The following is a 41,811-nucleotide window of genomic DNA, read 5'->3' on the forward strand; positions in this document are numbered from 1 at the left end:
GCCCTTCGATCACGGTGACCGCAGAACACGCGGTTAGAAACTGCCCATCAACCCCACCCAAGCGACGAAACTCGTTTTTCACCGTAGAAAAAATCACCTCATCCGACAGACGAGCGACCGTACGCTGGCCGCGAACTTCATACAGCAAGCGGTAGCTGGCACGCGGAGGCAGGCCGCCCCGTGGCACGTAGTGACTAAAATAATGCTGGGCATACAGCATCACCTCCACGTCCGCGGCAGAGCACTTCAGCAACCGTGCGATGGACAAACGCACGGCCGGAATCAGGTTGGCGACATTACCCACCCCTATATCAGGCGCCAGACCGACCCTGGCCAGAATCGGGTTGACGGCATCGGGAAAGGCCGCATTGACGGTCAGGGTCGCGATACCGGAGGCCTTCACGGCTTGCATCAAGGCATGCATCAGTGTGAGGTGCATGGGTAGCCAGGGGCCGAACTGTGCCTGGTCAAGTTGTTCGAACGAGTGTTTGGGCAACCCGGTGATCACTCGCCATGACTGCAACGAGGCGCAGTTCACGATGATGTCCGGCGCGTGTTCCCGGAGCACTTGGGTCACGCTGCCGATATCCGTCAAGTCCGCGATCACCGGCGAGATAGCCACGTACTGCTCTAGTTGTGCACACGACAGCGTCACCAGGTTGCACAGGCGGATGGTCGCTTCTTCGTTGCGCCCCAGCACCACAAACTCGAACCTGTTCCTGGGTGCCAGAATCTTGAGAATCTGCAGGCACAAATTACCGGCGCCCACCAACAGCAACTTTTTCTTCGGTAGGGGCTGGCTCACCGTGGGTAGGCTCCGTTATCAACCGGGATAACCTTGCCGGTCATATGCCGCAAACCTTCACCGACCAGCAGCAAGATGACCTCGGCCACACCACTGGGCATGATGGGGTCTTTGAGAATTTCCTGGCGCGCGTACTCCGCGCGCCGATACTCAGGAATGGTGTCGTAGATGGCCGTGTCGTGAATCAGTGCCGGAGACACGGCGTTTACCCGCACAAAAGGCGCGAAGTTCCAGGCGTTGGCCTTGGTCAAGCCGATCACTGCGGCTTTCGTGGCGCCGTACAGGGCATCACAACTGCCCACTTCCCCTGCCACTGAGGTGATATTGACGATGCTGCGCGGCGCTTCGTGCTTCATTTCGCGCTCGGCGAAGTCTTTGGAAAGATAAACCAAGGCCTTGAGGTTAACGTTAAGCATTTCATCCACTTCGTTATCGGAATAGGCATAAATGCTTTTGCCGTGATACACCCCTGCATTATTAATTAACCCATAGATAGTGGCATGACGCGCATACAGGCTTGGAATAAAGTCCTTGATCACAGCATCATCGGAAAGATCGGCAACCTGCGTTTCCAATACACTCGTGTTATAAGTCTTTTGCAAGATGTTGAGGGCGTCCACGTCCTTATCGACGGCAATGACAAAGTAACCATCGACAATTGCCTGCTCCACGGTCGCCCGACCAATTCCATTCGCGGCACCCGTAATAATCAACTTTTTCATGCCCTGTTCCCTATTGACAGAATTCGTTCATGCGCGCGTAAAAAACCCGGTGATAGTCATACATCGCTTTTAACGCCGGGGTGTTATCGAGCACCTCTTTATCAGGGTGAGGCTGACTCGGTGAAATAATGCATTCACTGTTTTCTGCGGCAATGTGCCAACTTCGCCAGGTTTTCCATTGTTCTGGGCACTCGCGCTTCCACACCATGGCGTGCGGCAGGAATTCAATACCCAAGTAGTCACACAGATTGCCAATCACCCGCTCCGGCGCTGCCGCCAGGTCATCAGCATTTATGACATAGGGCATTTTACCGGTGAGCTTAGTGACCACACAAAAGATCTCATACAAGGCTTTATGGCCAATGGCTTGCAACGGCATATTGGGGTGCACGCGATAATGCGAAAGAATGCTGCTGGCGGGTTCCCGAATAAGAAAGATATTGTCTTGTTGCGCCAGGAAGTCCACGTCTACTTTCAAGTCATCGAGGCAGTGATAACACATGTCTTTGTGAAAGACATTGGCCGTCTCCCTGGCCTTGACCAGCCGCTCTTTTATTGCCTGATACGTGGTTGGAAAACTGTGATCCCATTCATCCGACGGAATGGCAGAGTCAGCAGAAAATGCCATATGGGCAAACGGTTCGTGGAAAACTTCAAAGTCTTTGCGCTCGATAAATACGCGTTCCAACACCGTGGAGCGAGAACGTGGGTGCGCCCATAACCCGACCATCTTGTTCATACGAGCACCCCGTATTCGGCCGCCATGATCGCACTGAGCGAACGGCTGAAAGGGTGCGTAGGGGGGCAGAGTCGAGTGCAAAAATCGGCCAGGCGCCGATGCGCACTGTTGGCCTCATTGCACGTATTGATAAACGCCTCATGATTGCAAAAGTCATAAGGCTCGATGCCGTCCAGGCAGTACGCTTCGCAGAAATACGGAATACGAAACAACTTCGCGAGCGTCGAAGCCGGTGGCTTCAAGGGTTCCCCCGCAGGAAATACCGGTTTACCGCGACTTTCGCGCTCAATCAGAAACTCGACCACTTGCGGCGTCAGTGTGTAGCACGTCGCCAGCAAGCCGGTCTTCTCCAAGTGCCAGCAGTGCTTGTTGCCACGCTCGTCCACATCGACTTTTATACTGGAAAGCAGGGTTTTGACTGGAGCGGAAGACGCCGAGACCAGTGCCTGGATCTGCTCATAAACCATCAACTCCGCCCAGCGCAGATCCTCTGGACTCAGCGTCAGGCCACGCTCTGCCGCTTGTAACGCAAACTCGGGCTGACAGGCGAAGCGGCCGATCATGAACGTGATCACATACTTGCAATGGCGTGTGTCGATGCCCTTGCTGCGCGCAGTCATCCTTCCACGTTCTATGGCCTGGATGCCTGCCTGAAATTGCGCAACCGTGAAGCAGAAGGTGATATTGAGAGAACTGCCTTGCGCCACTAAGTGCTCGACAGTCGTAAGGCCCTCCAGGCTTGCGGGCACCTTCACCATCACATTCGCAGCCAACTGACGCAGTGCCACGCCCCTGGCAGTCATGCGTTCGGCACAGCGCACATCGACAGGATCGACTTGAGCGCAAATCCACCCTTCACACTGGGCAGATTGAACCCAGCGTTGCTTCAGGTCCGAAGCCCCCTGCACGATCACTTCGTCGTATAGCTTGCGGCGCAACTCTTGGGGCGTCAGTTTGGCAAGATTAAACCGCGACAACCAATACTCGCGTTTCTCAAGAATTACCGCAGTCACCAGACGAGGGTTAGTGGTTACATTGCTGAACCCACCGGGCTGCGAAAACGTGTCTGGCATTAACTGTTCTATGGAACTGAAGGCGGCCGGGTACTTTTCAAGCAAGTATTTCTTATAAGGTGCATAGACGGCAGGCGAAGAGTCCCACCAAACTTCAGAACTTTGGTCATTACTTTTTAGCCGCTCGGTATAACCTGATGTCGTCACAACGCCTCCTCCTTGAGTTGTCATATCACTGTAGAATCGTGAGTAATTCACGCATATCGGAAAACGCTAACGCCCCCGCATCGACCAACATTGAATGCCGGTCGACCGGTCCAAAACCCAATACTCTGATGTTCGCCGCAATCGCCGCCTGAATACCGGCCACACTGTCCTCAATAACTAATACATCACGGACATCAACATTATAAGTGGCGCACGCCGTCAAAAACACCAGAGGATCCGGCTTCCAGCGACCTAACTCATAACAACTGAATATGTGCCCCTCAAAATAAGAGAGCAGTCCGGTGAGACGCAAACAGTGTTCTATTTTATGCCGGGGCGCACTCGAAGCTACGCAAAAAGGAATACTCAAGTTCTCGAGCACCTCACTGATACCCTCAGTAGGTTTTAAATGCGCGGTCAAAGCGATCCCAGCACGCTGGCGATAAGTTTCTTCAAACTGACTGTCCAGGCAAATATTCAATACCCGTTCGGCTTCACGTAAGCAGTCGGCAATCTTTCGCCCGCGAAATCGCTCAATGAATTCTACTAAGTCAAGACCCGTAGTCTCATGCGCATCACGACGTGCTTGTTCATTCAGCAGGGAAATCAGTACAGACAGGGTGATTTCTTCGCTTTGCACGAGTACACCGTCGCAATCGAAGATCACTAACTTAGGCACGCCCACACGGACAAGCGCTGCCCCCTGAACTGGTAGTTCCCCTATAAAGGCCGATGGGTGCATAGGCATCTCTTATAGGTATATCCGCGATGACTTCTGAACTACCAGCGGAGCACATTGAGGTGTGCTTATAAGACGCCCGCAGCAATATCCTGTCAAACGGTTTTTGGTGGATTATTAATTACTTTTAATTATTTGCGAACCGTTTTTTATTCCATAAAATACAAATCCTTCGCAAAAAAACCCACTTGAGGCTGCTGAACTTCTACCGACGCGTGCCAGTCAGCACAAAGGACTCTGATAAAACGGTGGGTGGGCAATGCAGATCTCCTTGCAGCAACAAGTGGCCCTGGTCACCGGCGCCAGTTCCGGCATCGGCGCAGGTGCGGCAAAGGCGTTAGCCGAAGCCGGGGCGGCCGTGGTGCTCAACTACAATTCCCAGGCGGCGCCGGCCGAAGCCCTCGCCGCGCAAATCAACGCAAACGGCGGGCGGGCGATTGCCATCGGTGGTGACGTGTCCAAAGAGGCCGACGTGGAGCGCTTGTTCGCCCAGACCCTCGATGCCTTCGGCCATCTGGACATTCTGGTGGCCAACTCGGGCCTGCAAAAAGACGCCAATCTGGTCGACATGACCCTTGAGGACTGGAACACCGTGATCGGCGTCAACCTCACCGGCCAGTTCCTGTGCGCCCGCGCCGCCGTGCGGATCTTCAATCGCCAAGGCATTCGCGACGGCGTCTCGCGGGCGGCCGGCAAAATCATCCACATGAGTTCGGTGCACCAGATCATCCCCTGGGCCGGGCATGTGAATTACGCAGCCTCCAAGGGCGGCGTGGAGATGCTGATGCGCACCCTCGCCCAGGAAGTCAGCGAACAGCGCATCCGCATCAATGGCATCGCGCCAGGGGCGATTCGCACGGCAATCAACCGTGCGGCCACTGAAGGCGCAGCTGAAAAACAACTGCTCAAGTTGATTCCCTACGGCCGCGTGGGCGATGTGGAAGACGTCGCCAACGCCGTGGTCTGGCTGGCCAGTGATGCCTCCGATTACGTGGTCGGCAGCACGTTATTTATTGATGGCGGCATGAGCCTTTATCCGGAGTTTCGTGGCAATGGTTGATTTCAAGAACGAACCGCAAAGCGCCATCGATGCCCACGGCATTATTGGCGATATGCGCAGCGCCGCATTGGTTAATGACAAAGGCAGCATCGACTTTTTCTGCTGGCCGGAATTCGACAGCCCGTCGATCTTCTGCTCGCTGCTGGACTCGCCCGAGGCGGGTGTTTTCCAACTCACCCCCGACCTGCCCAACGCGCGCCGCGAGCAAATCTACCTGCCCGACACCAATGTGCTGCAAACCCGCTGGCTGAGTGATGAAGCGGTGGTGGAAATCACTGACCTGCTGACCGTCAGCGAAGACGTCGATGAACTGCCGTTGCTGATTCGCCGCGTGCGTGTGGTCAGCGGCAAAGCCACCCTTCACCTGCGTTGCGCTGTGCGCCATGACTACGCCCGTGCGACGACCCAGGCGACGGCCGATAACGGCGGCGTGCTGTTTACCGCTGACGGCCAGCCCGGCCTGCGCCTGATCGGCAGCCACCCGCTGAGCCTTGAAGACCAGGCGGCAGTCGCAAGCTTTAGCCTGAGCCAGGAGCAAGGCGCCGAATTTGTCCTGGGTGGCGCCGACGACCCACGCGTCACCAACGACTGCACCGACCTGTACCTGGAACGCACCCTGAAGTTCTGGCGCGGCTGGATCGCGCAGTCCAATTACCGTGGACGCTGGCGTGAAATGGTCAACCGCTCGGCGCTGGCCTTGAAGCTTCTGACCTCACGCAAACACGGCGCAATCATCGCCGCCGCCACCTTCGGCCTGCCCGAATCTCCCGGCGGCGAACGCAACTGGGACTACCGCTACACCTGGATCCGCGACGCCTCGTTCACCGTCTACGCCTTTATGCGCCTGGGCTTTGTCGAAGAAGCCAACAGCTACATGCGCTGGCTCAAGGGGCGGGTCAGCGACTGCTGCGGCCAGCCGACCAAAATCAATATCCTCTACGGCATCGACGGGCGTCAGGAGCTGCCGGAAACCGAGTTGGACCATTTGCGTGGTCACGGCGACGCCAAGCCGGTGCGTGTCGGAAACGAAGCGTTTGACCAGATCCAACTGGATATCTACGGCGAGCTGATGGACGCGGTTTACCTGGTCAACAAATACGGCGAGGCGATTTCCCACGAAGGCTGGAAACACACGGTGGAGGTGGCCGACCAGGTTTGCGAAATCTGGAACCAGAAAGACGTGGGCATCTGGGAGATGCGCGGCGAGCAGCATCACTTCCTGCATTCGCGGCTGATGTGCTGGGTGGCGCTGGACCGCGCGATCCGCCTGGCCTCCAAACGCTCGCTGCCGGCCCCATTCGCACGCTGGGACCAGACCCGCCAGGCCATCTACGCCGACATCTGGAGCAATTTCTGGAACGAAGAACGCGGGCATTTTGTGCAACATATCGGCAGCACCGCGCTGGATGGCTCGATGCTGCTGATGCCGCTGGTGCGCTTCGTTGCGGCTACCGACCCGCGCTGGCTGTCGACCCTGGAAGCGATCCAGAAAAGCCTGGTGCGTGACGGCATGGTCTATCGCTACCGCAACGACGACAGCCAGATCGATGGCCTGCAAGGCACTGAAGGCGCCTTTACTGCCTGCTCGTTCTGGTACGTCGAATGCCTGGCCCGCGCCGGCCAAGTGGAGAAAGCCCACCTGGAATTCGAACAACTGCTGCGCTACGCCAACCCGTTAGGCCTGTACGCCGAAGAATTCGACAGCCAGGCCCGTCACCTGGGCAATACGCCCCAGGCGCTGAGCCATTTGGCGTTGATCAGCGCGGCAACATTTTTGGACCGCAAACTCAGTGGGGTAAAGACCGTGTGGCAACCCTGAGGTGGGCTGTGCAGAATGGGCGGATTTGTCGTGGGATTGCCCGGGAAAATTGGAGGTAGATGTGTGGCGGCCTCCTTTTGCCAAAATCGTTGATCGCAATCAGGTTTTCGCGACAATAGCGCCATGAACACATTCCCCACCCTGGCTACCCCGCGCCTGCACCTGCGAGAACTGCAAGTAACCGACGCCCCTGTGCTGTTCGCCATTCACGCCGATGCTGAGAGCATGCGCTGGTACGGCGTCGACCCGATGACTGACCTCGCCCAGGCCGAAGCCCTGATCGAAACGTTCTCCCAGTGGCGCACCCATCCAAACCCAGGCACGCGTTGGGGTATTGAATACCAAGGCAAATTGATCGGCAGTTGCGGCCTGTTCAAATGGAATCGCGCCTGGAACAGTTGCGCCCTCTCCTGCGAACTAGCCCCTGCTGCTCGTGGGCAAGGCTTGATGCGCGAAGCCTTGCAGGCCATGCTCGGTTGGGGCTTTGAGCATATGCAGTTGCATCGCGTCGAAGCCTTGGTGCACCCGCAGAACACCGCGTCACATGCACTGCTGGAACGACTCGGTTTTAAAGCTGAAGGCACTTTGCGAGAGGCCGGGTTCTGGAATGGCCAGCGGCATGACCTCAATGTGTTGGGGTTGTTGGCGCGGGAGTGTCTAGACAAGTAAGACCATTGCCTCCATTCGCTCGATATTCCGTCACCGCGTTTGACTAGAGTTCTTCCTTTTTTGGCCTGCCACGAGAAGACCGTCATGACCCCACTCGCCCCACTGCTCTACGTCCGCACCTCCATGCTCGACGTGGCCTATGAAGCTCACGGCCCCGAAAGCGGTGCGCCGATTATTCTGCTGCACGGTTTCCCCTACGACCCGCGTGGCTACGATGACATCGCGCCGGTGCTGGCCGAGCGTGGCTACCGTGTGCTGGTGCCGTACCTGCGCGGGTATGGCCCGACGCGGTTTATCAATGAGCAGGTCATGCGCTCCGGGCAACAGGCGGCGTTGGCCAAGGATCTGCTGGACTTCATGGATGCCCTGCACATCCCGCAAGCCACGTTGGCGGGTTTTGACTGGGGTGGCCGCGCCGCGTGTATCGTCGCCGCGCTGTGGCCCGAACGGGTACGAGGGTTGGTGACGGGGGATGGCTACAACATTCAGGACATCGCCAAGTCCCTCAAGCCGCGTGCGCCCGACACAGAGCATCGCCTGTGGTATCAGTTCTACTTTCACACCCAGCGCGGCGTGGACGGTTTGACTGCCAATCGCCGCGAGCTGTGCGCGCTGCTGTGGACGCTGTGGTCGCCAACCTGGGCCGAAGGGCCGAGCCTCTACGCCAAGACCGCGCCGTCGTTTGATAACCCGGATTTTGTCGAGGTGGTCATTCACTCCTATCGCCATCGCTTCATGTATGCGCCCGGCGACCCTGCGCTGGAAGCGATCGAACAGGCTCTGGCGCTGCAACCGCCGATTTCGGTGCCGAGCATTTCGCTGTGCGGTGCCGATGATGGCGTCGGCCCGGCCCCGGTTGAGGACGACGACTTGGAGTGCTTCAGCGGCGTGTATCGGCGCCAGGTGTTGCCGGGCGTTGGCCACAATGTGTTCCAGGAAGCGCCGCAGGTGACCCTTGAGGCGTTGTTTGAATTACTCGACAGAACGTGAGAGCGCGGCGGCGATCCTGAAGCTGAAGACACTGCCCTGCCCCACCACGCTTTCTGCCCAGAGCGAGCCGCCATGGGCTTCGATGATGCCATGGCAGATATACAAGCCCAGGCCACTGCCATTGGGGTTGCCCTCGCGGGACGTCCAGTAGCGCTCAAAGATGTAGGGCAACTGCGACGCGCCGATGCCGGCGCCATTGTCACACACGCGAAACAGCACATCGTCGCCTGCTGCCTGGGCAATCACCTCGATCGCCCCGCCCAGGTCGGTGAACTTCAGGGCATTCCCCAGCAGGTTTGAAAACACTTGGAACAGACGCTCCGGGTCGGCCTGCACGCACAGCCCTGGCGCGGTCCGCCAGGTCAGGTTGACGCCCTTGGCTACTGCCAGCGGGTGCCACATCAAACCGAGCTGCTCCAGCATGGGCGCCACGTCCACCGCCTGCAAGGCTACCTCGTAGCGTCCCGCTTCAATGCGGGAAAGGTCGATCAAGTCCTCCAGCAACGTGTTCATACGCGCGGTCGCGGTTTGCATGGTTTCAATCGCGGTGTTCAAACGCAGAGTGGCCTTGGTGTCGTCGGTGGGCACCATCTTGCGCATCATGCCGCATTGCATCAGCAGGATCGTCAGCGGGCTGCGCAGGTCATGGGAAACCACCGCTACCAGTTCATCCCGCGCCCGCACGGCTGCATGCTCGCGCTGTACCTGGCGCGCCAGGTCATATTCGAGGGCGTTACGGCGCAGGTTGTCCACGGCCTGTAACTCCGAGGTCGACCATTGCAGCGCCTTGCCGTCCACCTGCTGTTTCCATAGGGCAAATGACTGGCGCGGGCTTAATGCCGCCGCACCCGCCTCGCTGTGTTTGATCGGTTCGCCGCTCCACTGCACGGTGGTTTTGATCTCAGGGCGGAACCACATCACTGCGTTGTCCGTAGGCTTGGGCAGTCGCAAGGCCAATAAACCACTGGCGACGGTCTGGTAGGCGATGGCCGGCGGGAAGTCGGCGGACAACTGGTGGCTGGCGACCACGCCCTTACCCTGCTGCTGAATCCACGGGTACAGCGCGCGAATCTCAGCCTCGCTGGGGCAAACGCCAAACCGATGCAGGCGTTCCTCCACCAGAATGGCCAGGCCCTCGGCGGCTGTCAGGCTCAGCAAGGTGTGCGCGTGCGGCACAAGGCTCTCCAGTACGTCGCACGTTTGCGTGGCCATGGCGGCGACCAGGCTGTCGATCATGCTGGTTTTTTCCTGCTGCTGACGACGCGCCTCCTGTTCCTGAAGCAACGTGATCTGCATCGACAATAATTGGCCGATGCTGATACAGGCGGTGCGTAACTCATGGGGCACGCACAAGGGCTCACGGTGACCGCAGGTAATCAGCCCCCAGAGCTGATCGTCCTTGAGCAGAGAAATGCTCATCGACGAGCGCACACCCATATTTTTCAGGTAGCGGCAGTGAACCGGCGAGACGCTGCGCAGCACCGCAAAGCTGAGGTCCAGGGCTTGACCGGTGTCGGGGCGCAGTGCCGGCAGGATCGGCACCGGCAGGTACTCGGCGTCGGGAATCACCCGAATCCAGTTCAGCCGGTAGAGTTCGCGGGCCTGGGGCGGGATGTCCGAGGCAGGGAAACACAGGCCCAGATACGGCTGCATACCATCGCTGAGGGATTCGCCGATGACTTTGCCGTGGCCCTCCTGCTCAAAGCGATACAGGGTGACCCGGTCATAGCCGGTGAGCGCGCGAATCTCGGTGACACAGGTCTGGTACAGCCCATCGAGGCTCTTGGCCGACTGCAGGCGGCGCAAGGTTCGGGCCACGTGCATTTGAGCTGCATGCCGGGGCGTCACGGAGCGTTCCAACTCAAGCAATAACAGGCCTTGATGGCGGTGCAATAACGCATCAAACAAGTCGCCATTGAGCGTTACTTGATGCAGTTCATCTTCATCCGCGTCCAGGTCTGCCAGCGCCAACCGAATACCGGCCAAGGCCACATCGCCAACGAGGCTGGCCAGGGTCTTGCCCGACAACGATGCAGGCCCCAGCCCCAAGGCTGCATTGAGGTTAGTACTGGCTTGCAGCACCACCAACGCCGGTTCGCTCAGCGTTAACAACAAACCGTGAGGTTGGATGGTCCCTGGAATGTGAATGGGCTCGCTCGCGCAATCGTCCCGCAGGGGATCGGCGTTGATCGCAGGCAATGGCTTCATGGGGCAGGTCACGCCGGGGGGCGGAGGGAAGAGTGGCGCAAGTCGCTGCACGGGGTACTTGCGCCAACATAGCAGCTTGGTTCAACTCTGTACGTTTTCATTCAAACCGGTTGGCAGAAGCGCTCACGGTAGGCCTGGGGCGTGACATCCAAGGCCCGCAGGAAGCTGCGCCGCAGGGTTTCCTCACAGCCAAAACCGCACTGCACGGCAATGCGTTTGATCGATGCCGTGCTGTCGGCCAACTGCCGCCGCGCCGTTTCCACGCGGATCAACTCAACGGCGCGCGCCGGGGTTTGGCCGGTTTCGGTGCGGTAGTGGCGCACAAAACTGCGCTCGCTCATGCCGGCCTGGGCGGCCAGGGTGGCGATGCTCAGGTCCAGGGTGAGGTTGTCGGCCATCCAGGCGTGCAAGTCGGCAAAGCGGCTGTCGCCCTTTTGCAGCGACAAGGTTGCGCTGAACTGCGATTGCCCGCCCGGACGCTTGAGGAACACCACCAGATGCCGTGCCACTTCCAGGGCGACGGCGCGGCCGAGGTCTTCTTCCACCAGGGCCAGGCACAGGTCGATGCCGGCGGTGACGCCGGCGGAGGTCCACACCGCACCTTGCTGGATAAAGATCGGGTTGGACTCCACCGTCAGCGCGGGAAACTTGCGCGCCAGCTCTTCGCAGCGGGTCCAGTGGGTGGCCACGCGACAGCCGTCGAGCAAGCCGCTGGCGGCGAGCAAAAAAGCCCCGGTGCACACCGATGTCATGCGCCGTGTGTGCCTGGCCTTTTCGCGCACCCATTGCACCAACGCGGGGTCTTCGGCGGCGCCGTACACGCCCCAGCCGCCGGCAATCACCAGCGTGTCGCAGGGTGTATCCGGCGCGGGCAGCGGCTCGGCCACCAACGCCAGGCCGGCGGAGGTCATCACCGGCGCGTCCTGCGCGGCGACCACCGAGACCGCGTAAGGCAACGCCAGGCCGCGCTGGCGCGCCAGGTCATTGGTCGAGGCGAACACCTGCAACGGCCCGGTCACGTCGAGCACTTGGGCATTATCAAAAGCGAGAACGTGGATGATCCGGGTCATGATTGGCGTGATTTGTGGGTTCAATGGCGTATTCGCCAAAGCCTAGGCCTCTACAGTGAAGCCGTCCACCCCTTTAGCGGAGCTTGATTCATGACCTTGCAGATCGGTTTTCTGTTGTTCCCCGGCATCCAGCAGCTTGACCTTACCGGCCCCTATGACGTGTTGGGTTCGCTGCCGGATGTGAAGCTGCACCTGGTGTGGAAAGACCTGGCACCACTCACCTCCAGCACCGGGCTGGTGTTCACTCCGACCATGACGTATGCCGACTGCCCACGCCTGGATGTGCTGTGCGTGCCCGGCGGTTCCGGCGTCGGCGCCTTGATGGAAGACCCGCAAACCCTCGATTTCCTCAAAGCCCAGGCGCAGACCGCCCGCTACGTGACCTCGGTATGCACCGGCTCACTGGTGCTCGGCGCGGCCGGTTTGCTGCGCGGCCGCAAAGCCACCACACACTGGGCCTACCACGACCTGCTCGCCCCGCTGGGCGCCATCCCGGTGCAAGCGCGCGTGGTGCGTGACGGCAACCTGTTTACCGGTGGCGGGATCACTGCGGGGATCGACTTCGCGCTGACCCTGGCCGCCGAACTTTACAGCGAAGCCGCCGCACAGCTTGTGCAATTGCAGATCGAATACGCGCCGGCACCGCCGTTTGACGCGGGCAGCCCGGCCACCGCGCCTGAACATGTGCTGGAGGAAGCCAACAAGCGCACGGCGGAATCGCGTCGGGTGCGCGGCGAAATTGTGGCGCGGGCGGCGGCGCGGTTGGGCTGATGGCACGACCGCAGCAAACGCTGTGGCGGTCGTGCTGTTAGGGCGGTGGATCAGGCAGGTCGAGACATAAACGCCAACCGCGCCGCCAACAGCATCAGCACAGTCGCCAGGCCCCATTTCTGCAGCCTGGCGCTGTGGCTACTGCCCGCAAACACTCGGCTGATCGCGCCGCCAAAAATGCCCAGCAAGACATGGAAAACCCCGGCGATCAGGGTCAGAACGCCGCCCAGCACCCACAGTTGCACCGCGATGGAGCCGGCCTCTGGCTTGACGAATTGGGGCAGGAACACCATGAAAAACAGCAACGCCTTAGGGTTGAGCAAACTATTCAACATGGCCTGCACAAACACATGCCGCAAACGCACGTGATGGACCTGGGTCATGTCCAGGCCGGTGTTTTTTTGCAGGGTTTTGAACACCAGCCATACCAGGTAGATCACTCCAGCGTACCGAATCAAATCAAACGCCGGCGGCCAGCTGGCGACCAAAGCGGTGACCCCGGTAGCGGTCAAGGCGGTCAGCAGCAGGTCCGCCACGCAGATCCCCAGGCTTGAAGCCATACCCCCGCGCCAGCCATAACTCACGCCGTGACTGATCACAAACGCCATGTTCGGCCCTGGTGACAGCAGCAACAGCAAAACAGCGCCGGAAAACACCGCGAGGGTTGCGAGGTCGATCATGCTCAAGCCATCCACCAAGGAAAGCCCGCAGGTTAATCGGTGAACCTTGCACAAACAAAAAATTGTGCTGGATACATTTCTACCCTTCTGCACAAAAAAATTCGTCTCCTGCCAGGCCTTGTTTGCGTGCACTGCCGCGCCCTCTCTGTCCCCTTTTTCTGGCTCTTTCAAAAAAGGTTTACTCATCCAGCAGGAAAATTCCCATATTTGTTCCTACACTCAAAATCACACCCCAAGACCGAGTGCACGAACAAGGAAAGTCAATAACATGACACCTAAAAACCCCAACCAATGTGTCTGGAATAATACATTCGCCCCACAGTCAACTTTTTGACCAAGCCAATAAAAGGAAAACCCCTTTAGTCACTGCCCCTGCCAATTTCCTCCATTTGGATGGTTGCACTTGGATGAAATAGTTGCGTTTTACCCAGCATAGCCGTCGTTCGTTTTGTCCTCTTTTCAAGCAGGGTGAAGTAGCCGAACAGAGAGTCTGGAGTGCAATGAGGGATGTTGTTATGCGAGAAAAGTCGTCAGTCGATAGCCTGTTTCTGACCCGTGCTGGATTCGTTGAATTTTTTGTTGTTTTCGTCAAGTTGGTCCACGGCCTGACTGCGATTTTGCCACCTTTGGTGCTGGTGTTGTTCCTTGACCCGCTGGCCCCCGAGCTACTGTCCCACTTTCTCGGCCTGCTGCTGTTTTTTGCAGTCCTGAGCATTATTCTGTTTCAGGCTCTGGGGATTTACTCCGAAGAGCTGTTCAGCAATCGCCTGCGCCTGCGCACCAGCATCGTGGCTTGGTCCGCGGCGTTCTGCATCTTGTTGTTCATGTACCAGATCCTGCAGTTTTTTCCGCAATTGACCCCGCGCAACCTGGTGGTCTGGTACATCGCCAGCCTGGCTTTGTTCTGCGTCGAACGCCTGGTGATGCTGCGCCTGTATCGCAACCTGATGCGCAAGGGCAAGTACCTGCAACGCACGGTCATCCTGGGCTTTACCGACACCGCCGTGCATGTGGCCGACCACCTGCAACGCAATGGCGATATCCGCTCCGGCCTGATCGGTTTCATTGACGACCGCACCGAACGCATTCCCAAGGAGCTGAGCAACCTGCCGTTGCTGGGCAATACCCGTGACCTGGAAAAACTGATCCGCGCCGAGCAGGTCAACCAGGTGATGATCTGCCTGCCATGGGCCGCCGAGCAGCGCATTCATGGGCTGGTCAACCGCCTGCGGCAGATGTCGGTGAACGTGATGCTGGTGCCCGACATGGCCGCCCTGCGCTACGGCCACAGCCGCATCACCGACGTGGGCGGCATCCTGATGTTCAACACCTCACAGCTGCCGTTGCGCGGTTGGTCGCCCTTTATCAAGCGCTGTGAAGACTTACTGCTGGCCAGCCTGGCCCTGGTGGCACTGTCGCCGGTGATGCTGTGCACGGCCATCGCCATCAAGCTCGACTCCAAGGGCCCGGTGCTGTTTCGCCAGAACCGCTATGGCTACAACGACAACGAGATTCGCGTGTTCAAGTTCCGCTCGATGTTCACCGACCAAAGTGACTTCACCGCCGAACAACAGACCACCCGCAAAGACCCACGCATTACCAGGGTGGGCCGCATCATTCGCAAGACCAGCATCGACGAGCTGCCGCAGCTGTTCAATGTGCTGCTGGGCAATATGTCCATGGTCGGCCCGCGCCCGCATGCCACGGCCACCAAAGCCGCCGGTATTCCGTTCGAAGTGGCGGTGAGCGAGTACAGTTCGCGCCATCGCGTCAAGCCAGGCATCACCGGCTGGGCGCAGATCAACGGCTATCGGGGCGAGACCGATACCCTGTTCAAAATCCAGAAACGTGTCGAGTACGACCTCGAGTACATCTCCAAGTGGTCGGTGTGGTTTGACTTGTACATCGTCTTCATGACGGTCCCGGCCGTCCTCTCCACCAAGGAAGTCTATTGATGAACACCCTCAACGGATTAATTCCCTGCATCATTTCCGGTGGTTCGGGTACGCGGCTATGGCCGGTCTCGCGGCAGAACATGCCCAAGCCCTTTATGCGCATGCGTGACGGCCAGAGCCTGCTGCAAAAGACTTTCCAGCGCGCGGCCAAGTTGCCCGGCGTGGAAAGCGTGCTCACGGTGACCAACCGCGACCTGCTGTTTCGCACCCTGGATGACTACCGAGGGGTCAACAAGGCCCACCTGCCCCTGGACCTGCTGCTCGAACCCTTCGGGCGTAACACCGCAGCGGCCATCGCCGTAGCGGCGCTGCATGTGCAGGAGCATTTCGGCGACGACGCACAGTTACTGGTGATGCCCGCCGACCATCTGATCCTCAATGAAGTCGCGTTCGCCGAGGCGGTGACCCAGGCTCGCGACCTGGCTGAAGCCGGCTACCTGGTGACCTTCGGCATCCAGCCGGATCACCCGGAAACCGGCTTTGGCTACATCGAAAAAGGTGACGCGCTGGGCACCGGCAACCGGGTCAAACGCTTTGTCGAGAAGCCTGACCTGGCCACCGCGCAAGCCTACCTCGACGGCGGCAAGCACCTGTGGAACGCCGGCATGTTCTGCTTCAAGGCCGGCACCCTGGTGGACGAACTCGCCGCCCATGCCCCCGAGGTGCTGACCGCTGCCAGGGCGGCCCTGGAACACAGCCATGGCCTGCAAAACAAAACCTCGCGCCAGCGCGAACTGGATGCGGATGCATTCGGCAGCGCGCCGGACATTTCCATCGACGTGGCCTTGATGGAAAAGTCCAAGCAAGTCGCCGTGGTGCCCTGCGACATCGGCTGGAGCGATATCGGCTCCTGGGAAGCGCTGCGCCAGCTCACGCCCAGCGATGCGCATGGCAACCAGGTCAATGGCGAAGCGATTTTGCATGACGTGCACAACTGCTACATCGACTCGCCCAAGCGCGTACTCGGCGCCGTCGGCGTGCGCGACCTGATCATCGTCGACACCCCCGACGCACTGCTGATCGCCGACGCCAACCGCAGCCAGGATGTGCGCTACATCGTCGCCGAACTCAAGCGCCAGAATCATCCGGCGTTCAGCCTGCACCGCACGGTCACCCGGCCATGGGGCACCTACACGGTGCTGGAGGAAAGCAGCCGCTTCAAGATCAAGCGCATCGTGGTCAAGCCCCAGGCCTCGCTGTCGTTGCAGATGCACCATCACCGCAGCGAGCACTGGGTGGTGGTCAGTGGCGCCGCACAGATCACCAATGGCGAGCGTGAGTTTTTGATCAATGCCAACGAGTCCACCTACATCCCGGCCGGGCACAAGCACCGCCTGACCAACCCCGGCATCATCGACCTGGTGATGATCGAGGTGCAAAGCGGCGAGTACCTGGGCGAGGACGACATCGTGCGCTTTGACGACATCTATGGACGTGCGCCGGCAGAAGTGAAGAAGTGACATGCGCACCTCGTTGATCATCCCGACCCGCAACGCGTCCAGTCACCTGGCGCGACTGCTGCCTGCGCTGCACATGCAGACGCTGCAACCGGACGAGATGCTGGTAGTCGACAGCGCGTCCAGCGATGACACCGTGGCGCGCTTTCGCGAATTCGGCGCCCGGGTCGAGGTGATCGATGCACGTGATTTCAACCACGGCGGCACACGCCGCTGGGCCAGTGAACAGGTGAGCGGTGACGCACTGATCGTGATGACCCAGGACGCGATCCCCGCCGATGCCGAGACCTTCGCCAACCTGCTCGATGAACTGCAGCAAGACCCGCTCACCGGCGTGGCCTACGGTCGCCAGTTGCCGCACCCCGGCGCCGGCGTGCTGGGCGCGCAGTCGCGGCACTTCAATTACCCGGACCAGAGCCGCACCAAGCGCATGGCCGACGCGCCCACGCTCGGGATCAAGACCTGCTTCAGCTCCGACTCGTTTTCCGTGTACCGACGCAGCGCCTTGCAGGCCGTCGGCGGCTTCCCCGCCGATGTGATCGGCAGCGAAGACGCCTACGTCGCCGCGCGCATGCTGCTCGAAGGCTACACCGTGCGCTACGCCGCCACTGCGCGGGTGTACCACTCCCACGATTACCGACTCATGGATGAGTTTCACCGCTACTTCGACATTGGCGTGTTCTACGGTCGCGAGCCGTGGATCCGCCAGGCGTTTGGCGATGCCGGCGGTGAAGGTAAACGCTATGTACTGGCTGAGCTCGCGGCATTGCGCGCAGCCGGTGCATTGCACCGCGTGCCCGAAGTACTGGTGCGCAGCGCGTTCAAGTTGCTCGGCTACCGGCTGGGCCATCTGGAACGTCGGCTACCCCTCGCCCTCAAGCGGCGCATCAGCATGTTCCCCGGTTATTGGAGGTGAGCATCATGACCTACAGGAAGTCCCCCTTGATGAAACGAACCTTGCTCGTCCTGGCCATGATGGCGTTGGCCGCCTGCAATACGCCCGCACGCATCGTCCCGCCGGACGACCAGACCGTTGAAGACGGCAAACGCGCCCTCGACCAGCTTGCGCAACTGCCGCCGGCGGTGGAGCGCATCCGCATCGGCGACCAGTTGCGCATCGTGCGCGATGCCGGGGAAATGCCGACGCTGTCGGCGTTCAACGTCAGCACCATCTATGAGCTGACGCTGTACACGGTGCAGACCGACGGCAAGATCAATTACCCGTTCCTGGGGCCGATCCAGGTCGCTGGGCGCCAGCCCTCGGAGCTCGCCACCGAGCTGAGCAACAAGCTCGCGCCGGTGTATCGCGAACCTCGGGTGACGGTGAACATTAACCAGGCACCGGGCAACTCGGTGATCGTCGGCGGCGCGGTGAATAACCCCACCGCGGTGCAGCTGGGCACGGCCAACACCCTGGAGCAAGCCATCGTCGGCGCCGGCGGGGTCAACCCCTCGGGCAACGCGAGCATGGTCGCGTTGCTGCGAGAAGATGCCCAGGGCGCCTATCACGCCTACTTCCTGGATTTCAGCCAATACCTCAAGCCCGGCCCCAACGGGCGTAAACCGGTGCACCTGCAACGCGGCGATGTGGTGTTCGTGCCCAAATCCAACGTCGGCGAGCGCATCCAAGGGGTGGATACCTACTTGAACCAACTGATCCCGTTCACCAAGTCGATCGGGGTTGGCTACAACTACACCCGAACCAGCGGCGGCAATAACTGAAGGAGCGACATCCCATGATCGAGATCCGTTCTTTTCGTGATCTTCTGCGCCTGTTCTTCATCTTCCGGCATGAGTTCAAACTGGCGGCCATCGCGGCGCTGGTGATCATTCTGCTGGGGGCCTTTTTGCTGCCGGCCAAGTACGAATCCACCGCGCGCCTGCTGGTCAAGCCGGGGCGTGATTCGACCTTGCCGATCGAGATCAGCAACCGCCAGGCCATCGTGATGCCCAGCACCCAGCGCGACCCGATTGTCGACGAGGAGCGCCTGCTGACCGGCCGACCGATTGTGCGCACGGTGGCCGAGCATTACCTGGAAGTGATCGCCAACGCACCGCCGCCGGAAGGCTTCTGGAAGCGCACCAAGTACTACCTCAAGGAAGGTGTGGGCGCGGTGTTCGATGGGGTTCGCGTGGTATTGGAAACCGTCGGCATCCTGGAAAAAACCACGCCTGTGGAACGCCTGGCCGCCAGCCTTGAGAAAAACTTCGAGGTCAGCCACGCCGTGGGCTCCACGGTGATGGACATCAGCTTTCGCTGGGGTGACCCGGAAATCGCCCAACAGGTGGTCAAGGACTGGGTCGAGACCTACATCACCGAACGCACCCAGGCACTGGGCCGCAAGAGCCTGTATGCCTTCTATGAAGGCCAGGTGAATACCAGCGCCACCGAGATCAAGAGCTACAAGGAGCAGATCCTCAAGCACTTGAACGAGATCGGCGCGGCGAGCATCACTGACCGCCTGGAAGACCTATCCGAACGCATCAATGTGCTGCGTGGCGAGACCTTCAACACCACGCGCCTGATCGCCTCTTCCGACAGCGCGATCCAGAGCACCCGCGACCAACTCAAGGGCCAGCCCAAGGAAGTCACCACGGTGCGCCAGATCGCACTGAACCCGCAGCAACAGGACTTGCGTCGCCTGCTCAACCAGAAGCTGCTGGAAAAGGCCGACATGATGCGCACCTACACCGATAACGCGCCGCCGGTCAAAGCCCTGGATGCGTCGATTCGCGCGATGCAGGCGCAGGTGGCCGGTGAAAGCAACACGGTGCAAAGCTCGGAAAACCGCGCGCCGAACACCCTTGAAATTCACTTGCAGCGCGTGCTGCTGGATGAGTCGAGCAACAACCTGGCACTGCGCACCCAACTGGTTCAGCAGCAGAAACAACTGGTGAACCTTGAGGCACAACGCAAGGAGGCGCTGGAAATTGAGCCGGAGCTGACGCGCCTCTCCCGCGAGCTGAGCGCCACCGAGCGCAACTACGCGCTGTATGTGGACAACCTGGAAAAATCGCGCATCGACCGTGAGCTGGACAAGAGCCAGATCAGCAACATTGCCGTGATCGAAGAAGCCACCCTGAACCCAGGCCGGATCTTCCCGAAAACCCTGCTGATGCTGCTGTTGGCGATTCCGTTCTCGATCGTCGTCGGCCTGCTGGTGATCTACCTGTGCTACCTGCTGGACCAGCGCATTCACGACGGCGGCTTGGTGGAGCGCAAGTTCGGCCTGCCGCTGTGGACCACCTTGCCGGAGCTGGACACCAGCACCGCGCAGAGTACCAACGCGTTCAATGCGAGCATCTACCGCCTGTATGGCTTGCTGCAATTGGACCGCATTGCCGAGCGCGGCATGACCCTGGGGCTGACTTCGGCACGGCATGGCGAGGGCGTGACCTTTGTGGTCGAACAGCTGCGCCAGTTGCTGCAGGAGAACGGCATAAACGTGCGGGTCGGCGGCGCGCAACCGGCGGCACCCGGCGAGCTGGTCCTGCTGGATGCCTCGGCGCTGCTGGATAACCGCGATGCCTTTATCAACCTGCGCCGCGCCGACCTGATTGCCCTGGTGGTGGAAGCGCAGAAAAGCACCGTGCCGGTGGTGGAACACGCGCTGTCGATCCTTAACACCGCCTTCGGCAAGGTGGACGGCATCATCATCAACCGGCGCAAATTTGAAGTACCGGCCAAGGTGCTCAAAACCATCGCCAAATACCGGGGAGCGTTCTGATGCGCATCGCCCTGCTCGCGCCTTTGCCGCCGGAAAAAAACGGGATCGCCGACTACGCGAACCATTTCAAGACGGCCTTGGAGCAGTTGGGCGTGACGGTGGCGACACCGTTGAGCGGCGTGGAGGGCAGCAGCGCCGCAATCCAGCAGGCCATCGCCGGTTTCGACTGGCAACGCGTGGACCTGGTCCACGCCGAGCTGGGTGGCGGGCGGCTCGGGGAGTTCCTGGCCCTGCGCGAGTTGCGCAAGGCCCATCCCAAACTGCCACTGACCGCCACCGTGCATGACCCCGAACGCATGGTCTGGCGGCGTGAACAGCTGCCCTTTCCGCTGAACCTGCTGGAGCGTCTGCCCAGCCCATTGCCGCAAGCGGCCGTGGTGCTGGCCGACCCGCTGACCTTGCGTGAAGAACGCCAGGTCGCCCAGGGCCTGACGCGGCTGATTACCCTCACCCACCTGGGCGCCGATTGTTTGTCCCAACGCATGCAACTGCCGGCCGGCAAGGTGGCGGTGATCAACCACGCCAACCTGGCGATTGCGCCGGCACCGTTGCCGTCGCTGGATACCTTGCACCTGCTGTATTTCGGTTTTATCTACCGTGGCAAAGGCATTGAAGACCTGTTGCAGGCGTTGGCCGATGCTTTCAAGCAAGCCCCCGAATTGCGTGACCGTGTGCGCCTGACCCTGGCCGGTGGCACTGCCGCCGAAATGGCATTTGGCGCAGGCGGCAATTACTTGGAGCAGTTGAATCGCCAGATCGCCGACCTCGGCCTGGCGGGTTCCATCGACTGGCGGCTGAACCTGTCGGCGGGCGAGATTGCGCAGACGATCCAGGCGCACCATGTGATGGTGCTGCCGTACCGCGAATCAAAAAAACTCGGCCTGCTGGGGCGCCAACGCGGCACCAGTGGCGCGCTGTCCTGGGCCGCGGCGTGTGGACGCGGGGCAATCACGTCGGATGCGCGCGCGTTTGCCGAAGAAGTCGCCAGCGGCAATGGTGCGATTTATCCCCAAGGCGAAGTGGCTGCCTTGAGCGCACAACTGCTGCGCCTGGCGCGCACACCGACCCTGGCCCGCGACTGGGCCGAACGCGCCGGGGAAATTGGCCGCGAGCGCCTGTGGCCATTGACCGCGCAGCAGTTCAAGCAGCTCTTTGAGCAGGCCATTGCAGGAGCACCCTATGGCACCTAGACGCACGTGGTTAGCCACCCTGGCCGTGGTTGCGGCAATCGGCCTCAGCGCCTTTATGTGGGGGCGTCAGGCCGACGCCGAAAACCATGTGCTCAAGGGCAACAAGGTGGTGGTGTGGAAGGACTTTCTGGGGGTGAACGCGCAGTTCCTGTGGTTCAGCCCTACGCTGTATCAACTGCAGATCGACCGTCTAAAGGCCCTGGGCTTGCAATGGGTGCGCCTGGATCTGCATTGGGACCAGCTGGAGCCTGCCGAGGGCCAGTATCAGGTCGCGACCCTGGATCAGTTGGTCGCCAACCTGCAAACCAACCAGCTCAAGTCGGTGTTCTACCTGGTGGGGTCGGCGCCCTTCGCCACCACCGCGCCGGTCGGTGCGCCGTATCAGGACCAGTACCCGCCCAAGGACCCGAATGTGTTCGCCAACCGCATGGCGCTGTTGTCGCAACGCTACCCCAGCGTCGATGCCTGGCAGGCGTGGAACGAACCTAACCTGCTCGGCTTCTGGCGCCCGGCGGCCGACCCGGCGGGCTATGCCAACTTGCTCACCGTCACCGCCGCCGCCTTGCGCGCAGTGGATGCGAACAAACCAGTGGTGGCCGCCGGCATGGCGTTCTTCAGCGAGATGCCCAACGGCCAGACCATGCTCTCGGCCCTTGGCGCGCTGGGCGTGGCCAGTTTGAACACGGTGGTTTCCTATCACCCTTACACCCAATTGCCCGAAGGCAACGACCCATCGAACCTGGACTTTATCGCCAAGACCACGGCGCTCAACCAGTCCCTGCGCGCCGGTGGCGTGCACACGCTGTGGAGCACCGAGTGGGGCTGGTCAACCTACCCCGGCCCCAAAGACGCCCAAGACCTGATTACCTTGCAGGGCCAGGCCGATTATGTAGTGCGCCGCGTGGCACTGATGAGCGCGATGGATTTCGACAAAATCTTCCTGTTCACCTTGAGCGACCTCGACCAGCGCGCCAGCGTACGCGACCAGTCTTACGGCTTGCTCGACATCGACGCCAACCCCAAGCCGGTCTATACCGCCCTGAAGAACTTCCTCGACGTCAGTGGGCCGCAGCTCACACCCGGCGACCCGCCCACCGCCGATCAATTGCCGGACGGCTTGTTCAGCATCGGCTGGACCCGCGCCGATGGCCACAAACTCTGGTATTTCTGGTCGGCCCAGGGCGGCAACGCGCACTTGCCCGGCCTGACCGGCGCGACCCTGTACGACCCGCTGCGCGGCACGCAAACCCCGCTGAGTGGCACCGACGGCCTGACCGTACCGGTCAAGTCGAACCTGCAAATTCTGTTATGGGATTGAGGCCTGCCATGCGCATTTTATGGATCCTGCCCTACTCACCCTGGCCCGCCACCAGTGGCGGCAAGACCCGCCAGTTCCACCTGCTGCGCAGCCTGGCAGCGCGTGGGCATCGGATCACCCTGCTGCTGCATGACAAGCACCCGGTATCGCTCACCGACCGCCAGGTGCTGGAAGCCTTCCTCGAACAACTGATCATCCTGCCGCGCCGCCCGCTGCGCAGCCTCAAGACCCTGGTGGCCGGGCTGTTGGCGCCCTATCCGCTGCTGGCCAGTGTGAATGGCCTGTCGGGTGCCTTGCAGGACACCTTTCACCAACTGCTCAACGAGCATTGGGACGTGGTGCAGATCGAGCACACTTACACCTTCCAACCCTATGAAGATGCGCTGGCGCGTAAATCCCAGCCGTTCGTGCTGACCGAACATAACGTGGAATCGGCGTTGGGCGCCGCCACCTACGACCGCCTGCCGCGCTGGGCACTGCCGTTCATTCGCTACGATCAATGGCGCTACAGCCGCTGGGAACACCGGGTGATGCGCCAGGCGGCGCAAGTGGTGGCGGTGACCGAAGCGGATGCGCAAGTGCTGGCCAAAATCGCTGGCAAACCGGTGCCGGTGGTGGTCAATGGCGTGGATTGCGATCACTTCGCCGCCGCCCATCCCGACCCGTCGACTCAGCGCGTGTTGTTCCTCGGTAACTATGAGTACGCGCCGAACGTGGACGCCATCGAGTGGGCGCTGGATGAGATCCTGCCCAAAGTATGGGAACGCTGCCCGCAGGCGCGCATGAGCGTGTGCGGGTTCGGCATGCCTGGCAGCTGGCGCGAGCGTTGGAAAGACCCGCGCATTGAGTGGCAAGGGTTTGTGCCGAACCTGTTGAACCTGCAATCGAGCTGTTCGGTGTTCCTGGCGCCCTTGCGCCATGGCGGCGGCTCCAAATTGAAAGTGCTCGAGGCGCTGGCCGCAGGGCTGCCCCTGGCGAGCACCGAGCAAGGAGTGTCGGGCCTGGACCTGGTGGAAGGGTTGGATTACCTCGGCGGGCAAAGTGCCGAGAGCCTGGCGGACGCCGTGGTGCGCCTGCTGCAATTTCCCGAGGCCGCCGCGCCCATGGGTGAAGCCGGCCGCGCCTATGTGCGCCGTGCCCATGACTGGAGCGTTGCCGCCAGCCAGCTGGAGCAGGTATATGCCTCACTGGCACCGCTCAATCAAAAGGAGCCCGTATGCGTGTAGGCCTGGATTACCGCACCGTCGGCACCTCACCGCAATCGGGCATCAGCCGCCAGGTGTATGCGCTCGAGGCCGCCCTGCGCACATTGCCCGGCATCGAGCTTGAGCGCTTCACCGTGGCGCCCCTGGGCGATGAAACGCGCTTGCAGGCCCACTGCCCGGCCTGGGGCTGTGCGAAAACGGCCATGCACCAGCCACACAATCGTCTGCGCTTCGAGGCCGGCTTTTTGCCGCAGGCCTTGCGCGAAAAGCGGATCGACCTGTACATCAGCACCTTCAACATGGGCCTGCCGCTGCCACCCAAACCCAAAGGCATGCGCAGCGTGGTGCTGCTGCACGACCTGTTCCAGATCACGTTGAACAACTACCACGCCAACCGTTTGAAGGCATTGATCTACAAAACCAGCGATCGCCTGTCGATCAGCTATGCGGTACACAGCGCCGACCGGGTGTGGACGCCGTCGCAGTACAGTGCCGATGAAACCGTGCGTTTGTTTCCCAAGGCCGCGGGCAAGGTGCGTGTGTTGCCCAATCAGGTCGATGGTTTTATCGAACTGGCGGCCGACCTCACCGCGCGCCAGCTGCCGCCGCGCTATTGGCTGTTGGTGGGCACCCGCGAATTGCGCAAGAACGTGCCGTTTCTGGTGGAGGCCTGGCAACAAGCGCGCAGCCTCTCTCCCGCCGTACCGGAGCTGGTGTTGGTCGGCAGCCTCGACCACCTGCCCGAAGCCCAGCGCAGCCTGCCGGGGATTCGCGCCCTGAGCGGTGTGTCGGATGCCGAGTTGCACGCCTTGTACCGCCAGGCCGCGCGCCTGTGGCAGCCGTCCTATGCCGAAGGGTTTGGCTTACCGGTGATCGAAGCACTGAGCGTCGGCACGCCGGTGGCGGTGGCCAGTGGCACCTCGCTGGACGAAATCACCCCGCCGTCGGCGCCGCGTTTTTCGCCCACCGATGGCCCGGCGTTGGTGCAATTGATGCTGGCCCTGAGCGATCAGGTGGATGAAGACTCACCCGAGCAACGTCGGCTATGGGCGCAGCGATACAACCCGCTTGCCTATCGCCAACGCCTGGCCGAACTGATCGAGGAATTGAAATGAGACTTTCGCTGGCAAGCCTCGTCGCCATCCTGTTCGGCCTGCTGTTTGGCGCCCTCGCCTTGATGCTGTCACCGGCCAAGGCGTTTCTCGCGGTGATCGGCCTGGCCGCGGCGGTGACCATTTTACGCTTTCCGTTCTGGGGCTTGCTGCTGTTCGCCGGGATGGCAACCTTCATGCCCTACTCCACGCTCAACCTGGGTATTCGCAGTACGGTCAGCGAAGCGATCCTGGCGCTGACCTGGGGCGCGGTGCTGTGGCACAGCTTTCTGGCCCGCGTGCCGGCCACGCCGAGCCTTACACGCCGCCCCACCGACCAGATGCTGCTGTGGTTGATGCTGTTCAGCGTGTTCCCGTTTATCGTCGGCCAGGTCACCATTCACGCCGACAGCAGTGGCGTGGCGAACTGGCTGCGTTGGTTGCTGAACCTGTCGGGGGTGTTTCTGGCCGCCAAGTTGCTGGTGGACCACAAGCACCGCGAATCGTTGGTGATCGCGCTGTTGCTGGGCACCCTGGCGATGCTGGTGCTGTCGATTGCAGTGTTTGTACGCACCCGCTCGGGCGCCGGGATCGCGCCGGTGCTGGCGCTGTTCAATTACGGCAACTTCGACACCCTCAAATTCGGCCTGGAGGCGATGTCGTCGCGCATGGGCTCGCCGTGGATGCACCCGAATGCCATCGGCGGGATCATGGCCCTGCTGCTGCCCTTGGCCTTCTGCTTCGGCATGACCGAACAGGGCTGGAAGCGTGGGTTGGGCTTGGGCGTGGCGTGCCTGGGGGCGGCCGCATTGCTGCTGGCGAGTAGCCGTGGGGCGATGGTCAGCCTCGCGTTAGTGCTGATCTGGATGGCCACGCGCCGCGTGCCGTATACCGGCCGCTTGTTGATGATCGGCGCAGCGCTGACCGTGGCGCTGGTGATGGCTTATCCGCCGTTGCAGGACCGCCTGGCGACGATTTTTTCCTCGGATAACGCCAGTACCGAAATCCGTTTCGACGAATACCGCATGTTCCCCCAGGCGGTGGCAGCCTACCCGTTCGGCATCGGCTTCAAGGTCGACCCGCCGGTGCCGGGCACGCACTTTCTGGGGATCTCCAACCTGTGGCTGAACTACGTCTACAAGATCGGCATTGTCGGCATGCTGTTGTTTATTGCCGTGACGGTGCGCTGGTGGCGTGAAGCCCGCCCGGAAAAAGGCCCGATCCGCCTGACCAAAGACAACGCGCTGTGGCTGGGCAGCACGGCCGGGATTCTGGCGGCACTGGTCAGCGGTCTGTTTGACCACTACTTCAGTTTTGCCGTGGTGATGGTGTCGCTGTTCTGGCTGATGGTCGGCATCAATGTGCTGGAGGCCCGCCGACTGTTTCCGGCGCGCCTGCCGCAGGTCAAGACCGTGGTGTACCGCAAGCCGCTGCTTGACGGCGTGCGGCCTTAATCATGCTCGGCTCGGCCGTCTGGCTGACGCTTGCGACCTTGCTGGGCCTGTGCCTGGGGTTCGCCCGCGAGTGGTTGCTGGTGGCTGCGTGGGGCGCCGGAGAGCGCAGCGATGCGTTCCTGATCGCGCTGTTTTTGCCCGAGGCGTTGCGCATGTCGTTGGCCGGTGGCGTCTTGAGCGCCGCCGCGCTGCCGCTGTACCTGGCACGCAAGGACGGCGAACGCCTGGACTGGCTGGCAGTGCTGTTCCCCGCCTTGATGCTGATCGCGCTGGTCACCAGCCTGCTGCTGACGCTGCTGGCGCCGTGGCTGGTGCAGTTGCTGGGGCCGGGGTTGGCGGCGAGTGCCACGGCGCTGGCCGCCAGCAACCTGCAAATCGTCGCCTGGTGCGTGCCCGGCTTGATGCTGCATGCGCTGTTCAGTATTCCGTTGCAGGCCAGTGAGCGCTTTGTGCTGGCAGGGCTGGGTTCGTTGCTGTTCAACCTGCCGCCGGTGACCTACCTGGCGGTGGCGGGCACGGCCACGCAACCGCATGCCCTCGCCTTGGCGTGCCTGGCCGGCAGCCTGTTGATGCCGCTGGCGTTACTGCCGTCGATCTGGCGCCAGGGCTGGCGGCCGTGGCGCTGGCAGTTGTCCTTCGCGCCGCTGCGCGAGCTGGGCCAACGCATCGGCCCGCTGTTGCTGAGTAATGGCGCCAGCCAGGGCTTGGCCTTGATCGAACGGCTGGTGGCGTCGCTGCTCGGCGAAGGCGCGGTGACCTGGGTCAACCTCGCCCGCAAGCTGATGAACCTGCCGCTGATTGCGCTGATGAGCCTCAACCAGGTGCTGCTGGGCATGATGAGCCGACGCCAGGGCGATGAGCGCCTGGCCCTGCTTAAGCGCGGCCTCGAGACTGCCAGCGTGCTGACCCTGCCGGCCGGCGTTGGCCTGGTGGCGGCGGCACCGAGCCTGGTGGCCCTGCTGCTGCCCAAACAATCGGCGGACTCACCGTTGCCGCTGCTGCTGGCCTGGTTTGCCGTGCCGCTGGTGTTCGGCGCCTGGAACGCCTTACTCGCTCGTTATGCCTATGCCGCTGGCGATACGCGCCAGCCGCTGCGTTGCGAGCTGCTCGGCAGCCTGGTCAATGTGTTGTTGCTGGGCATGCTGCCGTTTGTGTTTGGCCTGGCGGGTATTCCCTTGGCCGCACTGGCAGGCGTGATCTGCACCGCCCTGCTGCTGATGCAACGCCAGGCACTACTCAATGCTTTGCCCTGGACGCGGCACTGGCTGCTCAGTGCGCTGGTGATGAGCCTGGCGGCGCTATTGCTGTTTCCAATTCAAGGCGTGTGGCTGCAACTGGGGTTGAGCACCCTGGCCGGCGCCGTGGTGTTGCTGGGCATGGGGCTGTGGCTCAAGCCATGGCGCAAGGCATGAACGATCGGTCGGGGGCAGTCGAATGAAACATCGTTGGATTCAAATGGATATTGCCAAGGGCATCGGCATCCTGCTGATCGTGTACGGCCACAGCTGGTTCGTGGCCAACTCCCTGGAGTTGCAGTATCCGATCATTGCTTCGTTCATCTTGCCGCTGTTCTTTTTCCTCTCCGGGGTGTTCTTCAAGCCCGAGCAACCCTTTGTGGAAATGGCAGTGCGCAAGGCCGACGGCCTGCTCAAGCCGTTTTTCTTCACCATGCTGGTGTACGTGCTGGTGCGCGATGTATTGCGTGGCCAACCGCTGCTGCCGGATGTCGGCGGCGTGCTGTATGCCTCGGTGGACACCATTCCCTGGCAGGCGCTGTGGTTTCTGCCGCACTTCTGGGTGGCGATTCTGTTCAGTTGGCTGATGTTGCGCCTGATCCAGCGCCTGAAGCTGTCACTGCCGGTGAGTTGCTTGCTGGTCGTGGTGCAACTGCTGATCGGCATCTGGGTATTGCCGTGGTTCTGGCAAATACCGGTGACGGTCGGCGGGCAGACCTGGACGCTGCCTGGTTTACCCTTCGGCCTTGAGATAACCCTGATCAGCAGCACTTACTTCATCTACGGCTACCTGCTGCGCGATTGGTTGCGCAGGCATGAGGGCTCGTTGCTGACGCTGGTGATTTCGGTGGCGTTGTTCGCCGCGGTATTCCTCTACAGCCACGACACCATGGACCTGGCGCAGCGGCGTTACGACCATTGGCTGTGGACCAGCTTGCTGGCGGTGATTGGTGTGTACGCGAGCTGGTCACTGGCGCGGGTGCTGATGGCTTCGCCCCTTATCACGCGGGTGATGACGTATATCGGGCAGTCCACTTTGATTCTGCTGATCTTCCATGGGGAGATTCAGCATAAGACCGTTGACCTGATGGAGCGCGTCGGCCTGCATCCGTTGCTGTCGGCGTGCATTGGCTTGGTGGTGGCGGTGGTGGTGCCGTTGTTGATTGGGGAAGTGATCAAGCGGGTGGCGTTTTTGCGGTTTTTCTACTTTCCGTTTCCGGTGCGTAAGGCGCCAAAGCCTTTGGAACAGCGCTGAATCAACTGTGGGAGCGGGCTTGCTCGCGAATGCGGTGTGTCAGTCGCTGATGATTCGACTGATCCACCGCTTTCGCGAGCAAGCCCGCTCCCACATTTAGACCGCGTTGCATCAGGTAGATAGGCTTTTGCTTTGACCACTCAGGTCGGCTTTCAGGCCGCCGTGCTGTAGATTTTGATCTGAGGCGCCCCGTAAACCACGATGGCCGAACGCAGGCTTGAATCGTGGGTAACCCGGCAGGACGCCGGGTTAGCCGCTGTAAGAGCGGAACCAAAAGCCGCCGTGACCGCAGCAACGGATATGTACACCAACACTCCGCTATCGCAGGCAAGCCAGCTCCCACATTGGCTTAGGTATGTTCAATCATCGAGTTGTGAGGCGGCGGGTTTGCTGCCGGCCTTTGCGGGCTTGGCAGGTTTACCGTTCTTGGCCGGCGCTGCCGCAGCAGGCTCAGGCTCAGCCGGTGCAGCAAGGTCTTTTTCAGCCTGGGGCATCTGGTCGATGGCGCTGAAGAACTCCTTCAAGTCGAGAGTATCCGGCGGCACGGTCTTCTCGAGTTTCTTCTCACCGTCCTTACCCACCAGAATCACCTTGGTGCCACTGCCAGCACCCAGTTTGAGGGCACGGATCAACGCATTGGTCTCCGGTGGTGTGAGCTTCTTGTTGTCCTTGGCATCCTTGGCAAACTTCTCACCTTCGGCGCCGATACTGCCGAACTTCACGGTGTAGAACACCATGCTGCGCTCTTCAAAGGACTGCTTGTTGGCAGGCTCGTCCAGCTGTTTCTTGAGGTTTGCCAATGTTTCATTGCCGGAATCAAGTTCCACCACCACCAGCGGTCGGGACTTATTCAAGTCCTGCTTGAGTGGGTTGATATCATCCGCGGCCAACAGCGGCCCCGTAAAAGCCATCAAGGTAGCCAGGGTCAGCGACCGGATGAGCATGCGCACCTCCTTTGAATTCCATGCAGGGTTCTTGAGTTTCATGTCTGCGACAGTCAATTTCAAGGATGATTCCTACACCTCGTTAAGAAGCGTAGGTCAGGAAGCCTGCCACGCAAGGGCTCGAATAGGGTTATCAGTCATTGTTTCTTCTGATTGCGGAACCATAACGAGACGTTCTATTGCGGCCAATGCCGCGCAAATACCGGCGCCACCACCGGGTCGGCATCCACCTGCGCCAGCGTCTGGGCAAAGCCTGGAGCGAGGTTGCTCAACACCTCCCGCGCCGCGTCCCAACGCGACACCGCCGCCGCCATAATGCCCAGCGCATTCGGCACATTGCCGGGGGCGAACAACTGGTCGGCAAACTGCTCGGCGAACAGCACCCAGGCCTGGTGCAGGTAACGGCGCGTGCCGCTGACCAGTTGCGCCTGGGCAGCTTCATCCCCATTGCCGAGCCAGCGTTGCGGGTAGTCGATGATGCCGACCGCTGAATAGCAATTGGCGGCGATGTATACCAGCCCACGCAAGATCTGCGCACGGTTGCCGGCGAGCAGGTCGGAGGCGGGAAACTCCAGGCCCAGGTGGATCAGAATCGCGGCGCTTTCGGTCAGCACCTGGCCATCGGGGGTCACCAAGGTGGGGATTTGTTTGAGTGGGTTGATGCGGGCCAGGGCGTCACTGCCTTCGCTGTCTTCCCAGGAACTGGCATCGATTCGCCGCCACGGCACCGCGCATCGCTGCAGGGCGATTTCGATCATGCAGGAGCCGGATTCGTCGATGCCGTAGAGCGTGTACATGGGGGTTATCTCCTTATCGCTGCAGTTTGGCCTGCAAGCTGGCCTTCACCTGCGGCCATTCCGAATCGATGATGCTGAACCGCACCGAATTGCGCTTGCGCCCGTCGGGCATGATGCGTTCGTGGCGCACAATGCCCTCTTGCACGGCGCCGAGGCGCAGGATCGCGGCGCGGGATTTTTCGTTGAGTTCGTCGGTGGTGAATTGCACCCGTACGAAGTCGAGCACTTCGAAAGCGTAGGTCAGCAGCAAGAGCTTGGCTTCGGTGTTGATGCCGGTTTTTTGCGTGGACTCGGCCAGCCAGGTATGGCCTATTTCCAGCTTGCGATTGACCCGATCGACCTTCCAGAATCGCGTGCTGCCCACCACCTGGCCAGTACCTGCGCGCACCAGGGTGAAGGGGATCACGCTGCCCGCATCGCGGCCGGCCAAGGCCGTGTCGATGTAGGTGTCGATGGTGTCCGGGCCTGGCACGTGGGTGACCTTGAGGTTCCACAATTGTCCGTCGGCAGCCGCTGCAAGCAAGGCAGCCTTGTGTTCGCGTTGCAGGGGCTGGAGTTCGACCGTGCTGCCGGTCAACGTGATCTGAGTCATGGAAGCTGCGCCGTCTGAGGGGGTCGTCAGAGGCCAAGAGTGCAGGCTCGCCCTACGTACAGGCAAGCGTTTTAAAACAGGCCCATTTGCCCGCCGACCAGCGTGCCGAAATCATCATTTACGAACGGCAGGATCGCATCGGCCACCGGCTGCAATTGCCGGGTGACGTAGTGGTCATAGTCGATCGGCGCCTGGCGCACTTCCAGCGGCTGCGGACCGTTGACCGTGATCACATAGCTGATCCAGCCGCCGCGCTGGTACTGGCGTGGGCGCCCCAGACGGTCGTTGTATTCATCCGCCAGGCGTGCGGCGCGCACATGCGGCGGCACGTTGCGCTCGTAGTCGTCAAGTTGGCGGCGCAGGCGTTTGCGGTAGATCAGCAGGTCGTCGAATTCGCCGCTCAAGGTACGCCGCACATAATCGCGCACGTAGTCCTGATGGGGCTGGCGGTGGAAGATGCGCTGGTAGAGTTCCTGCTGGAATTGCCGGGCCAAAGGCGACCAGTCGCTGCGCACGGTTTCCAGGCCTTTGTAGACCATTTCTTCGCTGCCGTCGGCGCGTACCACCAAGCCCGCATAGCGCTTTTTACTGCCCTCCTCCGCGCCGCGAATGGTCGGCATGAGGAAGCGGCTGAAGTGGGTTTCGTATTGCAGTTCCAAGGCGCTTTGCAGGCCGAACTCGTTGTGCAGATGCGCGCGCCACCAGTCGTTGACGTGCTGCACCAAGTCGCGGCCGATGCGGCTGGCGTCATCCGCAGAATGCGCACTGCCGAGCCAGACGAAGGTGGAGTCGGTGTCGCCGTAGATCACGTCATACCCCTTGGCTTCGACCAACTCGCGGGTCTGACGCATGATCTGGTGCCCACGCAGGGTGATCGAGGACGCCAGCCGTGTGTCGAAGAAGCGGCAACCGCTGGAGCCGAGTACGCCGTAAAACGCGTTCATGATGATTTTAAGGGCTTGGGACAGTGGCGCGTTGTGTTCACGCTTGGCCACTTCGCGGCCTTCGGAAACCCGCGCGACAATCGAGGGCAGGCAGTGCCGGGTGCGGGAAAAACGCGCACCACGAAAGCCCTCTACCGACTCGCTGTCGTCCGGGTGCTTGAGGCCTTCGATCAGGCCCACCGGGTCGATGAGAAAACTGCGAATGATCGACGGGTAAAGGCTTTTGTAATCGAGCACCAGCACCGACTCATAAAGGCCGGGTCGCGAGTCCATCACGAATCCGCCAGGGCTGGCCTGGGGCGGTTTGTCGCCCAGGTTCGGCGCAACGAAGCCCTGACGGTGCATCAGCGGCATATACAGGTGCGTGAACGCCGCCACCGAGCCACCGTTACGGTCGGCCGGCAGCCCGGTGACGCTGGCGCGTTCGAGCAGGAACTTGAGCAGCTCGGTCTTGGCGAAAATCCGCGTGACCAGCTCACAGTCTTTGAGGTTGTAGCGCGCCAACGCCGGTTTGTCCTCAGCGAACATGCGGTTGATTTCGTCCATGCGCTGGTACGGCGTGGAGATGTCCTTGCCTTCGCCGAGCAGGGTTTGCGCGACGTTTTCCAGGCTGAAGGATTCGAAACTCCAGGTCGCCGAACGCAGGGACTCGATGCCGTCGATGATCAGCCGCCCGGCCGCGGCGGCGAAGTAATGGTTGCGGCTGCCATGTTCACGCCAGGCCATGGCCTCGCCGCCACGCCCGAGCAGCAGCGGCACGTTGAGACGCTGGGCATGTTCGTGCAGCACCCGCAGGTCGAACTGCACCACATTCCAACCGATGATAGCGTCGGGGTCATGGGTGGCGATCCACGCATTGAGAGATTCGAGCAACTGAGCGCGGGTGTCGCAATAGTCGAGCTTGAAGTCAACGGCGTCGGCCTTGTTCGGCGGGCCGAGCATGTACACCTGGCGCTCGCCGCAGCCTTCGAGGGCGATGGAATACAGGTCGCCTTGAGCGGTGGTCTCGATGTCCAGGGACACCAGCTTGAGCGGCGGGCGGTAGTCCGGCGCGGGTTTCAACTGCGCGTCGAGCAAGGCGCCGCTGGCATCCGGCGTGCCGCCGAACCACACCGGGGCGGTGATGAAGCGCTCCATCATGTAACGCTCGGGCGGGCGCACGTCGCCTTCGTAAACGTCGACACCGGCAGCGCGCAGGCGCTTCTCCAGGTCCATCAACTGGCGGTGCTGGCGGGTGTAAAGGCCAAGCACAGGGCGATGATGGAAGTCGCATAACTGCAACGGGCGCAGTTCGATCTCGCGCTCGCCCTTGAGCAGCCAGTCGAGCGGCTTGCGATGGGCCTCCGGGATAAACATCACCGAGGTTTGCACAGGTAGGCGCACGCACCGAGGGCCCTGGTCGGTGGCCAGCCAGAAACTGACCTCCGTGCCCGCCGCCGTGTCGCGCCAATGCCGGGTCAGGACAAAACCCTGCTGTAAATCCACCGTACCGCACCTCAGGAAATGCTTTAAGGGCGTGATTCTACTCGGCATCCGGGCAAACGCGATGGGCGATGGCATTTATCCGGCTTATACCTCCTATGCTGAATGTGGATTTCACAGTGCCGCCCCAGCGCTTTAGCCTGCTTGGCGCATCCCGAACCCCGACCTGTAACCTGAGAGCCCGAGAGCCCGACCGATGATTAAACACCTGACTTTTGCGTTTGTACTCAGCGCCTGTTCCATTGCCCTTGCCCAGGCGGCCGAAGACGCGCCCGCCGCACGCACCTTTCACTTCGGCCCGCTGCAGGTGACGGCGCTGCACGACAAGACCAATGACATCCCCGATGACGGCAAGGTCTTCGGCGCCAACGTCGGGCCAGAGGCCGTTGCCGGCGTGCTCGCCGCCGCCGGTGCGCCGACCGACAAGGTCAGCCTGGATGTGGACGCGTTGCTGGTGCAGGACGGTAAAAAAACCATCCTCATCGACACCGGTTTGGGCCCCAACGTGCAGGGTTTGCTGTTGCAGAGCCTGGCGCAGGCCGGCGTTGCGCCTGAGCAGATCACGGATGTGCTGATCACCCATGTACACGGCGATCATATTGGCGGGCTGGTCACGGCCCAGGGCACGCAGGCGTTTCCCAAGGCAGTGGTGAAGATCTCCAAGCCGGACTGGCAATGGCTGCAAGGCCAGGCCAACATGGCGGCGCTGATCAAGGTGATTACGCCGCAGGTGAAGACCTTTGCACCGGGCGATAAAGTCGCGCCGGGTATCAACTCTGTACCGCTCAAGGGCCATACGCCTGGGCATGTGGGCTATCAGATTGTCTCAGGGCAATCGCGCTTGCTGGATGTAGGTGATCTGGTCCACAGCTCGATTGTGTCCCTGGCGCAGCCTGAATGGGCGATCACTTTTGACGATGACCGTGATGAAGGCATCGCCACGCGCCGCGCCGAGCTGAAGAAACTGGCTGACAGCCATGAGACGATTTTCGCCCCGCACTTCCCGTTCCCGGGCATTGGCCAGATCCAGGCCGAGGGCGATCACTTCATCTGGGTGCCGGCAAAATAAGCTACGCCGCCGCGCATTGGCTGAGCATGCTGCGCAGCCAGGCGTGGGCGGGATCCTGATCAAAACGTGAATGCCAGGCCGCGTAGAGGTTGTAGCGCTGTACCTCAAGCGGCAGGGCAGACGATTGCAGCGTGCCGGCGTAGCGTTCAAGAAACTGCGCGGGCAAGGTACAGACCAGATCAGTGGTCTGCAGGATCAACGGCACCAGGCTGTAGTACTGCACCGAAACCCCAACCCGCCGCGCCAGCCCTTTGCGCGCCAACGCCTCATCCATAAAGCCGTAGAATCCACCGCCATCGCCGGACACCAGCACGTGTTCCAACTGGGTGTACGCCGCCAGCGTCACCGGCCCAGTACCGCGTGGGTGGCCGATGCGCTGGCCCAAGCGAAACTCTTCCTCAAGCAGTAACAGCTGCGAGGCTTTGTCGACGGCGTCTTTACCGGTCAGGGCGAGGTCGATGTCGCCGCTTTCCATCTGCTCGGGCAGCTTGTTTTTGTCGATGCCGCGAAAGGCAAAGCGAATGCCTTGGATGCCCATCGCACGCGTCAACGCGATCAGGCGCGGCGCCATGATGGCACTGGCGTTGTCATTCGCCGCCAGGCTGAACACACGTTGGGCACTGAACGGGTCGAACAGGGGCGTGTGGTTGATGACGTCTTCGAGCACTTGCAGGGCTTGACGCAACGGCTGTTGCAGGTGTTCGCCGCGAGGCGTCAGCACCATGCCCTTGCCGGACAGTGCGGGGGTGAGCAATGGGTCGCCGAACAGGTCACGCAAGCGCGCCAATTGTGCCGAGAGCGCGGGCTGGCTGATGGACAGGCGTTCGGCGGCGCGGGTGACATTACGCTCATCCAGCAAGGTGCTGAGTGAGGCCAGCAACGCCAGGTTATGGCCGGTGAGGTTCATGCCGCCAGTGCCTTGAGTGCAGTAAGGGAGAGGCTATATAGCACCTTTGCGGCCGCCGGTCGGCAGATCCCGCGCGTGCGGACAACAATTTCACAAACTTGTTGCGGAATATTAATGACAATTACTATCATTCGCGACGGAGTCGTATCCGCGCAGTGAGGAAGCGCAACGTTGTTGCCCTTTTTCCTCACATGACGGTTTGCCGTCAGGATCGACCATGCCCACCTGCTCCCGACTTGTTGTGCCGTTTCGCCCTACCCTGCTCGCCCTTTGCTGCTCCATAAGCTTTGCCGCTCATGCGGCAAGCCCGGACGGCAACGCACTGGAATTGGGTGCCACCACTATCAGCGCCGACGCCCCTGCACCGAACGCATTGCCACCGGTTTACGCGGGCGGCCAAGTGGCGCGCGGCGGCCAGTTAGGTGTGCTGGGCAACCAGGACATCATGGACGCGCCGTTCAGCATGTCCTCCTACACCGAGAAGTTGATCCGCGAGCAGCACGCGCAAACCGTCGGCGACGTGCTGCTCAATGACTCGTCCGTGCGCCAGGCATCAGGCTATGCGAACCAGGCCCAAGCCTTCGTGATTCGTGGCTTGCCGCTCAATGGCGACGATATCTCGTTCAACGGTTTGTACGGCATCCTGCCGCGCCAGATCATGTCCACCGACGCCCTGGAACGGGTTGAAGTGTTCAAAGGCCCCAACGCCTTCATCAACGGCGTGACGCCGAGCGGTTCCGGTATCGGCGGCGGCGTTAACCTGCAACCCAAGCGCGCCGATGATGTGCCGTTGCGCCGTTTGAGCACCGATATCAGCAGTGATGGCCGGGTTGGCGAGCACCTGGACATCGGCCAGCGCTTCGGTGAGGACAACCGTTTCGGCGCGCGGGTGAATATTTCCCAACGCGAAGGCGACACCGCAATCGACGACGAAAGCCAGCGCTCGAAGCTGTTCTCGGTCGGCCTGGATTATCGCGGTGACGCCCTGCGCGTGTCCGGCGATTTCGTTTATCAGAAGCAGCAGGTCAATGGCGGGCGTAACTCGGTGTTGCTCGGCAACGGCCTGACCCACATCCCGAATGCGCCGTCGGCCGCCACCAACTACGCGCCGAACTGGGGTACCACCAGCCTGGAAGACACTTTCGGCATGTTGCGCGGCGAGTACGACCTCAATGACAACTGGACCGCCTACATCGCCGGCGGCGCCAAGCACACCAATGAGCTGGGCCGCTATTCGTCGGTCACCCTGCGGGACACGCTGGGCAATGCCACGGTCAGCGGTTCGAACATTGCGCATCAGGAAGACAACACCAGCCTGATGGCCGGCCTGAACGGCAAGTTCCAGACCGGCGCGGTCAGCCACAAATTGAACCTCGGCTTGACCGGCATCTGGACCCAGACCCGCAACGCCTTTGACTTTGCCTCCGGCACCCAGCCGACCAATATTTACAACCCGGCCGATGTGACCGCTCCAGCCAAAGGAGGCTTCACCTCCGGCAGCGACCTGAATGACCCAGGCATCACCGCCAAGACCTTCGCCCGCAGCGCGGCGGTGTCGGACACCTTCGGCTTTATGGATGACCGTTTGCTGTTCACCGCCGGCCTGCGTCGCCAGGAACTAGTGGTTCAGGGTTACGCCTACGGCACCGGCACACGCACTGCCAATTACGCCAAGGGCATTACCACGCCGGTGTATGGCCTGGTGTTCAAACCCTGGGAGCATGTGTCGCTCTACGCCAACCACATCGAAGGCCTGGCGTCAGGACCGACTGCCCCCTCCACCTTCAGCAGCGCCATCGTGACCAACGCCAACCAGACCTTCGCACCCGCGCGCTCGAAACAGACCGAGGCTGGCGTCAAGGTCGACATGGGCACCTATGGCGCAACGCTGGGCGTGTACCGAATCGAACAGCCGACCCAAGGTTTTTCCCAGCTTAATGCGGACGGCACCGCGACCTTTGTCTTCGAAGGCGAGCAAGTCAACAAAGGTGTAGAGCTGAACGTCTTCGGCGAACCCGTCAGCGGCTTGCGCCTGCTGGGCGGCGCGACCATCATCCACACCGAGGTCAATGGCACGGCTAACGGCGCCAACGACGGTAACCGCGCTATTGGCGTGCCGTCCTTCCAGCTCAACGCTGGCGTGGATTGGGATGTGCCGGGCCTGCAAGGCGTGAGCGTCAATGGCCGCATGTTACGCACCGGCGGCCAGTACGCCGATGCGGCAAACAACCTGAGCCTGCCCGCCTGGAACCGCTTCGATGTGGGCGCCCGCTACAACTTCAAAGTGGCCCAGCGTGATGTAAGCCTGGGCGCGACGGTGGAGAACGTGGCGAATACCAAGTACTGGGAATCGGCGTTGGGTGGTTATCTGACCCAAGGTGATCCGCGGGTGGCCAAGTTCTCGGCGACGGTGGACTTCTAAACGCGTTGTAACCACCTGAGTCAGCGGATTTGCGCATCGCTGGCTCAGACGCGGCGGGACCGGGTCAGGTAGTTTTCGATGTTGCCCATTTGCTCGTCCCAACCACGGGAGTTCATCTTGAAGGCTTTCTGGCGACGGGCTTCAGGCACTTCGTCAAAACCGGATTCGACTACCCGCAGCAGGATGCCGGGGGCGCGGTCGTCGAGGGTGAACTCCACCAGGGTCGGTGTTTCCTGGTCGTAGTCGACGCCCTTTTCGACTGCGTAAGGGTGCCATCTGAATGAGAACAGGGTTTGGGGCAGGATGCGCACGATTTCGGCCTTCCACACCACATGTTCGTAGCCTGGGTAAGTGATCGGTGCCTCGATGGTTTTTCCAGCGGTAAAGGTTTCACCCTTGAGGGCGATGCCAAACCACTTACCAAACTGCTCGGCATTGGTGAGCGCTTCCCAGATCTGTTTGCGCGGTACGTTGAGCAGGACTTTTCGTTCGATGCGATCTAACACGTGCATAAGTCACCTCCTCCATTGAAAGTAGGCGACAACAAACAATGCGCAACCTCAGGTTGTAAGCAATGATGATTGTCCCCGTCCTTGATCAGGCAATACGTGTATGACTGACCCGCTGAATGGAAGTTGCTTCTGCAAAGCCGTGTGCTATCAAATCGACAGCTTGGACCTGCCCATCAGCCACTGCCATTGCGACAGTTGCCGCAAGGTGCATGCCGCCGCATTCGTGGCCACGGCCGGGGTGATGCGCGAGCACTTCCGCTGGACGCAGGGGCAGGAGCTGCTGTCGTCGTTTGAATCTTCACCGGGCAAGCTCCGGCATTTCTGCTCACGCTGCGGCTCACACCTGGTGGCTGAGCGTCGGCATCAGCCCCATGTGATTGTGCGGGTAGCGACGCTGGATGACGACCCTGGCGTGCGACCCACCTCGCACATCTGGACGGCCCATGACGTGCCCTGGCTTGCTTACGCAGGCGTAGAGCACTGGGATGAGTGGAAGGTTTGACTAGACGTGCGGGTCACCGGGCGCCTTGGCGGGCGTCGCATACTGCGGCTTGAGATGGCCTTCCTGGTCAAGCAGCCAAGCGTCCATGATCTGCCGCACCACCGGGCCCGCCACGCGGCCACCGGCCTCGCCGTTTTCGATCATCACCGAGATCACGATTTTGGGATGTTCGGCTGGCGCAAAGCCGACGAACAAGGCGTTGTCACGATGGCGCTCCAAGGTTTTGTTTCGGTTGTAACGCTCACCTTGCTTGATCGCTACCACCTGCGCCGTACCACTCTTGCCGGCGATGCGGTATTGCGCGCCAACCGCCGAGGCACGGGCGATACCCCGTGGGTCGTGCATCACCAACTGCATGCCATGGTTGACCTGTTCCCAATCTCGCGGATCCTTGAGTACCACGTTAGGCATCGGGTTTTCGTCCACCGGTGGTACACCGTTGATGGTCTTGGCCAGATGCGGCCGGTTCCACACACCTTTGTTGGCGATCAACGCAGTGGCTTGGGCCAGTTGCAGCGGCGTGACCTGCATATAACCCTGGCCAATGCCGAGAATCACGGTTTCGCCCGGGAACCAGGGTTGGCGCCGCGTCGCGCGCTTCCAGGCCTGGGAAGGCATCAGGCCGGCTGATTCTTCGAACATGTCGAGGGAGACTTTCTGACCGAGGCCGAACTCGGCCAGGTAGTCGTGCAGTCGATCGATACCCAGCTTATGGGCCAGGTCGTAAAAGTAGGTGTCGTTGGAGCGCATGATGGCCGCGTCCATGTCCACCCAGCCGTCACCGCTGTGGTTCCAGTTGCGGTATTTGTGGTCAAAATCGGGCAATTGATAATAACCGGGGTCGAACACTCGGGTTTGCGCGGTCACTACACCACTGTCGAGACCGGCGATGGCCACTTCCGGCTTGATGGTCGAGCCGGGCGCGTAAAGCCCGCGTAATACGCGGTTAAACAGCGGCCGATCGATAGAATCGTGCAGCGCGGCGTATTCCTTGAAACTGATGCCGGTGACGAACAGGTTCGGGTCAAAGCTCGGCTTGCTGACCATGGCCAGCACTTCGCCGGTCTGCGGGTCGAGGGCGACCACCGAACCGCGCCGATCACCCAGGGCCTCTTCCGCGGCTTCCTGGAGCTTGACGTCGAGGCTCAGCACGATGTTTTTGCCTGGGATCGGGTCGGTATGCTTGAGTACGCGCAACACGCGTCCCTGAGCGTTGGTCTCGACCTCTTCATAGCCGACATGGCCGTGCAACTCGGACTCGTAGAAACGCTCGATACCGGTCTTGCCGATGGACTGGGTACCGCGGTACTCCACCGAGTCGAGGGCTTTGGATTCTTTTTCGTTGATCCGGCCGACGTAGCCAATCGAGTGGGCAAAATGCGCGCCCAGCGGGTAATGCCGAACGAACTGCGGCTCGACATCGACGCCCGGCAGGCGGAACTCGTTAACGGCCAGCAATGCAATCTGCTCTTCGGTCAATTCGTAGAACAGCGTTACCGGCACAAAGGGATGGCGGGCTTGTTTCAATGCCTTGTCGAATACCGCGCGGTCTTCGGCAGGTAAGTGCAACAGGCTGACGATAGCGTCCAGCTCGCCCTTGAGGTCGGTGGTGCGCTCACGGGTGATGGTCAGGTTGTAGCTGGGACGGTTGTCGGCAAGCACTACGCCATTGCGGTCATAAATCAGCCCGCGCGTCGGCGTGATCGGCAGTACGTGGACCCGGTTGTTCTCGGAAATCGTCGAGTGATAGTCGTACTGCACCACCTGCAGGAAATACATGCGCCCGACCAGGGCGCAAGTAATACCAATCACCAACAGTGCGCAGGCGAGCAAGCGCTTGTTGACCAGGCGGTTTTCTTTTTCGTGATCCTTGATCGGTATCGGTTCAGGCATTGCTACAGCATCTCGTTGAAGAAGGTGGACGCCGCATCCTGCGGATAAAAGATCAATCCTTGTGAAAATGTGCTGCACCATACCAAAAATGCAGAAACACTTTGCATCGATTTCCCCAACGGCATGCTGTTTTGTCAGACAGGGACGGATTTTGGCTGCAAAAAGGCCTTAATCACACAGGTGCGATCAGTCAGAAGCCCTCCAGCTTTGTGCAGGACGCGTGTGAGGATGGCGATCGGGATGATGCCGATTGAGCTGATCAAGGCGCAGAGGTTTTGAAGCGGTTCGTGTTTTCCGACCGCCCAAAACAAAACCCCTGATTGCGTTAGCAATCAGGGGTTTCGGAATTTAATCTTGACGATGACCT

General features: G+C 61.0%; 35 protein-coding genes (1 of these 35 only partly in view). 20 read left to right on the forward strand and 15 right to left on the reverse strand.

The window, feature by feature from the left end:
• The 5 genes in view from K0H48_RS16875 to K0H48_RS16895 are tightly spaced (at most 25 nt apart) and all read right to left on the reverse strand, a layout consistent with a single transcriptional unit that may run on beyond the window.
• Positions 1 to 805, reverse strand: partial view of a hypothetical protein gene (locus K0H48_RS16875; RefSeq protein ID WP_219268332.1) — the 5' portion only. It extends 332 nt beyond the left edge of the window; the window shows 805 of its 1,137 coding nt (coding positions 1–805); the start codon lies at positions 803 to 805; its stop codon lies off the left edge, out of view.
• Entirely contained in the window at positions 802 to 1,527 is a 726-nt protein-coding gene (locus K0H48_RS16880; RefSeq protein ID WP_219268333.1) for an SDR family oxidoreductase, read from the reverse strand. The genes K0H48_RS16875 and K0H48_RS16880 overlap by 4 nt, the downstream gene beginning before the upstream one ends.
• 10 nt (positions 1,528 to 1,537) lie before the next feature.
• Positions 1,538 to 2,266 (reverse strand): sulfotransferase family protein, encoded by a 729-nt coding sequence (locus K0H48_RS16885; protein ID WP_219268334.1) that lies wholly within the window; start codon positions 2,264 to 2,266, stop codon positions 1,538 to 1,540.
• On the reverse strand, positions 2,263 to 3,486 hold the full coding sequence (locus K0H48_RS16890; RefSeq protein ID WP_219268335.1) for a transaldolase family protein: 1,224 nt from the start codon (positions 3,484 to 3,486) through the stop codon (positions 2,263 to 2,265). Before K0H48_RS16890 ends, K0H48_RS16885 begins: the two co-directional genes overlap by 4 nt.
• A 25-nt stretch (positions 3,487 to 3,511) precedes the next feature.
• Positions 3,512 to 4,228, reverse strand: a complete 717-nt coding sequence (locus K0H48_RS16895; protein WP_219268336.1) for an HAD family phosphatase — start codon at positions 4,226 to 4,228, stop codon at positions 3,512 to 3,514.
• Positions 4,229 to 4,484: 256 nt separating this feature from the next.
• Between K0H48_RS16895 and K0H48_RS16900 the strand changes: the two genes are divergently transcribed.
• The 4 genes from K0H48_RS16900 to K0H48_RS16915 all read left to right on the forward strand — a co-directional run bounded on the left by K0H48_RS16900 (position 4,485) and on the right by K0H48_RS16915 (position 8,763).
• On the forward strand, positions 4,485 to 5,285 hold the full coding sequence (locus K0H48_RS16900) for a glucose 1-dehydrogenase (protein ID WP_138815448.1): 801 nt from the start codon (positions 4,485 to 4,487) through the stop codon (positions 5,283 to 5,285).
• A complete protein-coding gene (locus K0H48_RS16905) occupies positions 5,278 to 7,104 on the forward strand; it encodes a glycoside hydrolase family 15 protein (RefSeq protein ID WP_219268337.1) in 1,827 nt (608 codons plus the stop codon). The genes K0H48_RS16900 and K0H48_RS16905 overlap by 8 nt, the downstream gene beginning before the upstream one ends.
• A 123-nt stretch (positions 7,105 to 7,227) precedes the next feature.
• Positions 7,228 to 7,773: a GNAT family N-acetyltransferase gene (locus tag K0H48_RS16910; protein WP_219268338.1), complete on the forward strand. Its 546-nt coding sequence runs from the start codon at positions 7,228 to 7,230 to the stop codon at positions 7,771 to 7,773.
• Positions 7,774 to 7,857: 84 nt separating this feature from the next.
• The gene (locus K0H48_RS16915; protein WP_219268339.1) at positions 7,858 to 8,763 is read left to right on the forward strand and encodes an alpha/beta fold hydrolase; all 906 of its coding nucleotides are present in this window, start codon (positions 7,858 to 7,860) and stop codon (positions 8,761 to 8,763) included.
• On the opposite strand, the gene K0H48_RS16920 is transcribed toward K0H48_RS16915, so the two are convergent.
• Positions 8,746 to 10,971: an ATP-binding protein gene (locus tag K0H48_RS16920; RefSeq protein ID WP_219268340.1), complete on the reverse strand. Its 2,226-nt coding sequence runs from the start codon at positions 10,969 to 10,971 to the stop codon at positions 8,746 to 8,748. The two genes, K0H48_RS16915 and K0H48_RS16920, sit on opposite strands and share 18 nt — an antisense overlap.
• A 101-nt stretch (positions 10,972 to 11,072) precedes the next feature.
• A complete protein-coding gene (locus tag K0H48_RS16925) occupies positions 11,073 to 12,041 on the reverse strand; it encodes a GlxA family transcriptional regulator (protein WP_219268369.1) in 969 nt (322 codons plus the stop codon).
• A gap of 90 nt (positions 12,042 to 12,131) precedes the next feature.
• Here K0H48_RS16925 and inhA point away from each other — a divergent pair, with 90 nt between their 5' ends.
• On the forward strand, positions 12,132 to 12,812 hold the full coding sequence (gene inhA, locus K0H48_RS16930) for an isonitrile hydratase (RefSeq protein ID WP_219268341.1): 681 nt from the start codon (positions 12,132 to 12,134) through the stop codon (positions 12,810 to 12,812).
• A gap of 50 nt (positions 12,813 to 12,862) precedes the next feature.
• Here the strand turns inward: inhA and K0H48_RS16935 are convergent, their stop codons facing one another.
• Complete coding sequence (locus K0H48_RS16935) at positions 12,863 to 13,492, reverse strand: LysE family translocator (RefSeq protein WP_219268342.1); 630 nt, start codon at positions 13,490 to 13,492, stop codon at positions 12,863 to 12,865.
• Positions 13,493 to 14,007: 515 nt separating this feature from the next.
• Between K0H48_RS16935 and K0H48_RS16940 the strand changes: the two genes are divergently transcribed.
• The 12 genes from K0H48_RS16940 to K0H48_RS16995 are packed head-to-tail and all read left to right on the forward strand — an operon-like array spanning position 14,008 to position 29,380.
• Positions 14,008 to 15,447 carry an undecaprenyl-phosphate glucose phosphotransferase gene (locus tag K0H48_RS16940; protein WP_219268343.1) on the forward strand — a complete coding sequence of 480 codons (1,440 nt, stop codon included), beginning with the start codon at positions 14,008 to 14,010 and terminating at the stop codon, positions 15,445 to 15,447.
• Positions 15,447 to 16,907: a mannose-1-phosphate guanylyltransferase/mannose-6-phosphate isomerase gene (locus tag K0H48_RS16945; RefSeq protein WP_219268344.1), complete on the forward strand. Its 1,461-nt coding sequence runs from the start codon at positions 15,447 to 15,449 to the stop codon at positions 16,905 to 16,907. Before K0H48_RS16940 ends, K0H48_RS16945 begins: the two co-directional genes overlap by 1 nt.
• Before the next feature lies 1 nt (position 16,908).
• Entirely contained in the window at positions 16,909 to 17,820 is a 912-nt protein-coding gene (locus tag K0H48_RS16950) for a glycosyltransferase family 2 protein (RefSeq protein ID WP_138815439.1), read from the forward strand.
• Between the two features lie 29 nt (positions 17,821 to 17,849).
• Positions 17,850 to 18,626 carry a polysaccharide biosynthesis/export family protein gene (locus K0H48_RS16955; RefSeq protein ID WP_058420822.1) on the forward strand — a complete coding sequence of 259 codons (777 nt, stop codon included), beginning with the start codon at positions 17,850 to 17,852 and terminating at the stop codon, positions 18,624 to 18,626.
• Positions 18,627 to 18,640: 14 nt separating this feature from the next.
• Positions 18,641 to 20,632, forward strand: coding sequence for an exopolysaccharide transport family protein (locus K0H48_RS16960; RefSeq protein WP_219268345.1), 1,992 nt, complete (start codon positions 18,641 to 18,643; stop codon positions 20,630 to 20,632).
• The gene (locus tag K0H48_RS16965; RefSeq protein WP_219268346.1) at positions 20,632 to 21,822 is read left to right on the forward strand and encodes a glycosyltransferase; all 1,191 of its coding nucleotides are present in this window, start codon (positions 20,632 to 20,634) and stop codon (positions 21,820 to 21,822) included. Before K0H48_RS16960 ends, K0H48_RS16965 begins: the two co-directional genes overlap by 1 nt.
• A complete protein-coding gene (locus tag K0H48_RS16970) occupies positions 21,812 to 23,140 on the forward strand; it encodes a beta-galactosidase (RefSeq protein WP_219268347.1) in 1,329 nt (442 codons plus the stop codon). Before K0H48_RS16965 ends, K0H48_RS16970 begins: the two co-directional genes overlap by 11 nt.
• An 8-nt stretch (positions 23,141 to 23,148) precedes the next feature.
• Positions 23,149 to 24,366 (forward strand): glycosyltransferase family 4 protein, encoded by a 1,218-nt coding sequence (locus K0H48_RS16975; protein WP_219268348.1) that lies wholly within the window; start codon positions 23,149 to 23,151, stop codon positions 24,364 to 24,366.
• The gene (locus K0H48_RS16980; protein ID WP_219268349.1) at positions 24,357 to 25,460 is read left to right on the forward strand and encodes a glycosyltransferase family 1 protein; all 1,104 of its coding nucleotides are present in this window, start codon (positions 24,357 to 24,359) and stop codon (positions 25,458 to 25,460) included. The genes K0H48_RS16975 and K0H48_RS16980 overlap by 10 nt, the downstream gene beginning before the upstream one ends.
• Entirely contained in the window at positions 25,457 to 26,890 is a 1,434-nt protein-coding gene (locus K0H48_RS16985; RefSeq protein ID WP_219268350.1) for an O-antigen ligase, read from the forward strand. Before K0H48_RS16980 ends, K0H48_RS16985 begins: the two co-directional genes overlap by 4 nt.
• 2 nt (positions 26,891 to 26,892) lie before the next feature.
• Positions 26,893 to 28,302, forward strand: coding sequence for a lipid II flippase MurJ (locus tag K0H48_RS16990; protein ID WP_219268351.1), 1,410 nt, complete (start codon positions 26,893 to 26,895; stop codon positions 28,300 to 28,302).
• Between the two features lie 22 nt (positions 28,303 to 28,324).
• Positions 28,325 to 29,380, forward strand: coding sequence for an acyltransferase family protein (locus K0H48_RS16995; RefSeq protein ID WP_219268352.1), 1,056 nt, complete (start codon positions 28,325 to 28,327; stop codon positions 29,378 to 29,380).
• Between the two features lie 359 nt (positions 29,381 to 29,739).
• Here K0H48_RS16995 and K0H48_RS17000 read toward each other — a convergent pair whose 3' ends face one another.
• From K0H48_RS17000 to K0H48_RS17015, 4 genes are all read right to left on the reverse strand, one after another.
• Positions 29,740 to 30,324 carry a DUF4174 domain-containing protein gene (locus tag K0H48_RS17000; RefSeq protein ID WP_138815430.1) on the reverse strand — a complete coding sequence of 195 codons (585 nt, stop codon included), beginning with the start codon at positions 30,322 to 30,324 and terminating at the stop codon, positions 29,740 to 29,742.
• Positions 30,325 to 30,500: 176 nt separating this feature from the next.
• Entirely contained in the window at positions 30,501 to 31,121 is a 621-nt protein-coding gene (locus tag K0H48_RS17005; protein ID WP_219268353.1) for a glutathione S-transferase N-terminal domain-containing protein, read from the reverse strand.
• 13 nt (positions 31,122 to 31,134) lie between these two features.
• Positions 31,135 to 31,713 carry a GNAT family N-acetyltransferase gene (locus K0H48_RS17010; protein ID WP_219268354.1) on the reverse strand — a complete coding sequence of 193 codons (579 nt, stop codon included), beginning with the start codon at positions 31,711 to 31,713 and terminating at the stop codon, positions 31,135 to 31,137.
• A 71-nt stretch (positions 31,714 to 31,784) separates the two neighbouring features.
• Complete coding sequence (locus tag K0H48_RS17015; protein ID WP_219268355.1) at positions 31,785 to 34,142, reverse strand: DNA polymerase II; 2,358 nt, start codon at positions 34,140 to 34,142, stop codon at positions 31,785 to 31,787.
• A 193-nt stretch (positions 34,143 to 34,335) separates the two neighbouring features.
• On the opposite strand from K0H48_RS17015, the gene K0H48_RS17020 reads away from it, so the two are divergent.
• On the forward strand, positions 34,336 to 35,208 hold the full coding sequence (locus K0H48_RS17020; protein WP_219268356.1) for an MBL fold metallo-hydrolase: 873 nt from the start codon (positions 34,336 to 34,338) through the stop codon (positions 35,206 to 35,208).
• A 1-nt stretch (position 35,209) separates the two neighbouring features.
• Here the strand turns inward: K0H48_RS17020 and K0H48_RS17025 are convergent, their stop codons facing one another.
• Entirely contained in the window at positions 35,210 to 36,115 is a 906-nt protein-coding gene (locus K0H48_RS17025) for a LysR family transcriptional regulator (protein WP_219268357.1), read from the reverse strand.
• A gap of 217 nt (positions 36,116 to 36,332) precedes the next feature.
• Here K0H48_RS17025 and K0H48_RS17030 point away from each other — a divergent pair, with 217 nt between their 5' ends.
• Positions 36,333 to 38,537: a TonB-dependent siderophore receptor gene (locus K0H48_RS17030; RefSeq protein ID WP_219268358.1), complete on the forward strand. Its 2,205-nt coding sequence runs from the start codon at positions 36,333 to 36,335 to the stop codon at positions 38,535 to 38,537.
• 44 nt (positions 38,538 to 38,581) lie between these two features.
• Here the strand turns inward: K0H48_RS17030 and K0H48_RS17035 are convergent, their stop codons facing one another.
• The gene (locus tag K0H48_RS17035; RefSeq protein WP_219268359.1) at positions 38,582 to 39,049 is read right to left on the reverse strand and encodes an SRPBCC family protein; all 468 of its coding nucleotides are present in this window, start codon (positions 39,047 to 39,049) and stop codon (positions 38,582 to 38,584) included.
• Positions 39,050 to 39,149: 100 nt separating this feature from the next.
• On the opposite strand from K0H48_RS17035, the gene K0H48_RS17040 reads away from it, so the two are divergent.
• Positions 39,150 to 39,551, forward strand: coding sequence for a GFA family protein (locus K0H48_RS17040; protein ID WP_219268360.1), 402 nt, complete (start codon positions 39,150 to 39,152; stop codon positions 39,549 to 39,551).
• Here the strand turns inward: K0H48_RS17040 and mrdA are convergent, their stop codons facing one another.
• Positions 39,552 to 41,444 (reverse strand): penicillin-binding protein 2, encoded by a 1,893-nt coding sequence (gene mrdA / locus K0H48_RS17045; RefSeq protein ID WP_219268361.1) that lies wholly within the window; start codon positions 41,442 to 41,444, stop codon positions 39,552 to 39,554.
• Positions 41,445 to 41,811 lie beyond the last annotated feature (367 nt).

This window comes from Pseudomonas sp. Xaverov 259 (assembly GCF_019352915.1).
Lineage (GTDB): Bacteria > Pseudomonadota > Gammaproteobacteria > Pseudomonadales > Pseudomonadaceae > Aquipseudomonas.

Bases quoted from the DNA above. Each gene is read 5' to 3' on its own strand.
- K0H48_RS16880 (WP_219268333.1), bottom strand. From the start codon at position 1,527: ATGAAAAAGTTGATTATTACGGGTGCCGCGAATGGAATTGGTCGGGCG.
- K0H48_RS16885 (WP_219268334.1), bottom strand. From the start codon at position 2,266: ATGAACAAGATGGTCGGGTTATGGGCGCACCCACGTTCTCGCTCCACG.
- K0H48_RS16895 (WP_219268336.1), bottom strand. From the start codon at position 4,228: ATGCACCCATCGGCCTTTATAGGGGAACTACCAGTTCAGGGGGCAGCG.
- K0H48_RS16900 (WP_138815448.1), top strand. From the start codon at position 4,485: ATGCAGATCTCCTTGCAGCAACAAGTGGCCCTGGTCACCGGCGCCAGT.
- K0H48_RS16905 (WP_219268337.1), top strand. From the start codon at position 5,278: ATGGTTGATTTCAAGAACGAACCGCAAAGCGCCATCGATGCCCACGGC.
- K0H48_RS16910 (WP_219268338.1), top strand. From the start codon at position 7,228: ATGAACACATTCCCCACCCTGGCTACCCCGCGCCTGCACCTGCGAGAA.
- K0H48_RS16915 (WP_219268339.1), top strand. From the start codon at position 7,858: ATGACCCCACTCGCCCCACTGCTCTACGTCCGCACCTCCATGCTCGAC.
- K0H48_RS16920 (WP_219268340.1), bottom strand. From the start codon at position 10,971: ATGAAGCCATTGCCTGCGATCAACGCCGATCCCCTGCGGGACGATTGC.
- K0H48_RS16925 (WP_219268369.1), bottom strand. From the start codon at position 12,041: ATGACCCGGATCATCCACGTTCTCGCTTTTGATAATGCCCAAGTGCTC.
- inhA (WP_219268341.1), top strand. From the start codon at position 12,132: ATGACCTTGCAGATCGGTTTTCTGTTGTTCCCCGGCATCCAGCAGCTT.
- K0H48_RS16935 (WP_219268342.1), bottom strand. From the start codon at position 13,492: ATGATCGACCTCGCAACCCTCGCGGTGTTTTCCGGCGCTGTTTTGCTG.
- K0H48_RS16940 (WP_219268343.1), top strand. From the start codon at position 14,008: ATGCGAGAAAAGTCGTCAGTCGATAGCCTGTTTCTGACCCGTGCTGGA.
- K0H48_RS16945 (WP_219268344.1), top strand. From the start codon at position 15,447: ATGAACACCCTCAACGGATTAATTCCCTGCATCATTTCCGGTGGTTCG.
- K0H48_RS16950 (WP_138815439.1), top strand. From the start codon at position 16,909: ATGCGCACCTCGTTGATCATCCCGACCCGCAACGCGTCCAGTCACCTG.
- K0H48_RS16955 (WP_058420822.1), top strand. From the start codon at position 17,850: ATGAAACGAACCTTGCTCGTCCTGGCCATGATGGCGTTGGCCGCCTGC.
- K0H48_RS16960 (WP_219268345.1), top strand. From the start codon at position 18,641: ATGATCGAGATCCGTTCTTTTCGTGATCTTCTGCGCCTGTTCTTCATC.
- K0H48_RS16965 (WP_219268346.1), top strand. From the start codon at position 20,632: ATGCGCATCGCCCTGCTCGCGCCTTTGCCGCCGGAAAAAAACGGGATC.
- K0H48_RS16970 (WP_219268347.1), top strand. From the start codon at position 21,812: ATGGCACCTAGACGCACGTGGTTAGCCACCCTGGCCGTGGTTGCGGCA.
- K0H48_RS16975 (WP_219268348.1), top strand. From the start codon at position 23,149: ATGCGCATTTTATGGATCCTGCCCTACTCACCCTGGCCCGCCACCAGT.
- K0H48_RS16980 (WP_219268349.1), top strand. From the start codon at position 24,357: ATGCGTGTAGGCCTGGATTACCGCACCGTCGGCACCTCACCGCAATCG.
- K0H48_RS16985 (WP_219268350.1), top strand. From the start codon at position 25,457: ATGAGACTTTCGCTGGCAAGCCTCGTCGCCATCCTGTTCGGCCTGCTG.
- K0H48_RS16990 (WP_219268351.1), top strand. From the start codon at position 26,893: ATGCTCGGCTCGGCCGTCTGGCTGACGCTTGCGACCTTGCTGGGCCTG.
- K0H48_RS16995 (WP_219268352.1), top strand. From the start codon at position 28,325: ATGAAACATCGTTGGATTCAAATGGATATTGCCAAGGGCATCGGCATC.
- K0H48_RS17000 (WP_138815430.1), bottom strand. From the start codon at position 30,324: ATGCTCATCCGGTCGCTGACCCTGGCTACCTTGATGGCTTTTACGGGG.
- K0H48_RS17005 (WP_219268353.1), bottom strand. From the start codon at position 31,121: ATGTACACGCTCTACGGCATCGACGAATCCGGCTCCTGCATGATCGAA.
- K0H48_RS17010 (WP_219268354.1), bottom strand. From the start codon at position 31,713: ATGACTCAGATCACGTTGACCGGCAGCACGGTCGAACTCCAGCCCCTG.
- K0H48_RS17020 (WP_219268356.1), top strand. From the start codon at position 34,336: ATGATTAAACACCTGACTTTTGCGTTTGTACTCAGCGCCTGTTCCATT.
- K0H48_RS17025 (WP_219268357.1), bottom strand. From the start codon at position 36,115: ATGAACCTCACCGGCCATAACCTGGCGTTGCTGGCCTCACTCAGCACC.
- K0H48_RS17030 (WP_219268358.1), top strand. From the start codon at position 36,333: ATGCCCACCTGCTCCCGACTTGTTGTGCCGTTTCGCCCTACCCTGCTC.
- K0H48_RS17035 (WP_219268359.1), bottom strand. From the start codon at position 39,049: ATGCACGTGTTAGATCGCATCGAACGAAAAGTCCTGCTCAACGTACCG.
- K0H48_RS17040 (WP_219268360.1), top strand. From the start codon at position 39,150: ATGACTGACCCGCTGAATGGAAGTTGCTTCTGCAAAGCCGTGTGCTAT.
- mrdA (WP_219268361.1), bottom strand. From the start codon at position 41,444: ATGCCTGAACCGATACCGATCAAGGATCACGAAAAAGAAAACCGCCTG.